Here is a 52,086-nt window from a genome sequence, read left to right as displayed (position 1 = left end):
ATGACTTGTCGCCGGTCGAATATGAAAAGCGGTACTTCCAACGGCTCGCGAGTGTCTAGCAAACTCGTGGCGATTCACTATGCGCTATGTTGGAAACTGAATTGTCCCAAGTGTGGCGCCCCCGGTTGCGCCGGATTCCACGTCAGGCAGGCGTCGCGGCGGTCGAATTCGCGTTGGTGTCCCTCCTGTTCTTTACCCTGCTGTTCTTCATGATTGATCTGGCTCGCGCCATCTACATGTGGAACACCCTGCTGGTGGTGAGCCGGCGAGCTGCGATTGCAGCCGCGAATACGGATGCGGCAGACGAAGCGGCAAAGGACATGGCCCGCCAAAACGCGATCTTCCGCACAAGTGCAGGAACACTTTCCTGGGGTGCTCCAGTGACCGATCAGAACGTGCGCATAGACTATTTTTCGCTTGCACGCAGCAGCGACGGTACGGAGACACTCCAAGTGATCCCGACAGCCCTTTTGCCCGCCTGCCCCACCCGCAACCGCATCAATTGCAGAGCCGATCCAAACGGTGCCAATTGCGTTCGGTTCGTTCGGGTACGCATCTGTTCCACAGGGGGCGACGAGGGGACTTGCGATCCCGTGCCATACCAGTCGCTGACCGCCCTGTATTCGTTTAGCTTCGGTCTTCCCGCGGCCACGACCGTCGTACGCGCACAGACATTGGGTTATCGGCCCGGGATGGCATCGTGTCCGTGACACTAGTCAAGGCTGAAAGATGGTCGACCTTGGCGACCTGCCGCCGGCGATTCAAGACAGGATCGTCGGGCGGCGGGACGGCCAGGAACGCCTCACCTTCAAGGCCCAGCGTCCTAATCTGTACTTGCTGGCCACCATCAACACTTGCGACGGGAATTTCCGCATTCGCTAGCACCTTGTCCCGATGGGAAAGCAATACCGGCTATCTGTCTGCCATAGCGGCGCTGCACGCCGGCAAGACAGCGGACGCGATGGCCCAGGGTCCGAGCACCCGGAACAGGTATCAAGTCATCTCAAGAACCCGCACGCCTCCTGGGGACGCGGGTTGCTTGTTGCCTGTCGCCTTGCGGGCACGATGCTCGTTGCGGGCAAGATTGAACACCGAGACGGCTTGCATCAACTGCTGCGATTTTTCAAACATTTCGGACGTCGCGGCCGCCATCTCGCCCACCATGGCCGCGTTCTGCTTGGTCGATTGATCCATATGGCTGACCGACTCGCCAACTTGCACGACGCCAAGACTTTGCTCCTGGCTGGCCGTCGATATCTCCCCGATGACGGCAGCCACCTGCCGGATACGCGACACAATATCGGTCATGGTCTTGCCCGCGTCGTCGGCAAGCGTGGCCCCTTGCTCAACGCGTTCGACGCTGCTTGAAATCAGGGACTTGATCTCCCTTGCGGCCTCGGCACTGCGCCCCGCCAGGCTGCGCACCTCGCTCGCCACCACCGCGAAACCACGCCCCTGCTCGCCGGCGCGCGCCGCCTCCACCGCCGCGTTGAGCGCCAGAATGTTGGTCTGAAAGGCAATGCCATCGATCACGCCGATGATTTCGGCGATGCGGCGCGAGCTGTCGTTGATCGCGTTCATGGTCTGGACGACCTTGTCGACGACCGCCCCGCCATGTTCCGCCACGGCGCTGGCGCTCCGGGCCAACTGATCGGCTTGACGCGCATTCTCGGCATTTTGCTGAACCGTTGAGCTGAACTCCTCCATGGACGATGCGGTCGCGACCAGGGCACCGGCCTGACGCTCCGTGCGTGTCGAGAGGTCGTGGTTGCTGACGGAGATCTGCTCCGACGCGCTCGACACGCTTTCGGCGTTTTCCCGCACGCTGAGAACGAGTCGCGCCAGCGACGCCTGCATACGCTGAACCATGGCGAGCACACTGTCGTCAATGCCGCGTCCCGCCGCGAAATTCGTCATCAGATCGCCAGCGGCGACCTTGCTCACGATGCGGCGCAACTCGGCCGGCTCCGCGCCGAGCTCGCGCCACAAACTGCGCGTGATCAGATAGCCGGCCAGCACGGCCATCAGCAGCGCGACCGCCCCCGCCATGACCAGCGCATTCCTTTGCACCACATATTGCCCCCGGGCGGCCTGGATCTGGCCTTGCTCCCTCGACGCCGTGAATTCAGCGTAAGCATCGGTTGCCTTGATGAGTGAAACCAGCAGCGGACGACACTCGTCGTTGAGTTTGCTGGTCGCCGCCTCGTGTTCGCCCTTCAGGGCCAGGTCCACGATGCCGAGCGCCACCGGCGCGTATGCCCGTTCGATCTTTGCGATCTCAGCAATCATCGCGCGCACTTGCTCAGGCACGTCGTCGGCGTTGGCCAGCGCCGTCAGCTTGGCCAGGTTTTCCGTGGCGTCCTGATGGGCTTTGGCGACGGTCCGCCGTTCCAGCTCCCGGTCGGCTTCGCGTGTGACCAGCACCAGGTTGCGCGCCGAAATCGCCCGCTGATCAATCGCGGCCCGGACCCGGGCCGCCATGGCCGCCCGCGCATTGATACCGCCGACATAATTCTCGAAGCGGGCGTTCGCCGCATACAGCATCTCGATGGACATGCCTGCGACGACCAGGACGATGCAAGCCAAGCCGCCGAAGGTCACCGCAAGTTTTGCTCGTACAGTCATATTTTTCATGATTAAGGTCCAATGGTGTTCGGTGATGTTGAAGACTGGTCAGCGAAGATCCGCATTCGTCTTGATCGGTTCATTGCGCGCCCGGCAGTGGACTGCCCAGCAAGCTGCGGGCCTGCCGATACTTGTCCAGCGCGTCCATCATGTCCGGCAGCGTGCGCATGACGTTGACGCCCCTGGGGGAGCGCGCCAGTCCGACCACCCCCGCCCCGCCCGTCCAAATCTCCACCTCGTGCGGGACCGTGCCGCGCAGCGTCATCAACAGCGGCAGGATTTGTCGTTTGGGAAAGGCCGCGCTAAACGAAACGCAGACAATATCGGCCTGGTAGTCGCCGATCGCCTGGGGAATCTCCTCCACCGGCGTCTGGGCGCCGAGCGAGATACAGCACGCGCCGCGCAGCGCCGCGAGCGCGTTCACCATCAGGATGCCGAGCGTATGCAATTCACCGGATGGCGTCGTGATAAGGATGCGCGGCCGGCCATGGGGCTTGGTGGCGAGCGATATTTCCTCGCGCACCAAGTTCTGTATCACCTCCACATACAAATGCTCGTCGCGCACGCCAATCGCGCCGCTTGCCCAGGCGTTCCCCACCTCCACGTTGAGCGCGCACATCACGTCCAGCACAAATTTCTCCGGCCCCAGTTGCCTGATCGCGTGCTGGAGCTTTGCATGCAGGGCGGCATTGTCACGGGAGCGCAGGATGGACATCAGTTCCGACACCAGCCGCGCATCGCCATGCGACGCGGCAGCGTTGTCGGTCCGGGCCGACAGCAACGATTGCAACGCCGCTTCGTCCAGCGGCACCACCTGGGCGGGACGCAGACCATCGTCAATCAAGCGCTTAATCAACTTGAGCCGCGCAGTCTGATGCGCCGCGTACGTCCGGTGGCCGCCGGGGTCGCGCTCGGGCACGGGGAAGCCATAGCGCTCCTCCCATTTGCGCAACACCTCCTTGGAGATGCCGGTCGCCGCAGAAATTGCAGCAATTGCAAGAAGTTCCTGCATTTTGTTTCCAATTCATCGAAATGTCTTAGACAAATTATCGTCCATTTTGTTCCGGACGGCAACAATTTGTTGCGCAACGCACGTCCTGATGCAAATAGGCGGTGCGGATGGGAGTACCATGTCTTACTCAAGCACGGCGCCAGCCGACGTCGCGCCACCGGGCGCGGACGGAGTGCCGTTCCCCCCTCACTTTGGACAACATGGGTCTCTGATGAATTCGACTAGCCTTGCGCAAAACAACACGGCCTCCGCGGGCTGTCAGCGATGCAAGGATGAGCAACCGCTGGGGTTTGACATTGCGTTCGCCTATCAACCGATCGTCGATCTGCGCGCCCGCGCCATCTATGCGCACGAAGCCCTGGTACGGGGGCCCAATGGCGAGTCCGCCTTTTCCGTCCTGTCCCGGGTGACGGACGCCAATCGCTATGTGTTCGACCAGGCGTGCCGTGTGCAAGCCATCCGGGGCGCGGCGGAACTGGGCATCAAGGAGCTGTTGTCGATCAATTTCTTGCCGAACGCGGTCTATCAGCCGGCGGCCTGTATTCGCAGCACCTTCGAAGCGGCGCAACGCTACCAATTTCCGATCGAACGCATCATCTTCGAAGTGACGGAAGGTGAACGGGTGCAGGACAGGCCGCACCTGGTCAACATCTTCCGCGAATACAGCCGCTTCGGTTTCCGCAATGCCATCGACGACTTCGGCGCCGGCTACGCTGGCCTGAACCTGCTTGCCGAGTATCAGCCGGACATTATCAAAATCGACATGGAGTTGGTGCGCGACATCGATACGAGCAAGCCCAAGCAGGCGATCGTCAATGGCATCGTGGCCATCTGCGCCGCGTTGGACGTGCGCGTGCTGGCCGAGGGCATCGAGACAATGGCTGAGCGCGACTTCCTGCGCGATGCCGGCATCGAGTTAATGCAAGGATATTTGTTTTGCAAGCCGGCGTTCCGGGCGATCGGCGTCATCGATCCGCAGGCCTGGGATTAAGGTCGCCGGCCCGGCGCCAGGCACACCGGAGCGGCCCGCCACCCGCGCCCGGCCGGCGCGTGCCGCGCGCCGCCGCTAGCGCCGTCCGCGCTCGGCGCGTTCGATCGCCTCCAGCGTGGTCTGCGCCTCGGCGCGCCACGGGCCGCCGAGCGCCAGCGCGCGCCCGGCCGCCGCGCGGGCCGCGCCGTAGTCGCCCAGCTCGCTCAGCACGAACGCCAGGTTGTTGAAGGCCGGCGCGCTGTCCGGATGGGCTTGCGTGGCGCGACGGAACGCGTCGGCCGCGCCGGCCCGGTCGCCCGCCGCGTAGGCCGTGTTGCCCAGCCCCAGCTGGAAGCCCAGCTCGCCCGGCCAGCGGCGGTCGGCGGCCGCGTAGCTTTGCCGCACGGCGTCGGGCTTGCCGTTGCGTTCCCAGGCCACCAGCGCGTCGAGCACAACTTGCTTGTCGCTGGTCTCGGGCAAGCGCCCCGGCGCCAGCGCCACCATGGCCCAGTAGCCGCTGCGCGCCCACGTGTGCTCGAAGGTCGACATGGCCATCACCATGTGTTCGGTGGTGCCGGAATTGAGCACGATGTCGCCCTGCGCCAGGTCGTAGCCGGTCACGACGGCGTAGTGCCAGCGGGGGAAGATCGGCAGGCTCAGGTTTTGCAGCACCAGCACCGGATGGCCGGCCTGCAATTCGGCCAGCAGCGCATCCAGGCGCGGCGCGATGGTCACGCCGAGCGCGCCGTTGCGGCGCGCGGCGGCCAGCATCTCCACCTGCAGGCTGCCTTCGCGCGCGGGCAGGTAGACCTGGGACACCAGCGCGTCTGGCTGGACGGCGACTCCGGCCGCGCCCAGCGCCATGGCCAGCGCGGCCGGGCCGCACTGGTAGCGTTCCTGGGCGAAGAAGGGCATGGCCGCCAGTTCCAGCCGCGGCGCCAAGCCCGGCGGCGCGGCCGCGCGCAGGGCCGCCGTCTGCGTGGCGCAGCCGCCCAGCAACAGGGCCGACAGCAGCAGGGCCGGCAGCAGGCGGGCCCGGCCCGCCCCGGGTGCCGCCATCAACGGTGGCGGGTGAACGGGAACACCTTGGTCAGGCCCAGGATGTCGGTCACCAGCAACAGCACGAAGATGAACACCAGCGCGCCCACGATGCCGTCGCCGCCGGCCGGCAGGCTGTCGATCTGGTGCGCCACCGACGCGACCTCGGCGTCGCTCATGGCGGCGATGCGGGCCTGGGCGTCGGCCGGGTCGATGTGGTAACGCTGCAACTCGGCCTGCACGTCGGCGCGGTTGAGGGCGGCCGCCACGCTGGCGCGCGCCTGCTCGGCGTTGGCGGCGGCCACCACTTGCGCGGTGCCCACCAGGGCGGCCTGGGCCGGCTGGGCGATGCCCACGCTGACAAAGGCGATCAATGCGGCATGGACGCACAGCTTCTTGAAGGGATGGGGCATGTTGTTCTCCTTATTTGGCAAATGATCAAGCGTAACGGAAAGCATATTTCCATGGCGCACGAATGGTATTGCGGGAGCACGTTGCGACACCGGCGCGGCGCCGGTCATCCCATTGTACGGAGCGGGCCGGTCCGTGTCGATCCGCGCGGCGGCGCCGGCGCCTGCCGTCCGGATTGATAGTGACGCAAACTTGCCACACCGATCAGGTTGTCGTTGACGATGCAATATCGACAATTTATTATCGAAAGTTCATCCCCGCAGACCGTCTGCCCCTTCCGATACGGAGTCCCCATGTCCATCCTGAAACAGCTTGCCCTGTCCACCCTGCTGCTGGGCGCAGCTTCGGCCCAGGCCGTCACCGCGAGCGGCGTGACCGGCGATTTCGGCGGCCACCACTACATCGAACTGAACGCCAGCAACTGGACCGACGCCGAGGCGACGGCCGTGTCCATGGGCGCCCACCTGGTGGCCGTCAACAGCCAGGCGGAGAACGATTTCCTGATCAGCACCTTCGGCAGCGGCCACGCGTTGTGGCTGGGCTTCCAGCGCACCGGCCCCAACCCCGGCGACTTCGCCTGGACCAACGGCGACGCCGTCACCTACACCAACTGGGCCGGCGGCGAGCCGAACAACTTGGGCGGCGAGCAATATGCCCACACCTACACCAACGGCCAGTGGAACGACCTGTCCGACAACAGCGACTACGCCGGCCCCAAATTCGGCGTGGTGGAAGCCGTGCCCGAGCCCGAAAGCTACGCCATGCTGGCGGCCGGCCTGGCCCTGCTGGGCTGGACGGCGCGCCGCAAGGGCCGCGCCGGCTAAGGTGGCGCCAGGGCGGCGCCGGCCGGCGCCACCTGCAGGATGCGGAACTCGCCCACCGCGGCCACCTGGCGGCTGCGCTGGAACAGCCGCGCCAGCGCCGGCTCGCGGCCGAAATACGCGAGGTAGTCGAAGCCGGGCGGCAAACCATAGGGCGCCGTTTCGACGATGATCAGGCGCGGCGGCCGCGCGCGCACATCCTGCGCCAGCGTGCGGCGCAGGTAGTCGCCGACGGCCGCGTCGCCCGTCTGCCAGGCGGCGGCCACCAGGCCCATGCTGGGGAAGCGGGCCGTGGCGCCGATGCCCGGCTGCGTCACCAGCGGATAGGCGACCCGCAGCGGACTGGCCAGCACCAGCACCGGCCCGCCGCCGAGCGCGTGGATGGCCGGCCCCAGCAAAGCCGGATAGGGGTTGGCGCGCTGGCCGTCGCGCGGCGCCATCAACAGCGCCAACCCGGCCAGCCCGACCGCCAGCGCCGCGGCGATGACCGGCGCCAGCGGCCGGCCGCGCCAGACGCGCCGCGCCACGGCCACGGCGCCCGCCTGCGCGAACAACAACCAGCCCAGCGCCAGCACCGGATACCAGTGGTAGCTCCAGCCCTTGTGCTGCACGATGGCCGCCACCGCGAAACCGAGCGCGGCGGCCGACAGCACCCGGCCCGGCGCGCGCGGGGCCGGCCGCAGCGCCCAGTGGCACGCCACCAGGATCAGCGCGTTCTGGCACTGCGGCACGCGCAGGAAATCGAACCAGCTGTCGGTGCCGTAATGCCAGTAGGCGCGCGAGAACAGGCGCACCATGGGCAGGTAGCCGGGCGTCAGCCACAGCACGGCCACGCCGTAGGCCGCCAGCAGCGCGGCCATCAGCGCCATGCCGGCGCCGGCGCCGGCGCGGCGCCGGCCATGGGCCAGCACCACCGCCTCCACCAGCAGCGGCACCAGCAGGAAATGCGGTTTGAGCGCGATCCCCACCGTGGCCCAGGCCGCCACGGCGAGCCGGACGCCGCGCGAGGCGCTCTCGCCCCCGGCCCGGCGCGCCGCCTCGGCCAGATAGGGCAGCGCCAGCAGCAAGGCCAGGTGTTCGCGCTGGCCGAAATCGTAGCCGGGCAGCGCCACCAGCGCATAGGCGGCCACGGCCAGCATGGCCGCGCCGGCGCCGGCGCCGCACGCGATCCGCCCGCGCCACAGGGCGGCGCTGGCGCCGAGCGCGATGCCGGCCAGCCCCGCCACCGCCAGCCGGAACACGGTGGCCGGCGCCAGCCCGGTCGCGCCCGCCAGCCAGGCGACGGGCAGGTTCAGCCACACGATCAGCGGCGGATTGACCTCCGGGTAGTCGACGTACAAGCGTGCGCCTTCGAGCACGCGGCCGGCCAGCGCCAGCAGCCAGGCCACGTCGTGGTTCATCGGCAGGCGGAATTGCGCCAGCACCCCCAGCGCCACGGCCAGCAGCGCGGCCAGCCCCAGCGCCGGCCGCGGCCAGGCGGCGGCCCCGCCACCGGCGCCGGGCGGCGCCGGCGCGCGCGCGGACTGGCCGGCGGCGCTCACAGCACGGTTTCGATGAAATAGCGGGGCCGGCGCTTGGTTTCCAGGTACATCTTGGCCACGTACTCGCCCAGCACGCCGATGCTCAGCAACTGGGTGCCGCCGAGGAAATAGATGGGGATGACGGACGAGGCCCAGCCGGGGATCTCGGTGTTGAGGAACAGCTTGCCGTACAGGACCCAGCCCACCATGGCGAAGCTGAGCACGAACACGACCAGCCCCATCAGGGCGATGGCCCGCAGCGGAGCCACGCTGAACGAGGTCACGCCGTCGGCGGCCAGCGCCAGCATGCGCGCCAGCGGATACTTGCTGGTGCCGGCGTGGCGCGCGGCGCGGTCGTAATGGACCACGGCGCTGCGCAGGCCCAGCAGCGGCAGGATGCCGCGCAGGTACAGGTTCACCTCCGCGTATTCGAGCAGGTGGTCGACGGCGCGCCGGCTCATCAGGCGGTAGTCGGCGTGGTCGTGCACCACCTCCACCCCGAGCAGACGCAGCAGCCGGTAATAGGCGCGCGCCGTGCCGCGCTTGAACGCGCTGTCGCTGCCGCGGTCGCGCCGCACGCCGTACACGATGTCGCAGCCCTGCGCGTGGTGGGCCAGCATGGCGCACATGGCCTCGGGGTCGTCCTGCAGGTCGGCGTCGATGGTCACCACGGCGTCGCCCCTGGCCACCGACAGCCCGGCCAGCAGCGCGCGCTGGTGGCCGCAGTTGCGCGACAGCTTGACCCCATGCACGCGCGCGTCGCGCGCGCGCTCGGCCTCGATCAGGGCCCAGGTGCGGTCGGCGCTGCCGTCGTCGACGAAATACACGGCGCTGTCGGCGCCGGCCTGGCCGGCCGCGCACAGCCGGTCCAGCAGGGCCAGCAGGCGGCCGGCCGCCTCGGGCAGCATCTCCTGTTCGTTATAGCAGGGCACGACGATGGCAAGCGTGACGCTCATTGGGACTCCATAGCGTTGGCGGAACGGCGAAACACGAAATGGCGCTGCACCAGGTAGGACAGCACGGCCAGCGGCGCCACGCACAGCGCGCCGGCCGCGTACGGCCCCAGCCCGGCCCGCAGCAGCACGGCGATGGCCGCCACGTTGACCGCGTACAGCACCAGCCAGCCCAGCACGTAACGGCCGAACAGCGGGCCGAACGCGCGCCCGTGCGCATGGCCGAACACCAGCGTGGCGTGGGTGCGGAAGCTGAAGCACACGCCCAGCGCCAGCGCGCCCAGGTTGGCCAGCGCGTAATGCAGGCCCAGCGCCAGCAGCAGCGCGTAGGCGCCATAGCCGAACGCCGTGTTGAGCGCGCCGGCCAGGCCGAAACGGAACCAGCGCCGCCGCCACAGCCGCGTCCACAGCGCCCGCGCCGCGCGCCACGCCGGCGAGCACGCGCTCATGTTGACCACTTTCCGCACGCGGCGCAAGGGCGGCCCGTCATGTCCGCCTCACGCGAGCAGCAGGCGGTAGAACGCGCGCCGCAGGTAGCCGTTCACGCCCGCCATCAGGCGCCCGGCCAGCGCGCCGGCCGGGCCCAGCGCGTAGCGCGGATCGGCCGCCAGCCGGTCCATGAGGCGGTGGAAGTCGCCGCTCTGGCGCCGCCCCAGCGCCACGCTCCACGCCGCGCGCGACAGGCGGAACGAGGCCAGCGGCTGCGGCAGGCAGTAGGCGTCGCCGTGGCGCAGCAGGCGGCACCAGTAGTCGAGGTCCACCACGTACGGCAGGCTGGCGTCGAACGGCCCCACGGTCCGCGCCAGCTGGCGCCGGAACAGCACGCCGCCCGGTTCGCCGATCAGGTTGGTGCCGCGGCGCAGGCAGCGCCGCACCAGCGCCGGCCCCGCCACCACGCCGCCGCGGCGCGCGCCGCCGCGCACCATCACGGCGCGCCCGTCGGCGTCGATCACGGTGCGCGCGCAATAGACCAGCGCGATCGCCTGCGCCCGGTCGCGTTCGAGCACCTCGACCTGGCGCGCCAGGCAGTCGGGCGCGATCAGGTCGTCGTGCGGCAGCAGCTTGACGTAGCGCCCGCGCGCCTCGTCCAGGCAGCGGTTCCAGTTGGCCTCGGCGCCCAGGTTGCGCGCGTTGCGCAGGTAGCGGATGCGCGGGTCGGCATAGCGGGCCACCAGCTGGTCGGTGCCGTCCCCGGAATGGTTGTCGATGATGAGCAGCTCGAAGTCGGCGTAGCGCTGCGCCAGCACCGAATCGATGGCCTGGCCCAGCAGGGCCGCGCCCCGGTAGGTGGGAATGCAGACGGAGACGGTGGGGGCGCCGCTCATGGCCGGGCGGCGCGGCGCGGTGCTGCCAACGGGGATGGATGCGTCACGGCGGGCCGCCCTTTCGGTGGGGCGCCCGGCGGCGGGAATGCCCGGGCGCGCCCTGCCATATTAACCCGCATGGGGCCGCCGGCGCAAACGCCGGCGCCGTGGTGAACTCCCGCCGCCCGCGCCGTCGTTGCGTCGCATGAAACCGTCGATCACCGTGTGGACCGGGCTTAGGGACCGGAAACGGGGGCAGGGAGTCCAGCGCCATGGTAGCGTCCGCCCGGCGCGGTGGTTTGCGCCAGATCAAGCCGGCGCCGGAAAGTCAGCGCGCGCGCGCGGCCACCACGTCGCGGTACAAGGCCGCGTAGTTGGCCGCCATGCGCTCGGCCGTGAACAGCTGCTGGTAGCGCGCGGCGGCGCGCCGGCCCATGGCGGCGGCCAGTTCCGGCTGTTCCCACAAGGTGCGCATGGCGGCCCCGAACGCGGGCGGATCGTTGGGCGGCACCACCAGCCCCGTGTCCTGGTCGATGTTGATGTAGGTGGTGCCGGTGCCGATCTCGCTCGAGATCATGGGCTTGCCGTACATGGCGCCCTCCAGCAGCGAGATGCCGAACGCCTCCGAACGCAGGTGGGACGGGAACACCATCGCGTAGCACAGCTGCAGCAGCGCCACCTTGTCCTCCTCGTCCAGCGCGCCCACGAACTGCACGTGGTGCAGGCCCAGGCGCGCGGCGTGGGCCTTCAGTTCCTGCTCGATGGGGCCGGCGCCCACGATCACCACCGGATAGTCGACGCTGGCCATGGCGTCGAGCAGGATGTGCAGGCCCTTGTAGTAGCGCAGCACGCCGACGAACAGGAAGAAGCGCTCGCCGCACAGGGCGCGCCACTTGTCGCGCACGGCCTGCGACGGCTGCGGATAGATGGCCTGGTCCAGGCCGTAGGTGATGGTGCGGGTCTTGTGCGGGTAGCGGCTCAGCACTGGCGACGAGGCCAGATAGTTGGGCGAGGTGGCCACGATGGCGTCCACGCTGCGCAGGAAGCGCTGCTTGAGCGGCGTGTACAGGCGCAGCAGGTTCTTCTGGCGCACGATGTCCGAGTGGTAGGTCACCACGCTGGGCTTGTCGATCCGGGCCAGGAAGTGGGCCAGGTCCATGAACGGCCAGGGGAAGTGGTAATGGATCACGTCGGCCTGGCGCGCCAGCCGCGCCAGCTTGCGGATGGCCGCGAACGAGAAGCCGGTGGAGGCGAGCTCGAAGTCGAGCGGCACGCGGTGCACCAGGTGGCCCTCGAACGCCAGTTCGGCCGGCTCGGGCTGGCGCGTGAGCGTCAGCACCTCGTTGCGCACGCCCAGCCGGCCGGTGCCCACGCACAGCTGGCGGATCACCTGCTCGATGCCGCCCCACGTGTCGGGGTAATAGGTCTTGTAGAAATGAAGCACGCGCATGGGGAATCGGACGCTCGCGCGTCACTGAGTAAGGATGGATTGGTAGACGGCCACCGTGCGGCGCGCCGTCTCGGCCCAGGTCAGTTGCAGCGCGCGGCGCCGGCCGGCGTCGATGCAGCGCGCCCGCGTCGCCTCGTCGCGCACGATGGCGTGCATGGCGGCCGTCCATTCCGGCACCGACAGCGGGTCCGCCTCCAGCGCCGCGCCCTGGCACGCCTCCGGCAGCGAGGTCGCGTTCGACGCCACCACCGGCACCCCGCTGGCGAACGCCTCCAGCACCGGCAAGCCGAAGCCCTCGTACAGCGAAGGGAACACGAAGGCGCCGCTGCCCGCGTACAGCTGGCGCAGCTCCGCGTGCTCGGTCACGGCCGACAGCCAGCGCACGTTCTCGCCCTGCTGGCGCGCGGCCTCGATGCGGCGCACCAGTTCCTCGCTGCGCCAGCCCGGCGCGCCGACGATGACCAGCTGGCGCGCCGCGCGCACCACGGGCGGCAGCGCCAGGTAGGCCTGCAGCAGCCGCTCGATGTTCTTGCGCGGCTGCAGGGTGCCGACGGTGAGGAAGTAGCCGGGCTGCAGGTCATGGCGCGCCAGCGTGGCCGCCACCAGGGCCGGATCGGGCGCGTCGAACCAGACCGGGTCGACGCCGTGGTACACCACGCTGATACGGCGCTCGTCCACGCCGAAGCACTCGACCAGCTCGCGCACCGAGTACTGCGAACCGGTGATCACATGGTCGGCCTTGCGGGCGGCCTTGGCCTGCAGCCAGTTCTTCAGGCCGCGCAGGCGCGGGCTGCACCACTCCGGATGGGCGATCGGCAGCGCGTCGTGCAGCGTGGCCACCACCGGGCAATCCATGCGCACGATGCGGTAGTCGGTGGCGTGGTACAGGTCCAGCGGCTGGCCGGCGGGCCCCAGGTCGCGCACGGCCAGCCGGGCGCCGGCCGGCAGGATCAGGTCGCCGATGGTGGCCAGCGTGAACGACAGCGGCAAGGCCCGCCCCACGCGCAGGCGCTCGGGCGCGCCCGGCGGCGCGAACGACAGCGGCTGCACCACGCAGCCGGCGGCCGGCAGGTTGGCCAGCAAGGCCTGGGTATAGACGCCGATGCCATCCAGGCGGCCGCCCGTCAGCTCGGGCTCCATCGTGGTGGTGGACAGGCCGATGCGCAGCGCGCTCACGCCTCGTACATCCAGCGCAGCGTGTCGGCCAGCGGCGGCGGCGCCAGCGCGCCCACCACGGCGGCCAGGCGGGCGTTGTCGCCCGTCAGCCGCTGCACCTCGTTGGCCCGCACGAAGGCCGGGTTGACATGCACGTTGATGCGGTAGCCGGCGATGTCGGCCATCATGTCGAGCGCCTCGCCCAGCGAATGGGCGCGGCCGGAGCAGATGTTGAAGGTCTGGCCGGCCGGGGCAGCCGCCAGCAGCGCGCGGTAGCTGGCCGCCACCATGCGCACGTCGGAGAAATCGCGCCACACATGCAGGTTGCCCAGCTCGATGTCGGTGGCGCGGCGGCGGAAGTGGCCGACGATCTTGGGCAGCAGGAAGTTCTCGTGCTGGCCCACGCCCGTGTAGTTGAACGGCCGGGTGATAATTAAGGGCAGCTTGTCCTGCCACAGGCGGGCCATGTATTCCATCGCCAGCTTGCTGACGGCGTAATCGTTGGCCGGCGCGGCCGGCACGTTCTCGTCGATGACGGGCACGCTGGTGTTGCCGTAGATGTTGGCGCTCGACGCCAGCAGCACGGCCGACGGCTTGTGGTCGAGCCCCGCCAGCGCTTCGAGCAGGTGGCGCGTGCCGACCACGTTGACGCGGTAGAACTGCTCGACGTCGGCATGGCCGACGAAGGCGATGCCGGCCAGGTGCGCCACCACGTCCGGGCGCACCTGCTGCACCATGGCCGCCACGGCGGCGCGGTCGGTCAAGTCGACCGGGAACAGGTGCGACGCGGCGCCGGGGGCAATCGGGTGGCCCGGCGTGCTGGTGCCGAACACCTCATAGCCGGCCGCGCGCAGCTCGCGCTCCAGGTAGCGCCCCGTGAAGCCGGCCAGGCCGGTGACCAGGGCGCGCTTGCCGGCGCCCTCCTGCGCGGGGGCCATCAGGGCCAGCGGTGCGGTCGCCATGGCGCGGACTTAGAACGAGAAGCCGGCCGCGTTGCGGCGCAGGTCGGCCTCGACCATCATCTGGCACAGCTGCTCCAGCGTGGTCTGCGGCTTCCAGCCCAGTTCCGTGACGGCCTTGGCCGGGTCGCCGATCAGCAGCTCCACCTCGGCCGGACGGTAGAATTTGGGGCTGACCTTGACCAGCACCTTGCCGGTGCGGTTGCAGTGGCCGGTCTCGTGGTCGGCCGTGCCCTGCCATTCGATGGCCACGTCGATCGCCTTGAAGGCCATGGTGACGAAATCGCGCACGGTCTCGGTGCGGTTGGTGGCCAGCACATAGGTGCCCGGCTGGTCGGCCTGCAGGATGCGCCACATGCCTTCCACGTATTCCTTGGCGTAGCCCCAGTCGCGCTTGGCGTCCAGGTTGCCCAGTTCCAGCACGTCGAGCTTGCCCAGCTTGATCTTGGCCACCGCGTCCGTGATCTTGCGGGTGACGAATTCGCGGCCGCGCAGCGGCGACTCGTGGTTGAACAGGATGCCCGAGCTGCCGAAGATGCCGTACGACTCGCGGTAGTTGATCGTCATCCAGTGCGCGTACAGCTTGGCCACGCCATACGGGCTGCGCGGGTAGAACGGCGTGTCCTCTTTCTGCGGGATGGCCTGCACCTTGCCGAACATCTCCGAGGTCGACGCCTGGTAGAAGCGGATCTTGGGGTTGACGATGCGGATCGCCTCGAGCAGGTTGACGGGGCCGATGCCGGTGATCTCGGCCGTCGTCACCGGCTGCTCGAACGACACGCCGACGAAGCTTTGCGCGGCCAGGTTGTACACCTCGTCCGGCGCCGCGTTCTGCAGCAGGCGGATGCTGGAACCGAGGTCGGTCAAGTCATATTCGACCAGCTTGAGATTGGGGTGGGCGGCGATGCCCAGTTCCTCGATGCGCCAGAAGTTGACGGAGCTGGTGCGGCGATAGGTGCCCGTGACTTCATAACCCTTCTCCAGCAGCAATTCTGCCAGATAGGCGCCGTCCTGGCCGGTAATGCCCGTGATGAGCGCTTTCTTCGTGTTTTGCATAATATTCAGATCCGATGCTGGGAATGGCGGAAGGACGTGCTACGCCCTCGAACAACCCGGTATTGTAACAGAGCGACAATGGCGCACTTCTCACCAATTATGGCGATTACAACACTTACACCTTGTTACAAAGCAATTTTTCACGCCAAAATAAACACCGGGGTCAGGTCATGCCATCAGGCAAGCCGCTCAGCGGCTTGCCTGATGGCATGACCTGACCCCGGTTTTGGAGGGGGCTGAGGCCGATCAGCTCTTACGTTCAGCCACCGCGTCCACCACGCACAGGGCCGTCATGTTGACGATGCGGCGCACCGTGGCCGACGGCGTGAGGATGTGCACCGGACGGGCGCAGCCCAGCAGGATGGGGCCGACGGCGATGCCGTTGCCGGCCGCCGTCTTGACCAGGTTGTAGGCGATGTTGGCGGCGTCGATGTTGGGCATGACCAGCAGGTTGGCGTCATGGTCGAGGTTGGAGCCGGGCATGATCTTGGCGCGCAGCTTGGAGTCGAGCGCCGTGTCGCCGTGCATCTCGCCGTCCACTTCGAGGTCGGGCGCCTGTGCCTTGATCATGGCCAGCGCGGCCCGCATCTTCTGCGCCGATTCGCTGTTGGACGAGCCGAAGTTCGAGTGCGACAGCAGCGCCGCCCGCGGCGACAGGCCGAAGCGCACCATCTCGTCGGCGGCCATGATGGTGATGGCGGCCAACTGCTCGGCGTTCGGGTTCTCGTTGACGTGGGTGTCGACCATCACCAGCTGGCGCTCGGGCAGGATCAGCACGTTCATGGCCGCGTACACCTTGGCGCCGGCCCGCTTGCCCAGCACCTGGTCGATGTACTTCAGATGCAGGTCGGTGGTGCCGAAGGTGCCGCAGATCATGCCGTCGGCGTCGCCCTTGGCGATCATCATGGAGCCGATCAGCGTGTGGCGGCGGCGCATCTCCAGCTTCGCGTATTCCTGGGTCACGCCCTTGCGCGCCGTCAGCTCGTAATACGACTTCCAGTAATCGCGGTAGCGCTCGTCGAAATCGGGGTTGATCACGTCGAAGTGCACGCCCTGCTTGATGCGCAGGCCGAACTTCTGGATCCGCGACTCGAGCACGGCCGGACGGCCCACCAGGATCGGGCGCGCCAGGCGCTCGTCGACCACCACCTGCACCGCGCGCAGGATGCGCTCCTCCTCGCCCTCGGCGTAGACGATGCGCTTGAGGTCGGCGTGCGTGTTCTTGGCCACCTGGAACAGCGGCTTCATGAAGGTGCCGCTGCGGTAGACGAATTGCTGCAGGCTGTCGGCGTAGGCCTGCAGGTCCTTGATCGGGCGCGTGGCCACGCCGGACTGCTCGGCCGCCTTGGCCACGGCCGGCGCGATCTGGATCAGCAGGCGCGGGTCGAACGGCATCGGGATCAGGTATTCGGGACCGAACGACAGGTTGCTGATGCCGTAGGTGGTGGCCACGATGTCGCTCTGCTCGGCGTGGGCCAGCTCGGCGATCGCGTGCACCACGGCGATCTCCATCTCGCGCGTGATGGTGGTGGCGCCGCAATCGAGGGCGCCGCGGAAGATGTAGGGGAAGCACAGCACGTTGTTGACCTGGTTCGGATAGTCCGAACGGCCGGTGCAGATCACGGCGTCGTCGCGCACGGCCTTCACTTCCTCCGGCAGGATCTCCGGGGTCGGGTTGGCCAGCGCCAGGATCAGCGGCTTGGCCGCCATCTGGCGCACCATGTCCGCCTTCAGCACGCCGCCGGCCGACACGCCGAGGAAGATGTCGGCGCCGGGGATCACCTCGGCCAGCGTGCGGGCCGCGGTGTCGCGCGCGAAGCGTTCCTTGTCCGGGTCCATCAGCTCGGTGCGGCCCTTGTAGACCACGCCTGCCAGGTCGGTGACGAAGATGTTCTCGAGCGGGAAGCCGAGGTCGACGATCAGGTCCAGGCAGGCCAGCGCGGCCGCGCCGGCGCCCGACACTACCAGTTTGCAATCCTTGATGTTCTTGCCCACGACCTTGATGCCGTTCAGGATGGCCGCGCCGACGATGATGGCGGTGCCGTGCTGGTCGTCGTGGAACACGGGGATCTTCATGCGGTCGCGCAGCTGGCGCTCGATGTAGAAGCACTCGGGCGCCTTGATGTCCTCCAGGTTCACGCCGCCGAAGGTCGGTTCCAGCGCGGCGATGATGTCGCACAGCTTGTCGGGGTCGGACTCGTTGATCTCGATGTCGAACACGTCGATGCCGGCGAACTTCTTGAACAGCACGCCCTTGCCCTCCATCACGGGCTTGGCGGCCAACGGGCCGATGTTACCCAGGCCCAACACGGCGGTGCCGTTGGTGATCACGGCCACCAGGTTGCCGCGCGCCGTGTATTTGTAGGCGTTGGCCGGATCGACAACGATCTCTTCGCATGGCGCCGCCACCCCGGGCGAATAGGCCAGCGCCAGGTCGCGCTGGTTGGTCAGTTGCTTGGTGGGGGTGACGCTGATTTTGCCGGGGCGCGGTATCTCGTGATACTCGAGCGCGGCAAGGCGCAGTTGTTGGCGAAGTTCCTCTTTTTGATCAGATGACGAATCCATGCTGTACTGCCTTCCTGTATGTTCGATCGGAAAGCTACCGATTCTATCAGACCCATTCTTTCAATTAAGTAGGTATTTTCACCAAGTGTTATAACCATTTTGTGGGTAAATGCCAGTTTGCAAGCAGAAATTGCATATCATTAAGTAAAAATCGCCGCCGCCGCCGGCGTCCCCGCTTCGGTACAATAGCGCCATGCTCTCCGAATTCGACCTGATCAAGCAGTATTTCAACCGCGACCGGCCCGGCCGCGCCGCACTGGGCATCGGCGACGACTGCGCGCTGCTCGCGCCCACGCCCGGCATGCAGCTGGCCATCTCGTCCGACATGCTGGTCGAGGGCCGCCACTTCTTCGCCGGCGCCGACCCGTTGCAACTGGGCCACAAATGCCTGGCCGTCAACCTGTCGGACCTGGCGGCCATGGGCGCGCGGCCCGTGGCCTGCACGCTGGCGCTGGCCTTGCCGGCGGCCGAACGCGACTGGCTGCACGGTTTCTCCAGCGGCCTGTTCGCGCTGGCCGACGCCCACGACTGCGAACTGATCGGCGGCGACACCACCAAGGGTCCGCTCAACATCTGCATCACGGTGTTCGGCGAGGTGCAGCCGGGCCACGCGCTGCGGCGCGACGCGGCCAAGGTTGGCGACGACATCTGGATCTCGGGCACGCTGGGCGACGCCCGCCTGGCGCTGGCCGGCTACCTGAACGAGGTGGCGCTCGACGAGGCCAGCCTGCGCGCGGCCGCCGTGCGCATGCACGCGCCCACGCCGCGCGTGGAGCTGGGCATGCTGCTGGCGCAACAGCGCGTGGCGCACGCGGCGATCGACATCTCCGACGGCCTGGTGGGCGACCTCGGGCACATCCTGTCCCGCTCGCGCGTGGGCGCCACGCTGGACGTGGACGCGCTGCCGGCCGGCGACGTGCTGGCCACGCGCGAGACGGCGCTGCGCCGCGCCTACACGGCCGCCGGCGGCGACGACTACGAACTGTGCTTCACGGCCCCGGCCAGCGCGCGCGCGGCCGTGCTGGCGGCGGCCGGCAGCGTGGCCACGCCCGTCACGCGGGTCGGGCGCATCGAGGCCGAACCGGGCCTGCGGCTGGTGGACGCGGCCGGCCAGGCGCTCGACCTCAAACTGTCGAGCTTCGACCACTTCACCTCTTAAAGCAGCCGTCGTTGCTCCCCCGGGGCAATTACGAATTTGCTCACAACGCCGTATGGTCCTCGTCCGGCTGCCCCACGCGGCGGCCGGTGCCGTGCATCAGCCAGTAGTGGTGGAACGCCAGCCGGATGTTGTCGCGCAGCTGGGTGTCGTCCCACGGCTTGGTGTAGAAGCGGTAGATGGCGCCGCGGTTGATCGAGTCGAGCACCGCCTCCAGCCCCGTGTAGCCGGACAGGATGATGCGTATCGTGTCCGGGTACATCTCCTTGACCTTGCTGAGGAATTCCGTGCCGCTCATGATCGGCATGCGCTGGTCGCACACGATCACCTGCACCGGGTGCAGCGCCAGCAGGTCGAAGCCTTCGGCCGGCGACACGGCCGTCAGGATCTGGTAGCCGTCGCGCCGGAACAGCCGGTGCAGCGACGACAGCACGTTGACGTCGTCGTCCACGATCAGCAGCGTCTGGGCCGGCGCGTCGTGCCCGCCCGCCTCGGGCGGCAAGCCCTTGCCCGCCTCCACCAGCGCCCCCATCTCGGCGGCCGGCAGCGGGCGGCTGAAGAAGAAACCCTGCATCTCGTCGCAGCGGTTGCGGCGCAGGTATTCGAGCTGGGGCCGGGTCTCCACCCCTTCCGCGATCACCCGCAGCTTGAGGCTGTGGGCCATGCTGATGATGGCCAGCGCGATGGCCGCGTCGTTCGGGTTGGTGGTGATGTCGCGCACGAAGGCGATGTCGATCTTGAGCTTGTCGATCGGGAAGCGCTGCAGATAGGCCAGGCTCGAATAGCCGGTGCCGAAGTCGTCGATCGCCACCTGCACCCCGAGCTCGCGCAGGCTCGACAGCACGACGATGGTGCGCTCGGCGTTCGACATCAGCGCCGTCTCCGTCAATTCCAGCTCCAGCAGCTCGGGCGGCACCTTGTGGCGTTCGAGCGCGGTGCGCACCTCCTGCTCCAGGTCGCCCTCGACGAACTGGCGGCTCGACACGTTCACGGCCACGTGCACGGCGCCGGCGCCGCTCCGGGCCCAGGCCGCGATCTGGCGGCAGGCCGTGTCGATGATCCAGGCGCCGACCCGCACGATCAGGCCCGTGTCCTCCAGCACCGGCACGAACTCGGCCGGGAACACCAGGCCGTAGCCGGGCCGCTGCCAGCGCAGCAGGGCCTCGGCGCCGCTGATCGCGCCCGTGTGCAGGTTGACCTTGGGCTGGTAGTACAGCACCAGCTCGTCGTTGTCGAGCGCGCGCCGCAGCGCCATCTCCAGGTCCAGCCGCGCCAGCACCTGCACGTTCATGCCGGCCGTGAAGAAGCGGTAGCCGTCGCGCCCGGCCTCCTTGGCCCGGCTCATGGCCGTGTCGGCGTAGTTGACCAGGGTTTCCGGGTCGGTGGCGTCGTCCGGGTACATGGCGATGCCGATGCTGGCCGTCAGCGTCGGATGGTGCTCGCCCAGCTCGAACGGCGCCCGCAGCGCCTCGCGCACCTCGTTGGCCACGTAGACGGCGTCCTGCTGGTCGCGCGTCATGGTCAGGATCAGGCCGAACTCGTCGCCGCCGAGGCGGCCCACCGTGTCGCGGATGCGCACGCATTGGACCAGCCGGTTGCTGAACTGGCGCAGCAGCTCGTCGCCCAGCGCCGCGCCCAGCGAATCGTTGATGTTCTTGAAGCGGTCGAGCGCGATGAACAGCACCACGATGCGCCATTCCTTGTCCTGCGCCAGCTCGATCGACTCGGCCAGCGTCTGGAAGAACAGGCTGCGGTTGGGCAGGCCGGTCAGGCTGTCGTAACGGGCCATGTGGCGCAAGCGTTCCTGCGCCTGGCGGCGCTCGCTGATGTCGCGCGCCACCCCCAGCAGCACGGGCGCCTGGCCCGGCGCGGCGCCCGGCTGCAACTGCCAGTAGATCTCGGCCGGCACCTTGGCCTGGTCGTGGCGCGCCAGTTCGATCTCGGCCAGCTCCGGCGCGCGCGACGCCGCCGCGCCGGCCGCGGCGCCGGCCTGGCCGTCGAGCCGCCCGGCCAGCCGCGCGGCCTGCGCGCGCAGCGCCTCGGGCGTGCCCAGCGCCAGCCGCTGCGGCGATTGCGCCAGCAGCGCGTCGCGCTCGTAGCCGAGCATGCGGCAGGCGCCGTCGTTCACGTCCAGCAGGTCCAGGCTGTGGGCGTCGAGCAGGAAGATGGCGTCGGCCGTGGCGTCCATGGCGCTGCGGAAGCGCTGCAGCTCGGCGGTGCGCTCGCGCACGGTCTGCTCGAGGCGCACGTTGTAGTCGCGCGCCTCGCGGTGCAGCAGGCGCACCTCGAGCATGTTGCGGATGCGGGTCAGCACCTCGACCGGATCGAACGGCTTGCTGACGAAGTCGCGCGCGCCGGCCTCGAGCGCGGCCAGCTTCTTGTCCGGCTCGGCCGTCACCACCAGCACCGGCAGGTAGGCCTCGGTCTCCAGCGGCTTGAGCGCCTCCATCACCTCGAAGCCGCTCATGTGCGGCATGTGCAGGTCGAGGATGATCAGGTCGTAGTGGTGCTCGGCGTGCCAGGGCGCCACCTGGGTCGGGTCGCCGGTGGCGCTGACGGCCTGGTAGCCGCTGCTCGCGAGCAGGAATTCGAGCAGCTGGATGTTGACCGGCTGGTCGTCCACGATGAGGATTTTCGCCCGCAGGATGTCGTCTTGGCTGATCATGTGCGCTCCGCCGCCTTGGCCGAGGCGCGCCGGCTGGCCAGGTGGGCCAGCGTGGCGTTGATCGCCTCGGTGAATTCGTCGATGTTGATGGGTTTGACCAGATAACGGAAAAAGCCCATCGCCAGCCCCTTCTCCACGTCGCGCGGCATGGCGTTGGCCGTCAGCGCGATCACCGGGATGTGGGCCGTGACCGGGTCGGCGCGCAGCAGTTGCAGCGCGTCGAAGCCGCTCACGCAGGGCAGGTTGATGTCCATCAGGATCAGGTCCGGCACGTGGGCCCGGGCCAGCTCGATGCCGAGGTGGCCGTCCGGCGCCGACAGCAGCCGCAGGTCGGGCCGGTAGCGCAGGATCTCCTCGACCAGCTTGAGGTTGGCCGGGTTGTCCTCCACGTACAGCAGCGTGGCCTGGCCGTCGCCGCCGGCGCCGGCCGGCGCGGCCGCCAGCGCGCGCGCCGCCGCGTCCTCCTGCGGCGGCGCCAGCGGCTGCGTGGCCGGCAGCTCGATCCAGAACATGCTGCCCACGCCGGCGCTGCTGGACACGCCGATGGCGCCGCCCATCAGTTCCACCAGGCGCTTGGTCACCACCAGGCCGATGCCGGTGCCCTCCTCGGCGCCGGCCTCCTGGCCCAGCCGGTTGAACGGCTGGAACAGCAGCGCCACCTGCTCGGGCCGCAAGCCCAGGCCCGTGTCCTGCACCGACAGGCGCAGCCGCCCGGACGCCGTCATGCTGCAATCGACCACCACGGCGCCGCCGTCGCGGTTGTACTTGATGGCGTTCGACAGCAGGTTGAGCACGGTCTGCTTGAGGCGCGTGCGGTCGGCCCGCACGGTGGTGGGGCAATGGGCCGGGAACAGCAGGCGGATGTGGCGCTGGGCCGCCAGCGGTTCCGTCATGGTGCGGCATTCCTGCAGGATGTCGTCGAGCGCGACCGGCTCCAGCGACAGCGCCACGGCGCCCGATTCGATCTTGGCCAGGTCCAGGATCTCGTTGATCAGGGTCAGCAGGTGGCGCCCGGACTTGAGGATGTGGCTGGCGAACTCCTTCTTCTGCGGCAGCGTCGACGGCAGCTTGTCGGAGGTCAGGATCTGGGCGAAGCCGAGGATGGCGTTGAGCGGCGTGCGCAGCTCGTGGCTCATCGACGACAGGAACGCCGTCTTGGCCTGGTTGGCGCTGCGCGCCTCCTCCATGGCCCGTTCCAGCTCGCCGTTGGCCGCCTCCAGCTGCAGGGTGCGCTCGTGCACGCGCTGTTCCAGTTCCGCGTTCAGCCGCATCACCTCCTGCTGCGCCTGCGTGCGCTGCCCGGCCTCGCGCGCCAGCGCGTGGTTGGACGATTCGAGCGCCTGGGTGCGCGCCTCGATCTCGCTCAGCATGCGGTTGAACGAGTCCACCAGTTGCGCCACCTCGTCGTCCGACAGCTTGCGGGCCCGGCGCGAATAGTCGCCCGTCTCCACCACCTCGCGCGCGATGGCGGCGATGTCGAGGATGGGCTGGGTGATCACGTGGTTGAGGCGGCCGATGACGAGCCAGGCGATCAGCATCGCCAGCGCCGTCACGGCGAACGCGATCACCAGGTAGTCGGCGATGCGGCCCACCATCTCGTACTCGGCGCGCAGGTAGACGGTGCCCAGCAGCTCGCCGTTGTCGACGATGCGCTTGAACAGGATCAGCTTGCCCTGCGCGAAGCGGGTCTGGTCGGCCGCCGCCGCCCGGGGCGGGAAGTCGCCCGTCTGGCCCGGCGCCACGTAGCTGGCGAACAGCTGGCCGCGCGCGTTGTAGAGCGCGGCCGCGTTGATCCTGGACCGCAGCCGCAGCAGGCCCAGGTTCTCGGCGGCCAGCCGCGCATCGTCGAACGCCAGCGCGGCCGACGTCATGTGGCCGATCAGTTCGGACTGGGTGTTCATGTCGGCCACCAGGTTGCGGTGGTAGGTGCGCAAATCGTAGGCGATGATGGTGCCCACCGACACCAGCAGCGCCACCAGCGTGGTCAGCAGCACCACCCCCAGCAGTTTCTGGCGCAGGTTGCGCGGCTGCCTCATATGGCCCCCTGCACGCGGTAGGCGGCCGACAGCATGCGCGCGCTGATCCGGATGCGCGCGGCCAGCGCCTGCTTGAGCGCCACCTCGAAGCGCAGCTTGTCGTCGGCGATGACGAAGTTGATGATGCTGCCCAGCGCGTGCGCCTCCTCGCTGTCGGACACGGTCAGCACGGCCTGGCTCTGGCAGGCCGTCAGCCAGTCCTGCAACTGGGCCCTGTCGACGGCGCCCACGAACAGCATGTGCAGGCCGGCCGGTGGCTCGCCCTTGTGCACGCGCCGCACTTGCAGCGGATGGCCGCCGGCGCTGCGGCCGGCCACCATCCGTTCCAGCCGGTCGGCCAGCGCGTCGGCGCCGGCCACGCCGATCAGCAGCGGACTGTCGGGCCGGGCGAAGCTGCCCTCGGGCCACTCGACGAAACTGGCGAATTTATACAGGTAGGCGGCCTTGACTTCGCGCTCGAGCGCGCCCGCCTGCGCCAGCGTGGCGCGCGGCGCGCACAGCGCGGCGCCGGCGGCCGCCAGCAGCAGGCGCCGGCGCGGCCGCGCGGGCGCGCCGGCGCGCGCGGGCGGGGTCGTTCCAGTGTCGAAACCGTTCAACGACGTCATAGCTGGGTTGCCAGATGAGATGCGGTATGGACGCGCCGCCCACCTGCGCGGTGGCTGCCGTCGGCCGGGTCGGCGCGACGCGCGCGGCTTGCAAATGAATAGTCTCGCGGCGCGCGCCCACGGGCGCGGGCGAGCGCGGTGCGTCTCCGAGTGTACGCATTTTCATTGGATTTGGGGAGCTTTTTTCGTAACATTGCCGTTTCAGCAGGATGGCTGATTTAAGCCGGCGCGCCGCTGGCATGGACCGCGGCGCCATGGTAAAGTGAATTCAGGCCGTGACGAGGAGACCGTCCCGCATCCGACAGACTCTGCCGCGAAGGAGCATATCGTGACCCCCACCATCATCGAACTGGCCACCACGGTGGGCCAGCAACTGCAGCGCAAAGGCTTGCTGCTGGCCACGGCCGAGTCGTGCACGGGGGGCGGCATCGCCCAGGCCATCACCGAGATCGCCGGCTCCACCGGCTGGTTCGACTGCGGCTTCGTCACCTATTCCAACGCGTCCAAGACCGAGATGCTGGACGTGCCGGCCGCGCTGATGGCGCAGCTGGGCAGCGTGAGCGAGGAGGTGGCGGCCGCCATGGCCAACGGCGCGCTGGCCGGCAGCAACGCCCATGTGGCCGTGGCCGTGACGGGCATCGCCGGCCCCACGGGCGCCGTGCCGGGCAAGCCGGTGGGCACCGTCTGCTTCGGCTGGTCCGACGGCAACCAGGTGCACACGGAGCGCCTGGTGTTCCCCGGCGACCGCCATGCCGTGCGCGAGCAGACCGTGATCCACGCGCTGCGCGGCCTGCTGCGCTTCATCGACTGAGCCGCATCGGCCGGCCGGGCCGCTCCGGCTGCGTTGCATCGGCTGCATCACATCGGCCGCACCACCTCGGCCGCGTTGCATCGGCCGCGTCCCCGCCGGCCGGGGCCGCTGGTTGCTATCCGCTCCCAAAACAATTACCCTCGACGCTGTGCGGCGGGCCGGTGGCCCGCGCACGTCCGACGGAATCACAGACTCAGGGAGTATTTCGATGCAAAACACGGTACATTTCATTCTCCAGGGCAAGGGCGGCATCGGCAAGACGCTGGTGTCGACCATCCTGGCCCAGTGGATCGCGGGCAAGGATGAAACGCCGCTGCGCTGTTACGACACCGACCAGGAGAACGCCACCTTCTCGCGCTACAAGGCGATGGCCGTCAAGCACGTGCCGGTGATGACGGACACGCGCAACATCGACCCCAAGCGCTTCGACGCCCTGATGATCGACATCCTGGAGGAGGACGGCAACTGCGTGATCGACAACGGCGCCAACACCTTCTCGCCGCTGATGGGCTACCTGATCGAGAACGACTGCTTCTCGCTGCTGGAGGAATCGGGCCGCAAGGTCTACATCCACACCATCGTCGGCGGCGGCGACACGCTGCACGACACCGCCATGGGCTTCGTGTCCACGGCCAAGTCGACCAATGTGCCGCTGGTGCTGTGGGAGAACGAGCATTTCGGCCTGCTGCAATCGGCGTCGGGCAAGCAGTTCACGGAATCGCAGACCTATGCCGACAACGCGGCGCGGGTCAAGGGCCGCGTGGTGCTGACCCAGCGCAACGCCGACACCTTCGGCGCCGACATCAAGAAGATGAACACGGCGCGCCTGACGGCCAACGAGGTCAGGGAAAGCGACAAGTTCAACGTGATGGAGAAGCAGCGCATCAAGGTCGTGTTCCGCGACCTGTTCGAACAACTCGACAAAGTGCAGTGGTAACGCCCATGGACCAGCACAAGCTGCGCAGCCTCGTGTTTGAAAAGACCGGCGTGCGGATCGACGTCGACGATCCCATCTTCGCGCTGGTGGCGCTGAACGAGGCGGTGCTGGAGGAGACGGTGGCGCGCCACGTGGCGCTGATCGACGCCGCCTCGCGCGAGCTGGCGCAGCACGCGCGCGCGGCCGGTGGCTTGCCGGAGGCGGTCGCATCGCCAGCGTCGACGGCGACGGCGGACAGCGCCAGCACAGCGGCCGACGCGCCAGGCACGCCTGTGGCCGCGCAGGCGCCATCGGCGGCGTCCGCTCCGGACGCGCCCATGGCTGGCGCCTTCTCCCCGCGCGAATGGCGTTTGCTGGGCGCGGCGGCGGCCGTGTCCACGCTCAGCGCCCTGCTGGTGCTGGGCGGCCAGGCCCTGTTCTTCAAACCCGTGCCGCCGCCCGCCCCCATCGTGCAAGCCAAGAGCCTGACGGCCGAACAACTGCTGGCCATCCAGAACGGCGAAAAGCTGGCCAAAGCCGTGCAGAAACTCGATCCCAAGGCCCGCAACCTGCTGCAGGCGGAAATGCAGAAATAGTGCACTAATAGTGCAGGAGTATTGCCGCCAGCGCGATGCAACTGACAATTACACCAACCACGACCATAAATACGCCGATTCCCGTCATCAGACGATGACGTGTCTTACGCTGGTAAAGATAATCGAACAATTTCTCCATCATCGGCTCCCTGTGCACCGCTTAACACCCGCCTCGTTCAGCCCAGAGGTGGGTAAAGCTAAACGAAATGGCTACAATCACGGACGCCCAAATCGAGATTAGCATAATGCGGGACATGTTGCCCTTTGCTTCAACCGCCGTATGTTCAGCCTGGTCGCCCGTCTCTTCAATTGCGTCTGTCGCACCCAACAGAACAAGTACGGACGAGCCAATGATGATCAGCACGTGTCCACCTACCAGAATAGCTGTGATGACCGTACTCTCATCCTGGTTCGCCGCGCACGCGACGTGGCCGGCAGCCTCGTAACAAGCTGCGGCACAGAGCGCAATAACAGTCCAGAATAGTTGCCCTTCCTGCAGAGACCGGCGTATGAGTTTGCCGACGCTGCCCTCATGCCGCTTACTCGCGAACAGCAAAGGAAACAATGCAATAGGCGCCAACAGCGGCACGCAAACATTGAGCAATAGCCAGCCCATAAATTTCAAGACTTCCATAGCGCAAGGATTCCGAAGATGGGATGCCAGCCGGATTCATTCAGGCATCCACATTTACATGCGTTCAGCAGGCGGGTGATGACCTGCCGCAACATCGAGATCACCGCAACGTCCCAAGTCGCGCCAGACTGGCATTGGCCACCATCGCATGTCATTTTCTGCTAACATATGAACACCTATTCATATGTTAGCCATGAAATCCTACGCCGAATCCGATCCCGCCATCGCGCAGCTGGCCGATTTGTTCCACTTGCTGGGCGATCCGACCCGCTTGCGCATCGTGCTGGCCTGCCTGACCACGCCGGTGGCCGTGAGCTCGATCGCCGCCTCGCTGCACTTGAGCGGCTCGCTGGTGAGCCACCATTTGCGCCTGCTGCGCGCGGCGCGTATCGTCAAGTCGGAACGGCATGGCAAACAAGTGTTCTACACCGCCGCCGATGCCCACATCAGCGACGTCCTGTGCGATATGCTCGAACATGTCGCCGAACCTTCCCCGGGAAACGAAGCATGAGCCGCCACCACGATCACCACGGGCATGACCATGCTCACCACGACCACCAGCACGCCCCCGCGCCGGCCGCCAAAGCCGCGTCGTCCGGCCACGACCATGGCCACGGCCACGCGCACGGCCACCATCACCACCACGGCGACCCGACCACCCACGGCCGCGCGTTCGCCATCGCCATCGCGCTCAACAGCGTGTTCGTGGCGATCGAGTTCATCTACGGTTTCATCGCCAATTCGACGGCGCTGATGGCCGACGCCGGCCACAACCTGTCGGACGTGCTGGGCCTGATGCTGGCCTGGGTGGCGGCCATCCTGGCCAAGCGGCTGCCCGACGGCCGCTACACCTACGGCATGCGCAGCAGCTCGATGCTGGCCGCCCTGTTCAATTCCATGCTGCTGATGCTGGCCTGCGGCGCCATCGCGTGGGAGGCGGTCCAGCAATTGCTGCATCCGTCGCCGGTGGCCGGCGTCACGGTGTCGGTGGTGGCGGCCGTGGGCATCGCCATCAACGGCTTCTCGGCCTGGCTGTTCATGGCCGGCAGCAAGGACGACATCAATATCCGCGGCGCCTACCTGCACATGGCGGCCGACGCGGCCATCTCGCTGGGCGTGCTGCTGGCCGGCCTGGCCGTGATGTACACGGGCTGGAGCTGGCTCGATCCGCTGGTCAGTATTTCCATCGTGGCGATCATCGCGTGGAGCACATGGTCGCTGCTGAAGATGTCGCTCCGCATGATGATGGCGGCCGTTCCGGACGGTGTGAACCACGCCGACGTGGAGCGCTTCCTGCGCGGGCGCGAGGGCGTGGCCGATATCCACGACCTGCACATCTGGGCCATGAGCACCACCGAGACGGCGCTGACGGTGCACCTGGTGATGCCGGCCGGCTATCCGGGCGACGTGGCCATGGACGCCATCACCGACCAGCTCAAGCACGACTATGCGATCCACCACTGCACGCTGCAGATCGAACAGGGCACCACGGTCCACGCCTGCAGCCTGCAAGACAAAGCGCCAGCCCGCGCGGACAGCCATGACCATGGCCACGATCACGATCATGACCACGACCACGGTCATGCGCACGATCACGGCCACCGGCACTAAACACAACGTTTAAATACGACGGCCGGCTGGACGCCGGCCGTCTTCAATACGCGGCGCCCGCGCGGCGCCGCGTGCGTACTCAGTCCGCCAGGTTGGCGTACAGCGGCGTGCTCAGATAACGCTCGCCGAACGACGGCACGATGGTGACGATCAGCTTGCCCGCGTTCTCGGGCCGCTGGGCCACCTGCATGGCGGCCCACAGCGCCGCGCCGGACGAAATCCCCACCAGCAAGCCTTCCTGCCGGGCCGCCTCGCGCGCCGTGGCGAACGCGTTGTCGTTGCTGACGCAGACGACTTCGTCATAGACCTTGGTGTTCAGCACGCCCGGCACGAAGCCGGCGCCCAGCCCCTGGATCGAGTGCGGTCCCTTGGTGCCCTTGGACAGCATGGGCGACGCCTCCGGCTCCACGGCGATGCACTGGAAGCCCGGCTTGCGGGCCTTGAGCACCTCGCCCACGCCGGTGATGGTGCCGCCCGTGCCCACGCCGGCCACGAGGATGTCGATCCGGCCATCGGTGTCGCGCCAGATTTCCTCGGCCGTCGTGCGGCGGTGCACGGCCGGATTGGCGGGGTTGTTAAATTGCTGCGGCATCAGGCAGCGCGGATCGGCCGCGCACATTTCCTCGGCCTTGCGGATGGCGCCCAGCATGCCTTCGGCGCCCGGCGTGAGCACCAGTTCGGCGCCGTAGGCGCGCAGCAGCATGCGGCGCTCGCGGCTCATGGTGTCGGGCATGACCAGCGTGCAGCGGTAGCCGCGCGCGGCGCACACCATGGCCAGCGCGATGCCGGTGTTGCCGCTGGTCGGTTCGACGATGATGGTGTCGGGCCGGATCTGGCCGGCCGCCTCGGCCGCCTCGATCATGGCCAGGCCGATGCGGTCCTTCACGCTGTGGGCCGGGTTCGCGTATTCGAGCTTGGCCAGGATTTGCGCGCCGGCGCCGGCGGCCAGACGGTTCAGGCGTACCAGCGGGGTGTTGCCGATCAATTCAGTGACGTCGTTGGCGATCTTCATTTGTTATTCTCCGCGGGTGGAATTCGAATCAATAGTCTACCGCTTTTTGTTGGGCGCGTGAGCCGCGCCCACGCGGGACCGGCGTTATTTCACGTCCATCAGTTCGACCTCGAACAGCAGTGCGGAATTGGGCGGAATGTCGCCGCCCGGCGCGCCGCGCGCACCGTAGGCCAGATCGCTGGGGATGATCAGGGTCCGCTTGCCGCCCACCTTCATGCCCTGCACGCCCTGGTCCCAGCCTTTGATGACGCGGCCCGCGCCGAGCGGGAATTCCAGCGGTTCGCCGCGGCCCGGGTCGCGCGAGGAATCGAACTTCTTGCCTCGGAAATTGCGCGCCAGCGGACGATACAGCCAGCCCGTGTAATGGACGCGGACGATGGAGCCGGCCATGGCCTCCTTGCCGTGGCCGACCTTGGTGTCGGTGATGATGAGCTGATCGGCCAGCGGGCCGGGGCTGGCCGATCCCGGCACGATGGGCGCTGGCGCGGGCGCGGCGGCCGGCGCATCGGCGGCCGGCGTAGTGGCCGGCTGCGGCGACGCCTGGTCCTGGGCCTGGGCCGGCAACGCGGCCAGGGCGACGCTGGCGCCGCAGAAAGCGAGGGTAATGAAACGACGCATCATGTTGTATTCTTTCGGTCAGAGTTGAACGTGGCCGCGCACGGCAAGCCGGGGCGGCATCATCATAGCAAAACCTGCCATTCATGCACGACGATACCGGATCTCAGAAGTTGTTTTTCGCGCTTTGGCCAGCGCCGGCCGAGCGGGACGCGCTCGCGCCGTGGCAAAAGCTGGTGCGCGGACGGCCCGTGGTTTCGGCCAACCTGCACTTGACGCTGGCCTTCCTGGGCTGGCAGCCGGCCGGCGCCGTGGCGCCGCTGATGGCCATCCTCGACCGCTTGCGGGTGCCGCCGCTGGAACTGGAATTCGACATGCTCGGCCACTTCAGCGGCCAGCGCATCGCGTGGGCCGGCATGCGCGCGCCGCCGCCGGCGCTGCTGGCCTTGCAGGAGGAATTGATCGCCGCGCTGGCGCAGGCCGGGTTCGCGGCCGACAGCCACGGCCCGTTCCGTCCCCACGTGACGCTGGCGCGCCACGCGCCCGCGCCCGAGGCGCAGATCGCCGCGCCCGTGCAGTGGCGCCAGGCGCAGGTGGCGCTGATGCGCTCGGGCACGCCGGACGGCGTGTACCGCGTACTGCGCGCCCGGCGCCACTAGGCCGTCGGCGCCGACGCGGCGGATAGAAATACGTCGCCCACCCCTAATAGGCCGCGTACTCGGACGCTCAGCATGGATTCCCGCTTGCGCGGGAATGACGATCGCGGGTACTGTAGCCCGACTTAGCGGGGACCCGACTTAGGCAACTTCGGCCCGCGCGTCGGCCGCAACGTCAGCCACGTCGGCAGGCGCCACGGCCACGCCATCGGCCAGCTTGCGCAGCATGTGGCTGGCGGCCACCATGCCGAAGCTGGCCGTGACCACCATGGCCGAGCCGAAACCGGCGCAGTTCAGGCCCGTCACGCCGCCACGGTCGTCGCCGTCCACGGCGCACGCCTCGCCCGTTTCGGGGAACTTGAGCGGCTCCATCGAGAACACGGCATCCACGTTGAACTTGTTCTTGGTGCCGCGCGGGAAGCCGTACTGGTTGCGCATCAGCTTGCGCACGCGCTTGAGCAGCGGCTCCTGTTCCGTGCGGGCCAGGTCGCGCACCTGGATCTGGGTCGGATCGGTCTGGCCGCCGGCGCTGCCGATCATCATCAGCGGGATGGCGCGCGCGCGGCAGTAGGCCAGCAGCGCGGCCTTGGCCTTGGCGCTGTCGATGGCGTCGAGCACGTAGTCGTAGCCTTTGCCGCCTATCATCTGGTCGAGGTTGTCGGGCGTGATGAAGTCCTCCACCTGGTGCACCTGGCAATAGGGATTGATCTGGGCGATGCGCTCGGCCAGCGCCGTCACCTTGGCCTGGCCGACCGTGCTGGTCAGCGCCTGGATCTGGCGGTTGATGTTGGACTCGGCCACGTTGTCGAGGTCGATCAGCGTGAGCTGGCCGATGGCGCTGCGGGCCAGCGCCTCCACCGCCCACGAGCCGACCCCGCCCACCCCGATCACGCAGATGTGGGCATGGCGGAAACGTTCGAGCGCGGCGGCGCCGTACAGCCGCGCGATGCCGCCGAAGCGGCGCTCGAAATCGACCTCGTCGCCAAAAATTGGCATGCTATTGATATCGGTACTGTTCATCCCGCCATTTTAACGGACGTGCCGGCAAAATTATTTTAGAATGCCTTAGTTGGCAGCCAGTCAACTCCTGCCGACCTCCCTCCACGCGCCTTTTCCGAGACCATCCATGAGCATTTCCCTGATCGATACCGCGCCCGATTTCAACCAACCGATCGCTGTCCTAAAACACTGCCACGATCGCATCCGCAAGCAATTGCAGACGCTGCAGAACCTGCTGGGCCACCTGCCCCAGCATGGCGCCGACACCGCCGCCCAGAAGGCGGCCGAGGCCATTCTGAAATATTTCGACAACGCCGCGCCGCTGCACCATGGCGACGAGGAGCAAGACCTGATGCCGATGCTGCAGGCCACGGCGCGCGGCGCCGACGCGGCGCTGCTGGCGGCCGTGGTGCCCGGCATCCTGGCCGATCACGCGCGCATGGACGCGGAATGGTCTATACTAAAATCACAACTTGATAAAATTGCCAACGGTGCCGGCACGGCGCTGTCGGTGCAGGATGTGACCCGCTTCAGCGAAGCCTACGCGGCCCACATGCTGACCGAGGAAACCCAGATCGCGCCGATGGCCAAGCGCCTGTTCACGGACGAACAGATGGAATTGCTGGGCCAGGCCATGCAGCGCCGGCGCGGCATCGTCCCCACCAGCGCCCAGACCCTGGCCGATTTGCGGCTCGATTACGGTCTGGCCAGCCTGAGCGAGGAGGATGTGCTGGCCAACCCGATCGCGCAGTTCTCGAAGTGGTTCGACGAGGCGCTCAACGCCCAGGTGGCCGAACCGAACGCGATGAGCGTGTCGACCGTGGACGCGGACGGCAAACCGACGTCGCGCATCGTGCTGATCAAGCAGTACGACGAGCGCGGCTTCACGTGGTACACGAATTACGACAGCCAGAAGGGCCAGCAGCTGGCCGCCAATCCGCATGCGGCGCTGCTGTTCTTCTGGAGCGAGGTGGAGCGCCAGGTGCGCATCGAAGGCCGGGTCGAGAAAACCTCGGCCGAGGAAAGCGACAAGTATTTCTACAGCCGGCCCGTGAAGAGCCAGCTGGCCGCGCTGGCGTCGAAACAGAGCGCGCCCATCGGCAGCCGGGCGCAGATGGAAGAAAATTATGAAGCCGTGGCCCAGGCCCAGGGCGAACAGCCCAAGCGTCCCGATTACTGGGGCGGCTACCGCCTGATCCCCGAGCGTATCGAGTTCTGGCAAGGCCGCCGTTCGCGCTTCCACGACCGCATCGTGTACGTGCGCCAGCCCGACGGCAGCTGGGTCAAGCAGCGCCTGCAGCCCTGATCCCGCCCCGGCGGGGGAGCGCGCGGACGCTGGCGGCGGCCGGCTGGAACGGTTGTGACGACTTTTGTGTTTCTGAACCTGGGGCGGCCATGCCGTCCCTCACCCGGAGGCTATCTTGTTCCTACAAAACCGACTCAGCAGCTGGACCACGGGCATCCGCCAGCAAATCGCCCTGCCCTTGCGCATTGAATTGTGGGATGGGCAGCGCATCGACTTTTCCGCCGACGCGCCGCGCGTGACGATCCGCGTGCCGCGCGCCTCGGCCCTGCGCTACCTGCTCACCCCCTCGCTGTCCAACCTGGGCACGGCCTACGTGGAAGGGGCGATCGAGGTCAAGGGCAAGGCGCGCGACATGATCGCCGTCGTCAACGCGCTGGCCCGCGCCACGCTCAAGGCCGAAGGCAAGTTCGCGCGCATCGTGCGCAGCATCAGCCACGACCGCGACAAGGATGCGCAGGCCATCCGCTACCACTACGACGTTTCCAACGACTTCTACCGGCAGTTCCTGGACCCGAACCTGGTCTATTCCTGCGCCTATTTCGAAACGGGCGAGGAAGACCTGGCCACGGCCCAGCTCAAGAAGATCGACCACATCCTGGCCAAGATCGCGCTGCGGCCCGGCCAGCGCCTGCTCGACATCGGCTGCGGCTGGGGCGCGCTGGCGATCCGGGCGGCCCAGCGCTACGGCGCCCGCTGCGTCGGCGTCACGCTGTCGGAGAACCAGTGCGCGCTGGCGCGCGAGCGCGTGCGCGCGGCCGGCCTCGAACACCTGGTCGACATCCGGCTGCAGGACTACCGCGACGTGCGCGGCCAGTTCGACCGCATCACCAGCGTCGGCATGTTCGAGCACGTGGGCCTGCGCCACCTGCCCGACTATTTCGCCACCATCCGCGAACTGCTGGCCGACGATGGCCTGGCCATGAACCACGGCATCACCAGCACCGATCCCGACAACGGCGAGACGCCGTACGGCGGCGGCGAATTCATCCAGAAATACGTGTTCCCGCACGGCGAGCTGGCCCACCTCGGCCAGGTGCTGAAAGCGATGCAGCAGGGCCAGCTCGAAGCGTACGACGTGGAAAACCTGCGCCGCCACTACGCCCGCACGTGCGCGCTGTGGACCGAGAATTTCGAGGCCCACGCCGACCAGGTACGCGCGCTCGGCGGCGACAAGCGCTTCCGGATCTGGCATGTCTACCTGGCCGGCTGCAGCTACGCGTTCGAGCAGGACCTGATCAGCCTGTACCAGATCGTGTGCGGTAAGGCGGGCCGTTCCGCCTCCGCCCTGCCCTGGTCGCGCCGCTACATGTACGGCGCGCCCGACGCCGCTCAGCCGGCCTTGGGTGCGCCGCCGCCGGTGACCGTCCTGAGCGCCTCGTAGACCTGGGCCAGGGCCGGTTCCAGCCGGGCCGCCGCCTGCGCCTGGGCCTGGGCCGCGCCGCCGTTGCCGCCGGCCCGCAGGCTGGCAGACAATTGCTCGGCCGCTGCCAGCGCCCGCGCCGCCCCGAAGTTGACCAGCACGCCCTTGAGGCTGTGCACGGCCCGCGCGCTGCGCGCCGTGTCGCCGGCCGCCAGCGCCGCCGTCAACTCCTGCCACAGTTGCGGGCCGTCGTCGAGGAACAGCGCGGCCAGTTCGCGCAGCAGGTCGGCGTCGCCATCGAGCCGTTGCAGGGCCGCGCGCCAGTCGAGCACCAGCTGCGCCGGCTGCGGCCGGTAGCGGGCCAGCATGTCGGCCAGGGCGGCGCTGTCGACCGGCTTGGCCAGGTAGTCGTCCATGCCCGCCTCCAGGCAGCGTTCGCGGTCGCCGGCCATGGCGCGCGCCGTCATGGCGATCACGGGCACGTGGCCGCCCCGTTGCAGTTCGCGCTGGCGCAGCTGGCGGGTGGCGGCCAGCCCGTCCAGGCCCGGCATCTGCACATCCATCAGGATCAGGTCGTACGGCTCGCGCGCCGTGCGCTCAAGCACGGTCAGGCCGTTGTCGGCCAGCGTGACGTGGTGGCCCAGCTTCTGCAACAGGCGCAGCGCCAGCCGCTGGTTGACGGGATTGTCCTCGGCCAGCAGCACGCGCAAGCCGTCGGCGCCGGCCAGCGGCGGCGGCACGGGCTCGGCGCCCAGCGGGTCGGGACGCGGCGCCTGCACGCGCAGCGGCGGCAACGGCGCCACCAGCGCCACGCCCGTGTGCTTGAGCGGCACCGTGAAGCTGAACGTGCTGCCCTCGCCCGGCACGCTGTCCACGCCGAGCTGGCCCTGCATCAGGATCACCAGCCGCCGGCAGATGGCCAGGCCCAGGCCCGTGCCGCCGTACTGGCGCGTGGTCGAGCCGTCCACCTGGGCGAAGGCGTCGAAGATCATGGCTTGCTTTTCCGGCGGCACGCCGATGCCCGTGTCGCGCACGGCGAAGCGGACCTCGCAGCGGTCGTCATGGTCGCGCACCATCGACAGCGCCACCACCACGCTGCCGCTAGCCGTGAACTTGATGGCGTTGCCCACCAGGTTGACCAGCACCTGGCGCAGCCGGCCCGGGTCGCCCTTGACGATGCGCGGCAGCGCCGGCGGCAGTTCGCAGCGCAGCGCCAGCCCTTTCTGGCGCGCGCGCAAGTCCATGGCGCGCACCGTGTCGGCCACCAGCTGGCGCAGGTCGAACGGCACCTCCTCGATGTCGAGCTTGCCCGCCTCGATCTTGGAGAAGTCGAGGATATCGTCCACGATGTGGAGCAGCGCGTGGGCCGAGGCCTGCACCAGCGCCAGGTCGGCCCGCTGGGCGGGCGTGAGGTCCGACTCCAGCACCAGTTCCGTCATGCCGAGGATGCCGTTCATGGGCGTGCGGATCTCGTGGCTCATGTTGGCGAGGAATTCGCTCTTGGCCCGGCTGGCCGCCTCGGCCGATTCCACCGCCCGCTGCATGGCCTCGCGCGCGGCGCGCTGTTCGCTGATGTCGATGAAGTAGCCGAGCATGTAGCTGTTGCCGCCGCTGGTGATCACGTTGCGGCTGACCAGCACGTCGACCGGCGGGTCGAAGCCGGCCAGGCGGCGCTCGCTGGTGACCATGCGGCCGCTGCTCCATGCCTGCGCGTCCTCCTCGCGGGTCAGCGCCGCCCAGCGCGGCGAGGCGAAATCGTCGATGGTGCGGCCCAGGATCTCCACCCGCGAGCGCTGGGTCAGCTCCTCGAAGCGGCGGTTGAAACGCAGGAAGCGGCCTTCGCGGTCCTTCAGGAACACGGGGATCGGCAACTGGTCGAGGATTTGTTCCGTCAGCGCCTGGCCGCCGGCCTGGCCGGCCGCGTGCTGCGCGTCCTGCGCATCGAGCGCCTGCGCGCGGCGCGCGGCGCGCTTGTCGCGCCAGGTGCCGACGTTGCCGCGCTGCTGGCGGTTCTCCTTGCGCAGCAGGGCGTTGGCCTGGCGCAGCTGTTCGTTCTCCGCCTCCAGCTCGCGCAGCCGCGGCGCGATGCCGGGGTCGGCCCGCTCGGCCTGGGCGATCAGCGCCAGCAAGCCGTTGGCCAGCGTGGTCTCGCCGATGGCGCGCAGGTCGGCCAGGCGCTGCTGCATCTCCGCGTCGTCGGCCGCGTTCAGCGCGCGCCGCACCAGCTGGACCAGGCGTTCGTACTGCATCGATGGCGCCGGCTCAGGCCGGCGTCCCCTCGTCCTGGTAGCGGGCGCGGATGGCCTGCACGTCGCTCCAGCGCCGCAGCAGCGCCTGCACGCATTGCGGGTCGAAATGGCCGCCGCAGTTGTCGATCAGGTGCTGCCGGGCCGCCTCCATGGTCCACGCCTGCTTGTACGGGCGCACGCTGGTGAGCGCGTCGAACACGTCGGCCACGGCCACGATGCGGCCCACCAGCGGGATATCGTCGCCGGCCAGGCCGTGCGGGTAGCCGCCGCCGTCGTAGCGCTCGTGGTGGCTGAGGGCGATCTGGGCCGCCAGCCGCAGCATCGGCGCCTGGCAATCCTTGAGGATCTGGTAGCCGATGGCCGCGTGCAGGCGCATGATGGTCATCTCCTCGGGGTCGAGCCGGCCCGGCTTGAGCAGGATGTGGTCGGGCGTGCCGACCTTGCCGATGTCGTGCATGGGCGCGGCGTTGAGGATGTCCTGCTGCTGCCCGGGCGGCAGGCCCAGCTCGGCCGCGATCAGGCACGAGTAATGGGCCATGCGCTGGATGTGGGCGCCCGTCTCCGGGTCGCGGTATTCGGACGCGCGGCACAGCAGCATGATGGTTTCCTGCTCGCGCGCGCGCAGTTCGGCCGTGGCCTTGCTGACCTCCTCGGCCAGCCAGCTGGCGCGGTGCCGCAGGCTCACGCTGGCGCGCCGCAGCGCCAGCATGTTGCGCGTGCGGGCCAGGAATTCGACCTTGTCGATCGGCTTGATGAGGAAGTCGCTGGCGCCGTTCTCGAGCGCCCGGTGCCGCACCTCGACGTCCACGCTGGCCGTCACCATCAGCACCGGCGGGCGTTCATCGACGGGCGCCTGCAGCCCGGCGATCAGTTCCAGGCCGTTCAGGTCGGGCATCATGTAGTCGACGATCAGCAAGTCGTAGGGATGGCTGTTGCACCAGTCCAGCGCCGCGCGCGCGGACTGGAACGTGACGGTGCCCACGCCGTCGAGCTTGTCGATCAGGCGCGACATCAGCACCAGATTGATGTGGGTGTCGTCGACGATGACTACCTTCATGCGCGCTCCGCCGTGAGGGGATGGTTACTTGCGGCGTTCGCCGTAAGTCTTGCGGAACTTGGCCACCTTGGGCGCCACCACGAAGGCGCAATAGCCTTGCAGCGGGTGCTGGCGGAAGTAGTCCTGGTGGTAATCCTCGGCCTTGTAGTAGGGCTGGGCCGGCGCCAGCTCGGTGACGATGGGCGCGTCCCACACGTGGGCCATGGCGGCGATCACCTGGCGCGCCGTCGCCTCCTGTTCCGGTGACTGGTGGTAGATGACGGAGCGGTATTGGGTGCCCACGTCGTTGCCCTGGCGGTTCAGCGTGGTGGGGTCGTGGATGGTGAAGAAGATTTCGAGCAGCTCGCGGTAGCCGATCACGGCCGGGTCGAATTCGAGCTTCACCACTTCCGCATGGCCCGTGGCGCCGCTGCACACTTGCTCGTAGGTGGGATCGGGCTGGGCGCCACCCGTGTAGCCGGACTCGACGTGCAGCACGCCGGCCACCTCCTGGAACACCGCCTCCAGGCACCAGAAACATCCTCCCCCCAGCACCGCCGTTTCCGTCGCGGCCGCCGCCCCCGTGTTGCTCGTCATGACATCCCCTGCTCGTCGGCTGTTCGATGAGACTAACTGTAACGCAAACGGCGGGGCCGCGCACCTATTACAGAAAACGCGGTGATTGCCATGGCCCCTGTGATTCTTTGGCATAATGGCGGAAAGACACAGGCAACTCATGAATACTCGCTCCCCGCGCGCCCCGGCGCCCACGTTCGACTCCGGTCACTTCCGCCAGGCGCTGGGACAGTTCGCCACCGGCGTCACCGTCATCACCACCCGGCTGGCCGATGGCAGCTTCCGTGGCCTCACGGCCAGCTCCTTCAACTCCGTCTCGCTGACGCCGCCGCTGGTGTTGTGGAGCCTGGGCGCGAGCGCCAACAGCATGCCCATCTTCAGCGGCAATTCGCACTACGTGATCAATGTGCTGGCGGCCGACCAGGCGCACCTGGCCAAGGTGTTCTCCAGCCGCGGCGATTATCCGTGGGACACGGTGCCGTACGAGCTGTCGCGCACCGGGCAGCCCATCCTCACGGGCGCCTGCGCGTGGTTCGAATGCCACAACCGCAGCCGCTATCCGGAGGGCGACCACGTGATCTTCGTGGGCGAGGTCGAGCATTGCGAATTCATCCCGCGCCCGCCGCTCATCTTCCACGGCGGCCAGTTCCACAGCCTGGCCTGAGCCGGGCGCCCCAACAAAAAAAAACCCGCCGGCTGGCGGGTTGGTCCGGTGCCGCCCCGGGCGGTCAGAACTGGTAGCCGACGCTGACGCTGACGGCCAGCGGGTCGAGCCGCACATCCTGCAATTGGCCGGTCGAGAAGTGCACCTTGGTCTTCAGGAAGGTCTTGATGACGGTGGCGTCGACGAACCAGCGCTGGTTGATGCGCGCCGTGCCGCCCAACTGGACGCTGGCGGCGAACTTGTTGTCCAGCTTGAAGCTGCTGCCGGGGCCGCCCGTGTTGAGCAGCGCCGTCAACTGCGCCGAGCCGCGCTCCTTCTGGAAGTAGGCGTACGTCAGGCCCAGGCCCACATAAGGGCGCACGGTGGCGGCCGGCGGCAGGAAGCGGTACTGGGCGAAGATGGTGGGCGGCAGCACCTCGGAGCTGCCCACCTTGCCCGTGCCCTCGATGGCGCCGGCGCCGATCAGGTCATGCTTGTAGGGCAGCCCCAGGTCCAGCTCGGTGGAGATGTTATCGGTGTACATATAGGCCACCGTGAAGCGGGGCTTGGTGTCCGATTCCACGTCGGCCTTGGTGTGCGGCAGCGCCGGCGCCGACACGTCGCCGCTGTCGACCTTGGGGGTGATCTTGTTGATGCCCAGCGTGCCCAGCCAGTTGCCCGCGCTTTGCGCCGACGCCGCCGAGGCGGCCGTCATGGCGGCCGCCAGCGCCAGCAGTTGCAGCGTCTTGCCGATGGTGTTGTTGCGCTCTTTCATAGTGTCTCCAGATTCGTTGTGTGCGTGGCCGTCGCCGGCCTGTTGCCCGGGGCCGCCCGCGGGCGGCCCGGCGCGGCCTTACAGCCAGCCCTTGATCACCAGCTTCTCGGCCACGAAGCGCGCCAGCAGCAGGTTGGTGAACGGGGTCGGGTGCACGTCGTCGGCGAAGAAGTAGTGGCTGACGTCGCCCGCTTTGAGGTTGGAACCGTTGCACACCAGCGAGCTGCCGAGCGGGTTCCTGGCCGGGCTCAGATCGCACGCCGTGTCGGTCACATTGGTCAGGCCGTAGGGGCCGGGATTGATGGCCTCGTCGTGGCTGACGGCGAACACGTCCACCAGCACCACCTTGGCTTCGCCGGCCAGGCCGTTGCTGAGGGCGGTGTTGAAGGCGCCCACCATGGCGTTGATCAGGGCCTGGGTGGTGGCCCCCTGGCTGCGTCCGGACGGCGTGGAGGCCACGTCCGGCAGGTTGTTGACGACCACGTAGTTGGCGCCGTTGCCGACGATCTGGGTCTTGACCAGGGTCGCCAGCTCGGTGCCGGCCTGGCCCAGGGCGGCGATCAGCTCCGGACCGTGGGCGGCCGCGTAATCGGCGCCGGCCTTGGCGCCGGCGGCGGCGGCGTCCGCCTGGGCCTTGGTTACCATGGGGCCATACACGGCCGGCGAGGCCACGGCCGAGTCGCCGGGCTGGACGGCGGCCGCGCCGATGGCGGCCTGGGTCACGCTGGCGTCCGTGTGGCCGGGCCGCGCGGCCTCGGTCGCCATGGCGACGCTGATGGCCTGGGCCGCCGACTGCGGGTCGGTGGCGCCGGCCGCCAGCTGGCCGACCAGGCTGGTCGCGTAGGCGCTGGTGCCGGCCGCCGTGCCAGCCGCCGTGGCGGCGGCCGACAGCTGGGCCAGCTGGATCAGTACATCGTTGCCGCCGGCCATGACGAGCACCATCTCGTCGCCCTTGAACTTGCCGCCCGTGGCCGCCAGGTGGTTGGCCACCTGGGTCACGACCGGCACCGTCAGGCTGCCCAGCGGGCTGCCGGTCAGCTTGTTGCCGGGGCCGACGGGATTGGTGACGCGCGCGCCGCCCTGGGCATAGCCGTAGCAGCCGGGGTGGTTCGCCACCTGCACCGAGAAGCCCTGGCTGGCGTCGCCGTCCAGGCCGGTCTGGGCCGGGCATGGCGCCGGCAGGCCCAGCTGCGCCGCCACCAGTTCGGTCCAGTTGCGGCCCGTCAGCGCGGGGTTGACGGCCGTGTTGTCGCCGTTGATGGTGAATTTTCCGCCGCCCAGCGCCTTGACCGTGCCGACGGCGTAGGTGCCGATGTCGGACAGGCTGTCGCCGAAGGTGACCTGGGCGCTGTACTGGACTTTAAGGGTTTGGTTGCCGGGCGCGGAGCCGTTGCCGCCGCAACCGGCGAGGACGGCCAGGGCCATTGCGGCGAATGCAAGTTTGGTGTGACGCATTGTGTCTCCTGTTGATTTTTTTGAGGTTATGAGCACGTCATTAGCACGCGCGTGCTATTCACAACCCGACCAATATGCCAAACTTGCTGTCCCTTGCATAGGCCGGCGCACAACAGTGCCGGGCTTGTTACAAAATAAAGGCGGCCTGTGCGGCCGCCCTGTCGAATGGACAACTTCCCTGGCCGCCGGCTAGCGGTTCAGCCTGGCCTGGAAGAAATCGCGCGTGGCGCGCATGCAGAACGGCGCGACGAGGCCGGCGTGATAGCTGGCGCGCACGGCCTGGTCGCCGGCCGCGCCGCCGCCGGACGCGGTGCGCAGCAAGGCCTTGGCCGCTTCGAATGCCAGCCGGGTCGAACCGTAGCTGTCGACGATGATGCCGCTCTCCAGGTCCAGCACGGTCAGGCTGGCGGCCGTCATGCCATGGGCCTGGAAGTAGTCGGCCGTGGCCGTCGCGTTCTGGAACGGCACCACCGGGTCTTGCGCGCCGCCGCACAGCAGTGTGGGCACGGCCGGCACATAATTGCGTAAATCGTTCTTCACCAGCCATTTGCGCAGCGTGTGCATGGGCATGCAGTTGAGCGGGTCGGCATTGTTGACGCCGCACGGGTGGCTGTTCATGTCGGCCAGGTAGCCGTCGCGGTAGCTGGTCCTGACCAGGTTGCCGGCGCCGAAGAAGCTGGCGTAGCCGTCGCCCTGCGGCAGCGATGCCGCGGCGAACAGCACGTCGTTCGGCAACGTGCCGGCCGCCACCAGGTCGCCCAGGCTGGTCGCGCCGGGCAGCAGGTCGGCGATGCCGGCCGCGTACGGCGCTTCGTAGATGTCGCTGGTGCTCGTGTACAGGCCGGCGTTGGCGTGCTGGCCGGCATTGATCAGCATGGGCAGGAAGGCGGCCGATCCCAGCGTGGGCGCGCCGCCGAAGATGGCGTCGCCGAACTGGGTCAGCGCATACGGGCCCGACATGGGCGCGGCGGCCGTCACCGTGAATTCGCCGGGGTAGCTGGTCTGCATGGCGCGCTGGGTGGCCAGCGCCACGTAGCCGCCCTGCGAATAGCCGGTGAGCAGCAACTGGCTCGATGGATGGGCGCCGATGGTGGCGAACACCTTGCGCGCGGCGCGCAGGCCGTCCACCATGTCGCTGCTCTGCTGGCTGCCATCCAGATAGGAATGGTAGGACAGCGACGAGCCCGCGTAGCCGGCGTAATCGGGCGCCACCACGATGTAGCCCTGGGCCGCGTACATGGCCGCCACCAGGCGCGGCTCGGCGGCCGACAGGTCGCTCATGTCGTTGCGCTTGAGCACGGACGTGCCATGCGCGTACAGCAGCACGGGGCGGTTGCCCGTGCACGCGCTGTCGGTGCCGGACGGCACCATGATGGCGGTGGCCGCGTCCGTATCCTCGCCGGCGCCGCCCACCGTGTGGTATTTCAGCGTGAACGTGGTGACGGCGCAGGTCGGCGTGCCGGTGAGGGTGCTGCTGCCCTTCTGGGACGCCTCGAGCAATTGCGTGAAGGCGGCCGGCTGCAGTGTGGTCACGCTGGCGCCGTTGACGGTGACGGGCACGACGGCGGCGGCGCCGATCAGGGTGCCGCGCAGCGTGGTGGGCGGTGGCGGCGCGACGATCACGCCGCCGTCGGAGGTCTGGCCGCTGCTGCCGCCACCGCCGCCGCAGGCGCTGAGCAGGGCCAGCGACAGCGCGGATGCGCAAACAAGGGACAGGTTGCTGCGGGAGGTCGGGGGGCGCATGGCGGTTCCTTGCTGGAGTCGGGATGGCCGGACGCACTTGTGGTCGTCCGGCAATCTCCAAAGCATAGCAGATTGGCAAGGTTACGGCGCCGCCGCCCTGAAAAATTCCCGCGCCGCCATCAGGCAGTACTGGGCCACGAGCCGGCCATGGTAATTGTCGAGCACGGCCTTGTGGGGATCGTGGTCGTGCGCGGCGGCGTCGGCCCCGGTGCGCTCGACGGCGCGGGCGAAGCCGGCGCGGATGTCCTGGTAGGCGTCCGGGGCGGCCGCCTCCAGGTCCAGCAGCACGGGCGCCACGCCGTGGGCGGCGAAATAGTCGCGCGCGGCGCTGGCGTTGGCGAACGGCACCACGGGGTCGCGCTGGCCGCCGCACAGCAGCAGCGGACTGCGCGGCTGGTAGCTGCGCAGGTCGTTTTTCCGCAGCCACTGGCGCAGGCGGTTGGCGCTGTGGCAGGCCAGCGGCTGGGCCGGGTCGGTGCCGCACGGGTGGGCCGCCACGTCCTGCAGGTAAGCCTTGCGGTAGCTGGTGCGCACCAGATTGCTGTCGGCGAAATGGGTGGGCGCGGCCTCGCCTTGCGGCGGCGCGTCGCCGGCGAACAGGGCGCCGGCCGGCAGCTTGCCTTGCTTGATCAGGTCGTCCATGCGCTGGGTGGCCGGCAGCACCGATTCGATGCCATCCGCATACGGTTCCTCGTACAGCTCGGCCGGCGAGGTGTACAGCGTGGCGCCCGACTTCTGGCCGGCCGTGGTCAGCAGCGGCAGATAGGCCGTGATGCCGACGTTGGGGCGGCCGCTGAAGATGTCGTCCGCCATCTGCAGCAGGGCGTAGGGGCCGGACAGGCCGGCCGTGGCCGTGACGTGGAATTCGTCGCCGTAACGGTCCTGCATGGCGCGCTGCGTGGCCAGGGCCACGAAGCCGCCCTGCGAATAGCCGGTCACGAACAGTTTTTGCGAGGTGCGCGCGCCCAGTTTGGGCAAGGCCGCGCGGGCGGCGCGCAGCGCGTCGGCCATGTCGCCGGCCTGCTGGTCGGCATTCAGGTAGGGATGGTAGGGCAAGGACGACACGCCATAGCCGGCATAGTCGGGCGCGACGACGATGTAGCCCTGGGCCACGAACATGGCGGCCACCAGCCGCGCTTCGCCGTTCAGGCGGGCCATGCTGAAGTTACGGTCGAGCACCGTGCCATGCGCGTACAGCAGCACCGGACGCGGGCCCATGCAGCGCTGGTCGTCGCCGCCGGGCAGCATCAGCACGCCGCCGGCGTCGGTCGCCTCGCCGCGCCCGCCGCCCGTCTCGTAACGCATCTTGTAGACGGTGATGCTGCACAGCGGTTCGCCGGCGATCGCCATCAGCACCCCGCCCTGCGCGCGCTTGAGGACGGCGCTGAGCGTGGCCGGTTCCAGACTGTCCACGCTGGCGCCGCCGCCGAGCGGGATCGGCACCAGCGTGGGGCCGTCGAGCAGCGTGCCGGCCGGGGGCGCGGGCAGTGGTGGGGCGGATGCGGTGGATGCGGTGGATGCGGCAGGTGGCGCCGCCGCGCTGGCGCCGCCGTTCTCCGCCGCGCTGGCCGCGCCGGCCAGGCCGGTCAGCAACGCCAGCGCCGCCACAGCGGCACGCGACACGACAGTGAGCGGGACGAGCGGATACGTGCACATGGCGGCCTCCTGGGTTGGTCAGGCGCGCCATGGCCGTTCGTATCAAAACATTAATATCGCATCAATGTCGACGGGCTTGTGATCAAGCGCGCAGGAACCTCTCAACAATACCAGAAGATCCGAATGCTGCGCGCCGCAATCGATCATTTACACCCAGCCAGGGCAACGCATGTGGTGGGGCTTCGACCAGGATCAAATCGGCGCCACTCTGGTCGAGCTGGCGCAACGCCGCGTACAGGCCGTACGCGTAGCCGACCGGCTCATCGGGCAGGCGCACGCGCGGACCGGCGCCGGTGATGGCCGAGTACGCGATCAGGGCCACCTTGCGGCCCAGGCCTTCCAGCCGGGCCAGCGTGGCCGGCAACGCATCCGGCGCCAGCATGGCCACCGGCGTGTGCGGCGCGTAGTGCGATTCCAGCGTGCCCGACGCGCGCGGCGCGCTCTGGTCCGGCAAGCCCGGCATCTGGCCGATCACGTCGGCGATCTGCTGGGCGCTGATGTGGCCGGGCCGCAGCAGCACCGGGCCGTGCGTGGCCAGCCGCGACAGGTCGACGATGGTCGATTCGATGCCGACCTCGCTGGGGCCGCCGTCGAGCACGGCCGCCAGCAGCGGCTCGGCGCCGAACTCGTCGCGCACGTGCTGGGCCGTGGTGGGGCTGACGTTGCCGAACTTGTTGGCCGACGGCGCGGCCAGCCCGCCCTTGCCGCCCTTGAACGCGCGCAGCAAGGCGATGGTGACCGGGTGCGACGGGCAGCGCACGCCGACCGTGTCCTGGCCGCCGGAGACGGCGTCGGGAATGTGGCTGGCGCGCTTGAGGATCAGCGTCAGCGGACCGGGCCAGAACGCCGCCGCCAGCTTGCGCGCCGCTTCCGGCACCTCGCTGACCCAGTAATCGAGGTCGGCGCCGGGCGCCACGTGCACGATCACCGGATGGTCCTGGGGCCGGCCCTTGGCCGCGTAGATGGCGGCCACGGCTTGCGGGTTTTCCGCGTCGGCGCCGAGGCCGTACACGGTCTCCGTGGGGAAGGCGACCAGCCGGCCGGCCTCCAGCAGCGCGGCGGCCGCGCTGATGGCGGCCGCGTCGGCGGCGGCGTTCGCGGGCACGTTCGCGGTCAATTTCGCGGCCGGGTCGGCGGCCGGATCGGTGGCCGCGTTGCCGGTCGCGCCGGCGCCGTGTTGCTGGTTACCGCTCACGGCGCGATGCCCAGGATGGCGCAAGCGGCCTGCAACTGCTGCTGCGCCTGCTCCAGCGTGGCGCCGATCAGGGTCAGGTGGCCCATCTTGCGGCCACGGCGCGGATCGTCCTTGCCGTACAGGTGCAGGCAAGCGCCCGGCAGCGCCAGCACGCGGTCCCAGGCCGGCTCGCGCGGCTGCTCGCCGGCGCCGTCGAACCACAGGTCGCCGAGGATGTTGAGCATCACGGCCGGCGAATGCTGGCGCACCTCGCCCAGCGGCAGGCCGGCCATGGCCCGCACCTGCTGCTCGAACTGGCTGCTGACGCAGGCGTCGATCGTGTAGTGGCCGCTGTTGTGCGGACGCGGCGCCATCTCGTTGACCACCAGCGTGCCGTCGTCGAGCACGAAGAATTCGATGCACAGCACGCCCACGTAACCAAGCTCGGCCACCATGGCGCGCGCCGCGTCCTGCGCCTTGCGCGCGCAGTCGGCCGACACGTTCGAACCCGGCACCGTGGTGGTGAACAGGATGCCGTCGCGGTGCACGTTCTCGGCGATCGGGTAGACCACGGAGGCGCCGTCGGCGCCGCGCGCCGTCAGCACCGACACTTCATAGGCCAGCGGCAGCATCTTCTCCAGCAGGCAGGTGACCTGCCCCATGGATTCGAACGCGGCGCGCACGTCCTCGCGCGTTTTGACGCGCACCTGGCCCTTGCCGTCGTAACCCATGCGCACGGTTTTCAGGATGCCGGGCAGCAGCGCGTCGTCGATGGCGGCCACGTCGTCGAACGACGCGATCACCTTGTGCGGCGCCGGCAGCACGCCCGACTTGGGCGCGCAGGCGACGAAGAATTTCTTTTCCGCGATGCGGTCCTGGGCCACCGACACGCCATGCGCGTTGGGCGCCACGAACACTTTTTCGGCCAGCCGCGACAGGCTGTCGGCCGGCACGTTTTCGAACTCGGTGGTGACGGCCAGGCAGCGCGCGGCCAGCGCGTCGAGGCCGGCCGCGTCGGCATAGCCGGCCTGCACCAGATGCTGGGCCACTTGGCCGGCCGGGCAATCGGCGGCCGGTTCCAGCACGGCCACCTGGTAGCCGAGGCTGTTGGCGGCCTGGGCGAACATGCGGCCGAGCTGGCCGCCGCCCATCACGCCCAGCCAATGGCCGGGCGCGGGCAACAGAATAGAGGAATCTACTTTACTCATTACACATTACGCTAGCGGCAAGGTCATGGCTTGTGCGGCGGCCGTCTGCTGGGCGCGGAACGCTTCCAGTTGGTCGGCCAGCGCGGCGTCGGTGGCGGCCAGGATGGCCACGGCCGTCAGGGCCGCGTTGGCGGCGCCGGCCTCGCCGATGGCGAAGGTAGACACCGGCACGCCCTTGGGCATCTGCACGATCGACAGCAGCGAATCCTCGCCGCGCAAATACTTGGACGGCACCGGCACGCCCAGCACCGGCACGATGGTCTTGGCCGCCACCATGCCAGGCAGGTGGGCGGCGCCGCCGGCGCCGGCGATGATGGCGCGCAGGCCGCGCGCGCGCGCCGTCTCGGCGTAGCTGAACATCTGGTCCGGCATGCGGTGCGCGGAGATCACTTGCGCCTCATGCGGCACGCCGAATTGCTTGAGGATGGCCACGGCGTGCTGCATCACGTCCCAGTCGGAGGACGAGCCCATGATCACGCCGACCAGTGCTTGGTTCTGTTCGCTCATCGTCACACCTTCAGCGGCTGGCCGGTCAGGCGCTCGATCGCCTCCAGGTACTTGGCCTGGGTCTTGGTGATCACGTCGGCCGGCAGCGCGGGCGCCGGTGCCGTCTTGTTCCAATCGGTCAGCGTTTCCAGGTAGTCGCGCACGAACTGCTTGTCGAACGACGGTGGCGACATGCCGGGCGCGTAGGAATCGGCGGGCCAGAAGCGCGACGAGTCGGCCGTCAGCACCTCGTCCATCAGGTGCAGCACGCCGTCCTTGTCGAGGCCGAATTCGAACTTGGTGTCGGCGATGATGATGCCGCGCGTGGCCGCGTACTCGGCGGCGGCCGTGTACAGGGCGATGCTGATGCTGCGGATCTTCTCGGCCAGCTCGGCGCCGATGCGCTGTTCCATCTCCGCGAAGCTGATGTTCTCGTCATGCTCGCCCAGGTCGGCCTTGGCGGCCGGCGTGAACAGCGGCTCGGGCAGCTTGTCGGCCTGGCGCAGGCCGGCCGGCAGCTTGATGCCGCAGATGCTGCCCGTGGCCTGGTAATCCTTCCAGCCCGAACCGATGATGTAGCCGCGCACCACGGCTTCCACCATGATCGGCTGCAGGCGCTTGGCCACCACGGCCCGGCCCTTGACCTGCTCCACCTCCGACGGCGCCACCACCGACTCCGGCGCCACGCCGGTCAGGTGGTTGGGGACGATGTGGCCCAGTTTTTCGAACCAGAAGTCGCTCATCTGGTTCAGCACCATGCCTTTGCCGGGGATGGGCTCGTTCATCACGACGTCGAACGCCGACAGGCGGTCGGTGGTGACGATCAGGATCTTATCGTCGCCGACGGCGTAGTTGTCGCGGACTTTGCCGTGGCCCAACAGAGGGAGGGACTGGATGGAGGATTGGTAGAGGCTGTTCATAACGGGCGATATCTTGGTAAGCGGAACCGGCGGGAAGGGCTCCCGCCGGTTGGGAAGACCGGGCCAGTGCGGCCCCGGTCCGGATGGGATTTTACTTCACAACCTGGGCCAGGCTGCCGGCGGCGTAGCGCTCGGCCATCTTTTCCAGCGGAATCGGCTTGATCTTGGCGGCCTGGCCTTCGCAGCCGAACGCCAGGAAGCGGGCCTTGCAGATCTCCATGGCCGCCTGGCGGGCTGGCTTGAGGAAGTCGCGCGGGTCGAACTTGGAGGGGTTCTCGAACATGAACTTGCGCACGGCGGCCGTCATGGCCAGGCGGATGTCGGTGTCGATGTTGATCTTGCGCACGCCGTGACGGATGCCTTCCTGGATTTCCTCGACCGGCACGCCGTAGGTTTCCTTCATGTCGCCGCCGAACTGGCGGATGATGGCCAGCAGGTCCTGCGGCACCGACGAGGAACCATGCATCACCAGGTGGGTGTTGGGGATGCGGGCATGGATCTCCTTGATGCGGTCGATGGCCAGGATGTCGCCGGTGGGCTGGCGCGAGAACTTGTAGGCGCCGTGCGAGGTGCCGATGGCGATCGCCAGCGCGTCGCACTGGGTGCGGGCCACGAAGTCGGCGGCCTGGTTGACGTCCGTCAGCAGCTGTTCGCGGGTCATGGTGCCGTCGGCGCCGTGGCCGTCTTCCTTGTCGCCCTTCATGGTTTCGAGCGAACCGAGCACGCCCAGTTCCGCTTCCACCGTCACGCCGATGGCGTGCGAGAACTTGACCACTTCGCGCGACACTTCCACGTTGTAGTCGTAGGAGGCGACCGACTTGCCGTCCGCTTCCAGCGAGCCGTCCATCATCACCGAGGTGAAGCCGGAGCGGATCGCGGCCTGGCACACGGCCGGCGACTGGCCGTGGTCCTGGTGCATCACGACGGGGATGTGCGGGTAGGCTTCGACGGCGGCGTCGATCAGGTGGCGCAGGAACGCTTCACCGGCGTATTTGCGGGCGCCGGCCGAGGCCTGCATGATCACGGGGCTGCCGACGGCGTCGGCGGCGGCCATGATGGCTTGCACCTGTTCCAGGTTGTTGACGTTGAACGCAGGCAGACCGTAGCCGTTTTCAGCGGCGTGGTCCAGCAATTGACGCATGGATACGAGAGACATGGTAAATACTCCAACTATAGAAAAACTGTGTCGGCCACCTGGCCGTGCTGCGCGCCGGGCGGATCGCCCGGGCGGCGGCCGGTGGGCCTGAATTCTGTTTGCTTCCGCTTACTTCTGCTTCTTACTTCCGCTTACCTTTGGTGGCTGTCACTTAATCCAACGCGCCGACCTTGACGATCTTCAGCGCGTTGGTGCCGCCGACCTGGCCCATCGGTTCGCCCCAGGTGACGACGATCAGGTCGCCCTTCTGGGCCACGCCGTTGGCCAGCATCACTTCTTCCGCCTGCCTGAGCACGACGCCGCTGTCGCCCTTGGGCTCCAGGGCACAGGCGCGCACGTTGCGGTACAGCGCGGCCTTGCGCTGCGTGGTCACGCTGGGCGTGAGCGCGTAGATCGGGGTGTCGATGCTGTGGCGGCTCATCCACAGCGCCGTCGAGCCCGACTCCGTCAGCGCCACGATGGCTTTCACCCGCAGGTGGTGGGCCGTGAACAGCGCGCCGTAGGCGATCGACTGGTCGATGCGGGTGAAGGTGGCGTCGAGGAAATCGGCGTCCAGCTTGTTGTATTCGGATTGCTCGGCCTGCTCGCAAATGGCGGCCATCATCTCCACCGTCTCGATCGGGTACTTGCCCGAGGCCGTCTCGGCCGACGCCATCACGGCGTCCGTGCCGTCGAGCACGGCGTTGGCCACGTCCGACACCTCGGCGCGCGTGGGCACGGCGTTGAAGATCATCGACTCCATCATCTGCGTGGCCGTGATGGCCAGCTTGTTGGCCTCGCGCGCCATGCGGATCATGCGCTTCTGCAGCGCCGGCACGGCCGCGTTGCCGACCTCCACGGCCAGGTCGCCGCGCGCCACCATGATGCCGTCGGACGCCTTGAGGATGTCGGCCAGCGCGGGAATCGCCTCGGCGCGCTCGATCTTGGCGATCATCATCGGCTTGTGGCCATACGGCTCGCCGGCGATGTTGGCCAGCTGGCGCGCCATCTCCATGTCGGTCGCGCTTTTCGGGAACGAGATGGCCAGGTAGTCGGCCTGGAAGCTCATGGCCGTCTTGATGTCCTCCATGTCCTTGGCCGTCAGGGCCGGCGCCGTCAAGCCGCCGCCCTGGCGGTTGATGCCCTTGTTGTTCGACAGCTCGCCGCCGATCTTGACGGTGGTGTGGATCTCGTGGCCGGCGATCCTGTCGACCACCAGCACGATCAGGCCGTCGTTGAGCAACAGCACGTCGCCCGCGTGCAGGTCGCGCGGCAGGGCCTTGTAGTCGAGGCCCACGCGCTGCTGGTTGCCCAGTTCACCGTTCTCGCCCCATTTGGCGTCGAGGATGAACTTGTCGCCGTTGGCCAGGTCGATCTTGTTGTTCTCAAATTTGCCGACCCGGATCTTGGGGCCCTGCATGTCCGCCATGATCGCCACCTCGCGGCCGCATTCGGCCGCCGCGTCGCGCACCAGCCGCGCGCGGTCGATATGGTCCTGCGCCTTGCCATGGGAAAAATTCAGGCGTACGACATCCACCCCGGCACGGATCATCTGGACCAGGATGTTGAAGTCGGTGGAGGCGGGGCCTATCGTTGCGACGATTTTGGTACCACGGGACATAGGTTTCCTTGCGCGTTAGGTCAGGCGGACGCCCCCGGGCGCGGGCCCGGGGCCGGGTAACAACGGCGGCGCGGCGGTTGGGCCGCGCCCGGGTGCTGCATGTTGCCGTGTTGCTGTGCTGCCTTGATGCTGTGTTGCTTATTTGGCGTGGCGGTCGACCAGGATCTGCACGGCCGGCAGGGTTTTGCCTTCCAGGAATTCCAGGAACGCGCCGCCGCCGGTGGAGATATAACCAATTTTATCGGTAATGTCGTACTTTGCAATCGCCGCCAGCGTGTCGCCGCCGCCGGCGATCGAGAACGCCTTGGAGTTGGCGATGGCCATGGCCAGCGTCTTGGTGCCTTCGCCGAACTGGTCGAACTCGAACACGCCGACCGGGCCGTTCCACACCACGGTGCCGGCAGCTGCGATCTGGCCGGCCAGGGTGGCGGCCGTTTTCGGGCCGATGTCGAGGATCATGTCATCGTCGGCCACATCGGCCACGTCCTTGATGGTGGCGGCGGCCGTGGGCGAGAACTCCTTGGCGCACACGACGTCGACGGGAATCGGCACCTGGGCGCCGCGCGCGGCCATCATGTCGATGATGGCCTTGGCCTCGCCCACCAGTTCCGCTTCCACCAGCGACTTGCCGACGTTCAGGCCGACGGCCTTC

At 68.3% G+C, this 52,086-nt stretch carries 48 protein-coding genes (1 of these 48 running past the window's edge); 14 read left to right on the top strand and 34 right to left on the bottom strand.

Annotated features, from left to right (window positions below; translation table 11 throughout):
- The first annotated feature begins 86 nt into the window (after positions 1–86).
- The gene (locus AC1RQG_RS14610) at positions 87–710 is read left to right on the top strand and encodes a TadE/TadG family type IV pilus assembly protein (RefSeq protein WP_493132520.1); all 624 of its coding nucleotides are present in this window, start codon (positions 87–89) and stop codon (positions 708–710) included.
- A gap of 19 nt (positions 711–729) precedes the next feature.
- Entirely contained in the window at positions 730–882 is a 153-nt protein-coding gene (locus tag AC1RQG_RS14605; RefSeq protein WP_493132518.1) for a hypothetical protein, read from the top strand.
- A 111-nt stretch (positions 883–993) separates the two neighbouring features.
- On the opposite strand, the gene AC1RQG_RS14600 is transcribed toward AC1RQG_RS14605, so the two are convergent.
- Complete coding sequence (locus AC1RQG_RS14600) at positions 994–2,634, bottom strand: methyl-accepting chemotaxis protein (protein ID WP_493132516.1); 1,641 nt, start codon at positions 2,632–2,634, stop codon at positions 994–996.
- Between the two features lie 70 nt (positions 2,635–2,704).
- Positions 2,705–3,637 carry a MerR family transcriptional regulator gene (locus tag AC1RQG_RS14595; RefSeq protein WP_493132514.1) on the bottom strand — a complete coding sequence of 311 codons (933 nt, stop codon included), beginning with the start codon at positions 3,635–3,637 and terminating at the stop codon, positions 2,705–2,707.
- 211 nt (positions 3,638–3,848) lie between these two features.
- Between AC1RQG_RS14595 and AC1RQG_RS14590 the strand changes: the two genes are divergently transcribed.
- Complete coding sequence (locus AC1RQG_RS14590) at positions 3,849–4,628, top strand: EAL domain-containing protein (protein WP_493132512.1); 780 nt, start codon at positions 3,849–3,851, stop codon at positions 4,626–4,628.
- Between the two features lie 75 nt (positions 4,629–4,703).
- On the opposite strand, the gene AC1RQG_RS14585 is transcribed toward AC1RQG_RS14590, so the two are convergent.
- Positions 4,704–5,666 carry a PA2778 family cysteine peptidase gene (locus tag AC1RQG_RS14585; protein WP_493132510.1) on the bottom strand — a complete coding sequence of 321 codons (963 nt, stop codon included), beginning with the start codon at positions 5,664–5,666 and terminating at the stop codon, positions 4,704–4,706.
- A complete protein-coding gene (locus tag AC1RQG_RS14580) occupies positions 5,666–6,058 on the bottom strand; it encodes a PA2779 family protein (protein ID WP_493132509.1) in 393 nt (130 codons plus the stop codon). The genes AC1RQG_RS14585 and AC1RQG_RS14580 overlap by 1 nt, the downstream gene beginning before the upstream one ends.
- 291 nt (positions 6,059–6,349) lie before the next feature.
- Here AC1RQG_RS14580 and AC1RQG_RS14575 point away from each other — a divergent pair, with 291 nt between their 5' ends.
- Positions 6,350–6,880: a C-type lectin domain-containing protein gene (locus AC1RQG_RS14575; RefSeq protein WP_493132507.1), complete on the top strand. Its 531-nt coding sequence runs from the start codon at positions 6,350–6,352 to the stop codon at positions 6,878–6,880.
- On the opposite strand, the gene AC1RQG_RS14570 is transcribed toward AC1RQG_RS14575, so the two are convergent.
- The 9 genes from AC1RQG_RS14570 to AC1RQG_RS14530 all read right to left on the bottom strand — a co-directional run bounded on the left by AC1RQG_RS14570 (position 6,877) and on the right by AC1RQG_RS14530 (position 17,839).
- Positions 6,877–8,418 carry a hypothetical protein gene (locus AC1RQG_RS14570; protein WP_493132505.1) on the bottom strand — a complete coding sequence of 514 codons (1,542 nt, stop codon included), beginning with the start codon at positions 8,416–8,418 and terminating at the stop codon, positions 6,877–6,879. The two genes, AC1RQG_RS14575 and AC1RQG_RS14570, sit on opposite strands and share 4 nt — an antisense overlap.
- Positions 8,415–9,353, bottom strand: a complete 939-nt coding sequence (locus AC1RQG_RS14565) for a glycosyltransferase family 2 protein (protein ID WP_493132503.1) — start codon at positions 9,351–9,353, stop codon at positions 8,415–8,417. The genes AC1RQG_RS14570 and AC1RQG_RS14565 overlap by 4 nt, the downstream gene beginning before the upstream one ends.
- Positions 9,350–9,799, bottom strand: coding sequence for a GtrA family protein (locus tag AC1RQG_RS14560; RefSeq protein WP_493132501.1), 450 nt, complete (start codon positions 9,797–9,799; stop codon positions 9,350–9,352). The genes AC1RQG_RS14565 and AC1RQG_RS14560 overlap by 4 nt, the downstream gene beginning before the upstream one ends.
- Positions 9,800–9,847: 48 nt before the next feature.
- The gene (locus AC1RQG_RS14555; RefSeq protein WP_493132499.1) at positions 9,848–10,675 is read right to left on the bottom strand and encodes a glycosyltransferase family 2 protein; all 828 of its coding nucleotides are present in this window, start codon (positions 10,673–10,675) and stop codon (positions 9,848–9,850) included.
- 307 nt (positions 10,676–10,982) lie between these two features.
- On the bottom strand, positions 10,983–12,104 hold the full coding sequence (locus AC1RQG_RS14550; protein WP_493132497.1) for a glycosyltransferase family 4 protein: 1,122 nt from the start codon (positions 12,102–12,104) through the stop codon (positions 10,983–10,985).
- Positions 12,105–12,125: 21 nt separating this feature from the next.
- Complete coding sequence (locus AC1RQG_RS14545; RefSeq protein WP_493132495.1) at positions 12,126–13,280, bottom strand: glycosyltransferase family 4 protein; 1,155 nt, start codon at positions 13,278–13,280, stop codon at positions 12,126–12,128.
- Positions 13,277–14,197: an NAD-dependent epimerase/dehydratase family protein gene (locus AC1RQG_RS14540; RefSeq protein ID WP_493132544.1), complete on the bottom strand. Its 921-nt coding sequence runs from the start codon at positions 14,195–14,197 to the stop codon at positions 13,277–13,279. The genes AC1RQG_RS14545 and AC1RQG_RS14540 overlap by 4 nt, the downstream gene beginning before the upstream one ends.
- Before the next feature lie 33 nt (positions 14,198–14,230).
- Positions 14,231–15,274: a GDP-mannose 4,6-dehydratase gene (gmd, locus tag AC1RQG_RS14535; protein ID WP_493132493.1), complete on the bottom strand. Its 1,044-nt coding sequence runs from the start codon at positions 15,272–15,274 to the stop codon at positions 14,231–14,233.
- Positions 15,275–15,520: 246 nt separating this feature from the next.
- Positions 15,521–17,839, bottom strand: coding sequence for an NADP-dependent malic enzyme (locus AC1RQG_RS14530; RefSeq protein ID WP_493132491.1), 2,319 nt, complete (start codon positions 17,837–17,839; stop codon positions 15,521–15,523).
- A 193-nt stretch (positions 17,840–18,032) separates the two neighbouring features.
- Between AC1RQG_RS14530 and thiL the strand changes: the two genes are divergently transcribed.
- Positions 18,033–18,998 (top strand): thiamine-phosphate kinase, encoded by a 966-nt coding sequence (gene thiL / locus AC1RQG_RS14525; protein WP_493132489.1) that lies wholly within the window; start codon positions 18,033–18,035, stop codon positions 18,996–18,998.
- Between the two features lie 40 nt (positions 18,999–19,038).
- On the opposite strand, the gene AC1RQG_RS14520 is transcribed toward thiL, so the two are convergent.
- Genes AC1RQG_RS14520 through AC1RQG_RS14510 form a run of 3 tightly spaced genes read right to left on the bottom strand, consistent with a single transcriptional unit; the run spans position 19,039 to position 24,301 of the window.
- The gene (locus tag AC1RQG_RS14520; protein ID WP_493132487.1) at positions 19,039–21,660 is read right to left on the bottom strand and encodes an EAL domain-containing protein; all 2,622 of its coding nucleotides are present in this window, start codon (positions 21,658–21,660) and stop codon (positions 19,039–19,041) included.
- On the bottom strand, positions 21,657–23,696 hold the full coding sequence (locus AC1RQG_RS14515; RefSeq protein ID WP_493132485.1) for a sensor histidine kinase, YfiR-like protein-associated: 2,040 nt from the start codon (positions 23,694–23,696) through the stop codon (positions 21,657–21,659). The genes AC1RQG_RS14520 and AC1RQG_RS14515 overlap by 4 nt, the downstream gene beginning before the upstream one ends.
- Entirely contained in the window at positions 23,693–24,301 is a 609-nt protein-coding gene (locus AC1RQG_RS14510) for a TOL_0243 family YfiR-like periplasmic protein (RefSeq protein WP_493132483.1), read from the bottom strand. Before AC1RQG_RS14510 ends, AC1RQG_RS14515 begins: the two co-directional genes overlap by 4 nt.
- A gap of 328 nt (positions 24,302–24,629) precedes the next feature.
- On the opposite strand from AC1RQG_RS14510, the gene AC1RQG_RS14505 reads away from it, so the two are divergent.
- The 3 genes from AC1RQG_RS14505 (at position 24,630) to AC1RQG_RS14495 (ending at position 26,624) form a co-directional block, all read left to right on the top strand.
- Complete coding sequence (locus tag AC1RQG_RS14505) at positions 24,630–25,112, top strand: CinA family protein (RefSeq protein WP_493132481.1); 483 nt, start codon at positions 24,630–24,632, stop codon at positions 25,110–25,112.
- A 208-nt stretch (positions 25,113–25,320) separates the two neighbouring features.
- Positions 25,321–26,049: a P-loop NTPase family protein gene (locus AC1RQG_RS14500; protein ID WP_493132479.1), complete on the top strand. Its 729-nt coding sequence runs from the start codon at positions 25,321–25,323 to the stop codon at positions 26,047–26,049.
- Positions 26,050–26,054: 5 nt separating this feature from the next.
- The gene (locus AC1RQG_RS14495) at positions 26,055–26,624 is read left to right on the top strand and encodes a hypothetical protein (RefSeq protein WP_493132477.1); all 570 of its coding nucleotides are present in this window, start codon (positions 26,055–26,057) and stop codon (positions 26,622–26,624) included.
- Between the two features lie 160 nt (positions 26,625–26,784).
- Here AC1RQG_RS14495 and AC1RQG_RS14490 read toward each other — a convergent pair whose 3' ends face one another.
- On the bottom strand, positions 26,785–27,258 hold the full coding sequence (locus AC1RQG_RS14490; RefSeq protein ID WP_493132475.1) for a hypothetical protein: 474 nt from the start codon (positions 27,256–27,258) through the stop codon (positions 26,785–26,787).
- Between the two features lie 193 nt (positions 27,259–27,451).
- Between AC1RQG_RS14490 and AC1RQG_RS14485 the strand changes: the two genes are divergently transcribed.
- Complete coding sequence (locus AC1RQG_RS14485) at positions 27,452–27,769, top strand: ArsR/SmtB family transcription factor (RefSeq protein WP_493132541.1); 318 nt, start codon at positions 27,452–27,454, stop codon at positions 27,767–27,769.
- Positions 27,766–28,869 (top strand): cation diffusion facilitator family transporter, encoded by a 1,104-nt coding sequence (locus AC1RQG_RS14480; protein WP_493132473.1) that lies wholly within the window; start codon positions 27,766–27,768, stop codon positions 28,867–28,869. The genes AC1RQG_RS14485 and AC1RQG_RS14480 overlap by 4 nt, the downstream gene beginning before the upstream one ends.
- A gap of 79 nt (positions 28,870–28,948) precedes the next feature.
- On the opposite strand, the gene cysK is transcribed toward AC1RQG_RS14480, so the two are convergent.
- Both cysK and AC1RQG_RS14470 read right to left on the bottom strand, forming a co-directional pair.
- Positions 28,949–29,881, bottom strand: coding sequence for a cysteine synthase A (gene cysK / locus AC1RQG_RS14475; protein ID WP_493132471.1), 933 nt, complete (start codon positions 29,879–29,881; stop codon positions 28,949–28,951).
- A gap of 84 nt (positions 29,882–29,965) precedes the next feature.
- A complete protein-coding gene (locus AC1RQG_RS14470) occupies positions 29,966–30,502 on the bottom strand; it encodes an FKBP-type peptidyl-prolyl cis-trans isomerase (RefSeq protein ID WP_493132469.1) in 537 nt (178 codons plus the stop codon).
- Between the two features lie 107 nt (positions 30,503–30,609).
- Here AC1RQG_RS14470 and thpR point away from each other — a divergent pair, with 107 nt between their 5' ends.
- Positions 30,610–31,095 (top strand): RNA 2',3'-cyclic phosphodiesterase, encoded by a 486-nt coding sequence (gene thpR / locus AC1RQG_RS14465; RefSeq protein WP_493132467.1) that lies wholly within the window; start codon positions 30,610–30,612, stop codon positions 31,093–31,095.
- 138 nt (positions 31,096–31,233) lie between these two features.
- Here the strand turns inward: thpR and tcdA are convergent, their stop codons facing one another.
- A complete protein-coding gene (gene tcdA / locus AC1RQG_RS14460; RefSeq protein ID WP_493132465.1) occupies positions 31,234–32,088 on the bottom strand; it encodes a tRNA cyclic N6-threonylcarbamoyladenosine(37) synthase TcdA in 855 nt (284 codons plus the stop codon).
- Positions 32,089–32,218: 130 nt separating this feature from the next.
- Between tcdA and pdxH the strand changes: the two genes are divergently transcribed.
- Both pdxH and AC1RQG_RS14450 read left to right on the top strand, forming a co-directional pair.
- A complete protein-coding gene (pdxH, locus tag AC1RQG_RS14455; RefSeq protein WP_493132463.1) occupies positions 32,219–33,397 on the top strand; it encodes a pyridoxamine 5'-phosphate oxidase in 1,179 nt (392 codons plus the stop codon).
- Between the two features lie 115 nt (positions 33,398–33,512).
- Entirely contained in the window at positions 33,513–34,778 is a 1,266-nt protein-coding gene (locus AC1RQG_RS14450; RefSeq protein ID WP_493132461.1) for a class I SAM-dependent methyltransferase, read from the top strand.
- Here AC1RQG_RS14450 and AC1RQG_RS14445 read toward each other — a convergent pair.
- From AC1RQG_RS14445 to msrA, 3 genes are read right to left on the bottom strand one after another with little or no spacing between them, the layout of a single operon-like run.
- A complete protein-coding gene (locus AC1RQG_RS14445; protein WP_493132459.1) occupies positions 34,727–37,006 on the bottom strand; it encodes a PAS domain-containing hybrid sensor histidine kinase/response regulator in 2,280 nt (759 codons plus the stop codon). The genes AC1RQG_RS14450 and AC1RQG_RS14445 overlap by 52 nt on opposite strands.
- Before the next feature lie 13 nt (positions 37,007–37,019).
- Positions 37,020–38,063: an HD domain-containing phosphohydrolase gene (locus AC1RQG_RS14440; RefSeq protein ID WP_493132457.1), complete on the bottom strand. Its 1,044-nt coding sequence runs from the start codon at positions 38,061–38,063 to the stop codon at positions 37,020–37,022.
- 24 nt (positions 38,064–38,087) lie between these two features.
- The gene (gene msrA, locus AC1RQG_RS14435; RefSeq protein WP_493132455.1) at positions 38,088–38,639 is read right to left on the bottom strand and encodes a peptide-methionine (S)-S-oxide reductase MsrA; all 552 of its coding nucleotides are present in this window, start codon (positions 38,637–38,639) and stop codon (positions 38,088–38,090) included.
- Between the two features lie 139 nt (positions 38,640–38,778).
- Between msrA and AC1RQG_RS14430 the strand changes: the two genes are divergently transcribed.
- Complete coding sequence (locus AC1RQG_RS14430; RefSeq protein WP_493132453.1) at positions 38,779–39,282, top strand: flavin reductase family protein; 504 nt, start codon at positions 38,779–38,781, stop codon at positions 39,280–39,282.
- A 64-nt stretch (positions 39,283–39,346) separates the two neighbouring features.
- On the opposite strand, the gene AC1RQG_RS14425 is transcribed toward AC1RQG_RS14430, so the two are convergent.
- From AC1RQG_RS14425 to AC1RQG_RS14375, 11 genes are all read right to left on the bottom strand, one after another.
- A complete protein-coding gene (locus AC1RQG_RS14425; protein ID WP_493132451.1) occupies positions 39,347–40,036 on the bottom strand; it encodes an OmpW/AlkL family protein in 690 nt (229 codons plus the stop codon).
- A 78-nt stretch (positions 40,037–40,114) separates the two neighbouring features.
- Positions 40,115–41,491, bottom strand: coding sequence for an SGNH/GDSL hydrolase family protein (locus tag AC1RQG_RS14420; protein ID WP_493132449.1), 1,377 nt, complete (start codon positions 41,489–41,491; stop codon positions 40,115–40,117).
- 189 nt (positions 41,492–41,680) lie between these two features.
- Positions 41,681–43,234: an alpha/beta hydrolase gene (locus tag AC1RQG_RS14415; RefSeq protein WP_493132447.1), complete on the bottom strand. Its 1,554-nt coding sequence runs from the start codon at positions 43,232–43,234 to the stop codon at positions 41,681–41,683.
- Positions 43,235–43,315: 81 nt separating this feature from the next.
- Positions 43,316–44,890 carry an alpha/beta hydrolase family protein gene (locus tag AC1RQG_RS14410; RefSeq protein WP_493132445.1) on the bottom strand — a complete coding sequence of 525 codons (1,575 nt, stop codon included), beginning with the start codon at positions 44,888–44,890 and terminating at the stop codon, positions 43,316–43,318.
- An 82-nt stretch (positions 44,891–44,972) separates the two neighbouring features.
- Entirely contained in the window at positions 44,973–45,995 is a 1,023-nt protein-coding gene (locus AC1RQG_RS14405; protein WP_493132539.1) for an L-threonylcarbamoyladenylate synthase, read from the bottom strand.
- Between the two features lie 86 nt (positions 45,996–46,081).
- Entirely contained in the window at positions 46,082–47,272 is a 1,191-nt protein-coding gene (locus AC1RQG_RS14400; protein WP_493132443.1) for a 5-(carboxyamino)imidazole ribonucleotide synthase, read from the bottom strand.
- Between the two features lie 6 nt (positions 47,273–47,278).
- A complete protein-coding gene (gene purE / locus AC1RQG_RS14395) occupies positions 47,279–47,779 on the bottom strand; it encodes a 5-(carboxyamino)imidazole ribonucleotide mutase (protein ID WP_493132442.1) in 501 nt (166 codons plus the stop codon).
- 2 nt (positions 47,780–47,781) lie between these two features.
- Positions 47,782–48,678 (bottom strand): phosphoribosylaminoimidazolesuccinocarboxamide synthase, encoded by an 897-nt coding sequence (locus AC1RQG_RS14390; RefSeq protein WP_493132440.1) that lies wholly within the window; start codon positions 48,676–48,678, stop codon positions 47,782–47,784.
- A 91-nt stretch (positions 48,679–48,769) separates the two neighbouring features.
- Entirely contained in the window at positions 48,770–49,834 is a 1,065-nt protein-coding gene (gene fba, locus AC1RQG_RS14385; protein WP_493132438.1) for a class II fructose-bisphosphate aldolase, read from the bottom strand.
- A 151-nt stretch (positions 49,835–49,985) separates the two neighbouring features.
- Positions 49,986–51,434 (bottom strand): pyruvate kinase, encoded by a 1,449-nt coding sequence (pyk, locus tag AC1RQG_RS14380; RefSeq protein WP_493132436.1) that lies wholly within the window; start codon positions 51,432–51,434, stop codon positions 49,986–49,988.
- Positions 51,435–51,572: 138 nt separating this feature from the next.
- On the bottom strand, positions 51,573–52,086 hold the 3' portion of the coding sequence (locus AC1RQG_RS14375; RefSeq protein ID WP_493132434.1) for a phosphoglycerate kinase. The gene runs 701 nt beyond the window's last position; 514 of the gene's 1,215 nt are visible here — the last part of the coding sequence; its start codon lies off the right edge, out of view — the gene reads right to left on this strand; it ends in the stop codon at positions 51,573–51,575.

This window comes from Rugamonas sp. GW822-FHT03B10, assembly GCF_058801745.1.
The sequence above is the reverse complement of the archived record's forward strand: the minus strand, read 5'-3'. Positions and strand labels throughout refer to the sequence as shown.

Bases quoted from the DNA above. Each gene is read 5' to 3' on its own strand.
- AC1RQG_RS14610 (WP_493132520.1), top strand. From the start codon at position 87: ATGTTGGAAACTGAATTGTCCCAAGTGTGGCGCCCCCGGTTGCGCCGG.
- AC1RQG_RS14605 (WP_493132518.1), top strand. From the start codon at position 730: ATGGTCGACCTTGGCGACCTGCCGCCGGCGATTCAAGACAGGATCGTC.
- AC1RQG_RS14600 (WP_493132516.1), bottom strand. From the start codon at position 2,634: ATGAAAAATATGACTGTACGAGCAAAACTTGCGGTGACCTTCGGCGGC.
- AC1RQG_RS14595 (WP_493132514.1), bottom strand. From the start codon at position 3,637: ATGCAGGAACTTCTTGCAATTGCTGCAATTTCTGCGGCGACCGGCATC.
- AC1RQG_RS14590 (WP_493132512.1), top strand. From the start codon at position 3,849: ATGAATTCGACTAGCCTTGCGCAAAACAACACGGCCTCCGCGGGCTGT.
- AC1RQG_RS14585 (WP_493132510.1), bottom strand. From the start codon at position 5,666: ATGGCGGCACCCGGGGCGGGCCGGGCCCGCCTGCTGCCGGCCCTGCTG.
- AC1RQG_RS14580 (WP_493132509.1), bottom strand. From the start codon at position 6,058: ATGCCCCATCCCTTCAAGAAGCTGTGCGTCCATGCCGCATTGATCGCC.
- AC1RQG_RS14575 (WP_493132507.1), top strand. From the start codon at position 6,350: ATGTCCATCCTGAAACAGCTTGCCCTGTCCACCCTGCTGCTGGGCGCA.
- AC1RQG_RS14565 (WP_493132503.1), bottom strand. From the start codon at position 9,353: ATGAGCGTCACGCTTGCCATCGTCGTGCCCTGCTATAACGAACAGGAG.
- AC1RQG_RS14560 (WP_493132501.1), bottom strand. From the start codon at position 9,799: ATGAGCGCGTGCTCGCCGGCGTGGCGCGCGGCGCGGGCGCTGTGGACG.
- AC1RQG_RS14555 (WP_493132499.1), bottom strand. From the start codon at position 10,675: ATGAGCGGCGCCCCCACCGTCTCCGTCTGCATTCCCACCTACCGGGGC.
- AC1RQG_RS14550 (WP_493132497.1), bottom strand. From the start codon at position 12,104: ATGCGCGTGCTTCATTTCTACAAGACCTATTACCCCGACACGTGGGGC.
- AC1RQG_RS14540 (WP_493132544.1), bottom strand. From the start codon at position 14,197: ATGGCCCCCGCGCAGGAGGGCGCCGGCAAGCGCGCCCTGGTCACCGGC.
- gmd (WP_493132493.1), bottom strand. From the start codon at position 15,274: ATGCAAAACACGAAGAAAGCGCTCATCACGGGCATTACCGGCCAGGAC.
- AC1RQG_RS14530 (WP_493132491.1), bottom strand. From the start codon at position 17,839: ATGGATTCGTCATCTGATCAAAAAGAGGAACTTCGCCAACAACTGCGC.
- thiL (WP_493132489.1), top strand. From the start codon at position 18,033: ATGCTCTCCGAATTCGACCTGATCAAGCAGTATTTCAACCGCGACCGG.
- AC1RQG_RS14520 (WP_493132487.1), bottom strand. From the start codon at position 21,660: ATGATCAGCCAAGACGACATCCTGCGGGCGAAAATCCTCATCGTGGAC.
- AC1RQG_RS14515 (WP_493132485.1), bottom strand. From the start codon at position 23,696: ATGAGGCAGCCGCGCAACCTGCGCCAGAAACTGCTGGGGGTGGTGCTG.
- AC1RQG_RS14510 (WP_493132483.1), bottom strand. From the start codon at position 24,301: ATGACGTCGTTGAACGGTTTCGACACTGGAACGACCCCGCCCGCGCGC.
- AC1RQG_RS14500 (WP_493132479.1), top strand. From the start codon at position 25,321: ATGCAAAACACGGTACATTTCATTCTCCAGGGCAAGGGCGGCATCGGC.
- AC1RQG_RS14495 (WP_493132477.1), top strand. From the start codon at position 26,055: ATGGACCAGCACAAGCTGCGCAGCCTCGTGTTTGAAAAGACCGGCGTG.
- AC1RQG_RS14490 (WP_493132475.1), bottom strand. From the start codon at position 27,258: ATGGAAGTCTTGAAATTTATGGGCTGGCTATTGCTCAATGTTTGCGTG.
- AC1RQG_RS14485 (WP_493132541.1), top strand. From the start codon at position 27,452: ATGAAATCCTACGCCGAATCCGATCCCGCCATCGCGCAGCTGGCCGAT.
- AC1RQG_RS14480 (WP_493132473.1), top strand. From the start codon at position 27,766: ATGAGCCGCCACCACGATCACCACGGGCATGACCATGCTCACCACGAC.
- cysK (WP_493132471.1), bottom strand. From the start codon at position 29,881: ATGAAGATCGCCAACGACGTCACTGAATTGATCGGCAACACCCCGCTG.
- AC1RQG_RS14470 (WP_493132469.1), bottom strand. From the start codon at position 30,502: ATGATGCGTCGTTTCATTACCCTCGCTTTCTGCGGCGCCAGCGTCGCC.
- tcdA (WP_493132465.1), bottom strand. From the start codon at position 32,088: ATGCCAATTTTTGGCGACGAGGTCGATTTCGAGCGCCGCTTCGGCGGC.
- pdxH (WP_493132463.1), top strand. From the start codon at position 32,219: ATGAGCATTTCCCTGATCGATACCGCGCCCGATTTCAACCAACCGATC.
- AC1RQG_RS14445 (WP_493132459.1), bottom strand. From the start codon at position 37,006: ATGCAGTACGAACGCCTGGTCCAGCTGGTGCGGCGCGCGCTGAACGCG.
- AC1RQG_RS14440 (WP_493132457.1), bottom strand. From the start codon at position 38,063: ATGAAGGTAGTCATCGTCGACGACACCCACATCAATCTGGTGCTGATG.
- msrA (WP_493132455.1), bottom strand. From the start codon at position 38,639: ATGACGAGCAACACGGGGGCGGCGGCCGCGACGGAAACGGCGGTGCTG.
- AC1RQG_RS14430 (WP_493132453.1), top strand. From the start codon at position 38,779: ATGAATACTCGCTCCCCGCGCGCCCCGGCGCCCACGTTCGACTCCGGT.
- AC1RQG_RS14425 (WP_493132451.1), bottom strand. From the start codon at position 40,036: ATGAAAGAGCGCAACAACACCATCGGCAAGACGCTGCAACTGCTGGCG.
- AC1RQG_RS14420 (WP_493132449.1), bottom strand. From the start codon at position 41,491: ATGCGTCACACCAAACTTGCATTCGCCGCAATGGCCCTGGCCGTCCTC.
- AC1RQG_RS14415 (WP_493132447.1), bottom strand. From the start codon at position 43,234: ATGCGCCCCCCGACCTCCCGCAGCAACCTGTCCCTTGTTTGCGCATCC.
- AC1RQG_RS14410 (WP_493132445.1), bottom strand. From the start codon at position 44,890: ATGTGCACGTATCCGCTCGTCCCGCTCACTGTCGTGTCGCGTGCCGCT.
- AC1RQG_RS14400 (WP_493132443.1), bottom strand. From the start codon at position 47,272: ATGAGTAAAGTAGATTCCTCTATTCTGTTGCCCGCGCCCGGCCATTGG.
- purE (WP_493132442.1), bottom strand. From the start codon at position 47,779: ATGAGCGAACAGAACCAAGCACTGGTCGGCGTGATCATGGGCTCGTCC.
- AC1RQG_RS14390 (WP_493132440.1), bottom strand. From the start codon at position 48,678: ATGAACAGCCTCTACCAATCCTCCATCCAGTCCCTCCCTCTGTTGGGC.
- fba (WP_493132438.1), bottom strand. From the start codon at position 49,834: ATGTCTCTCGTATCCATGCGTCAATTGCTGGACCACGCCGCTGAAAAC.
- pyk (WP_493132436.1), bottom strand. From the start codon at position 51,434: ATGTCCCGTGGTACCAAAATCGTCGCAACGATAGGCCCCGCCTCCACC.